The sequence below is a fragment of the Streptomyces sp. NPDC048637 genome (assembly GCF_040650675.1).
Taxonomy (GTDB): domain Bacteria; phylum Actinomycetota; class Actinomycetes; order Streptomycetales; family Streptomycetaceae; genus Streptomyces.
Genome location: NZ_JBEZHQ010000004.1, coordinates 1 through 56,793, shown reverse-complemented (window position 1 = coordinate 56,793; position 56,793 = coordinate 1). Strand labels below are relative to the sequence as shown.

Here is a 56,793-nt window from a genome sequence, read left to right as displayed (position 1 = left end):
TCGCCCACGGCTACTCGCTCGCCGGCCTCGCCGAGACCGGCCGCATACAGGGCGACTACGCCGCGGTCGCCGAGCTCCACGAGCAGCTGCTCGAACAGGGCCGGGCGCACGGCGAGGCCCGGCACATGGTCTGGGCGATGTCCGGCATAGCCCAGATGCACCGCAACACGGGCGGCTACGACAAGGCCCTGGAGCTGTTCGAGGAGTCCGCCCGGATCGCCGCCGAGGCCGACGACGCCCGCGGGCGCGCCTGGTCGCTGCGCGGCGTCGCCGATGTCCTGTCCGTACAGGGCGAGACGGACCGGGCGCTGGCGCTGCTGTCCGAGGCGGAGACCATCTGCCGCACCATGGACCTGGCGAGCGCGCTCGCGTACAACCACAAGATGCGCGCCAACGTCCTGTACCGGGCGGGCCGTTACGAGTCCGCGCGGGAGACCTACACGCTCTCGCTGCAGGAGTTCAGCGACATGCAGGAGCCCCGTGGCGTGGCCCTCTCCCGGCTCGGCCTCGTCAAGTCCCGCACCCGCCTCGGCCGCGACCGGGACGAGGCACTGGCCGAACTGGCCTCCCTGGAAAAGGACTTCGCGCGCATCGGACTCCGCCATGCGCGGGATATGGTCATCGCCTTCCGTGCAGAGCTGACCGAGTCACCGGCGGCAGAAACTCCCGCTCCTCGGTGCGATGCCACCACGCCCCGGTATCCCGCAGTTCCCGCCAGGTCGTGAAGCGGTAGCGGAAGACCCGGGCCCTGATCCGGGCCGGCGGCAGATCGGGGAACGGATTGACACGCAGCAGCCGCAGCGTGTCCCGGTCGTTCTCCAGCAGCCGCGCCACGAACGGCACGAACCACGCCCGTGCGTAGGCCGGCGACAGGGCGGCGAACCACATCAGCCAGTCCAGCCGCAGGTGATACGGCGCGAACTGACGCGGTAACCGGCGCACCTCGCCCGGCTTGCCGTGGAACTCGTACGCGCGCCAGGTCGTGTCCGGCCCGGTCACCGCGTCCGCCGTCCCCTCCACCACGATCTCCCGGCGCACCCGCGTGATACTGCCGAACGCGCCGTACGAGTTGACCAGATGCAGCGACTCGTAGGACGTGTTCATCAGCTGCTGCCGGGCCAGCAGATTGCGGGCCGGGCGGTAGCTGAGCGCGAGGACCCCGGCGGTGGCGAGGAGGACCAGGACCTCGAACCACACGGGCGGCGCCGGGAGCGGCGCGGAGGGCTGCGCCCACAGCGGTGCGGCGGCCGACATGGCGAGCGCGATGGTCACCCAGTTCAGCCAGGCGAAGTTGCCGGACACCACCAGCCACAGCTGGGTGACGACCATCGCGACCGCCGCCCATCCGGCGATCGGCTGCGGGGTGAACAGCAGGACCGGCACGACGAGTTGGGCGACATGGTTGGCGGCCACCTCGACCCGGTGGAGGGGCCCCGGCAGATGGTGGAAGAACCAGCTCAGCGGGCCCGGCATCGGCTGGGTCTCATGGTGGTAGTAGAGGCAGGTCAGATCCCGCCAGCAGCTGTCGCCGCGCATCTTGATCAGCCCGGCGCCGAACTCCACCCGGAACAGTACCCATCGCAGCAGCCACATGACCGTCACCGGGGGAGCGGTCTCGGCATTGCCGAGGAACACCGCCAGCGAGCCCGCCTCCAGCAGCAGCGACTCCCAGCCGAAGCCGTACCAGGTCTGCCCGACGTTCACGATGGACAGATACATCACCCACAGCACGGCCCACAGCACCATCGACGCCCACAGCGGCACGGCGTCCGCGGCCCCCGCCGCCACGGCCGCGGCGAGCAGGACCCCACCCCATGACCACAGCGCGAAGAAGCGGTCCGAGTAGTGCCAGTGAAAGACCGAGGGGGCCGCGCGGAACGGCACCATCGCCACGTATGCCGGCACCGGCAGCATGCCGCGCGCACCGATCAGCGCCCGGAACTGCCGCACCGCCGCGAGGAACGCGACCACATAGAGAACGGCCAGCATGCGCTGGAAAACCAGCCGCCCCAGCCAGTATCCGGAATCCGAGAACCATGCCACCCGCCCATGGGTAGCACCGTGGCCGCGCGCTCTGCGGCATGGCGCGCGGCCCCGGAGGCTGGATCCCCCGCTCACTCTCCAGCGTAGGGACCCGGGCGAATGCAGCAACCGCAGGGCCATTGGAGTGAGTGATGTGCATCACAAATTCCACCCCATTCCCCGTCAATCACGGGGGGCGGTATTCGCGCTTTTCGAGGACTTGACTTTCTCGCCGGAAAACGTCGAGCGCGCCGCGTGCGGCGTCGTTACTCTGAGGGGCGACGGACGACCTTTCTGGGAGACGCCAACACCATTGGCCCGTCGCGGGAACGCCACAAACCTTGGCTGACCTCCCGGTTTGTGAACAAGGCGCCACCGCGTCGGAACCAATACCTCGATGAAGGAGTGCGTGGTGGCATTGCACAAGGCTCAACACAAGCAGCCCCGTTTGAAGCAGGGCGAGCGGCCCGGCCGGATCAAGGAAGTCCGCAACCTGGAAGCCTGGGACCGCTGCGCCCCGGTGCGCCTGGCCGGCTGCGAGGACGATCCCGCCGAGCCGAACATCTTCCGCGGTATCGACTGATCGGCTGATCGCAGGTGTGGCGCCGGCCCTGACCCGTGGGCCTCCTCCTCCGGGTCAGGGCCGGCGCCCGAGCGGGCACCGCGGCCGCGCCGCCGGGTGAGCCGTAGAGCAGCCGACCCGAACGGCCCAACCGGGCGCGGGCGATTCCCGCCCGCGGTCAGTCGGCGTAGAGCTGACGCCGCGGCACGATCTGCCGGTCCTGGCTCGGGCTGGACCACAGCAGCTTCATATGGGCCTCGCCGGTCTGCTCCGTGTAGTCGATCCGGATGCGGTGCCGGTGACCGGCCTTCAGGGTGATCGTCCCCTTGTCGGCCTTCGGGCCGTGCGGGGTGGTGCTGTCGATCACCGGCTTGCCGTCGATCCACAGCCGCACGGTGTCGTCCGAGACGGTGGTGAAGGTGTACGTCTCGTCGTAGCGCGGCTGGATGCTGCCGGTCCACCGGGTGCTGAAGCGACCGGCGGGGATCTTCGGGTCCGGTGAGCCGTCGAAGCGGTAGGACTTGTTCACCGTCGGATCGACCGTGGTCACCGCGGGCGGGCCGGTGAAGGAGTCATTGGCCCAGCTCCGCGCCGTCAGCCCGGTGCCGGTGCCGGCGGGCGCCGCGGCTGGCGGGCGGACGGTGAGCCGGATGACGCTTGCGCGTGGATCGGTGGCCGCGCCGGACGGCGTGAGATCGAAGCCGTCCCCGGACCGGGCGACCTTCACCTGCTGGGAGCTGCCCAGCACCCGGGCCGCGGTGATGTCGAACGGTGCCCTGGCCGTGAGGTGGAGGGGAGCGCCGGCGGCCGGCCAGGAGGTGACGGCGGCATACAGCTCGTCGCCCCGGCGGGAGACCGCACCCCACGGCGGGTCCGCCACCAGCCCGGTGTGCCCGGCCCCGTACACCGCGTCGCCCTGGCCGTGCGCGGCCAGCCACCGGCCGGTCTCGCGCAGCCGGTCGACGGACGGCTGCGGGATGCGCCCGAGTCGGTCCGGGCCTACGTTGAGCAGATAGTTGCCGCCGCGGCTCGCCACGTCCAGCAGGTTGCGCACCACGGTCGCCGAGGACTTCCAGTGGGTGTCGTACTTGGCGAAGCCCCAGTGGTCGTTGAGCGTCATACAGCTCTCCCACAGCTGCCCGTCGACCGGCTCCGCGGGGATCTCCTGCTCCGGTGTGCCGAAGTCGCCGTCGACCACCTCGCGCTTTCCGACACGGTTGTTGACGATCAGACGGGGGTTCAGGGCGTGCAGATACGCCTGGAGATCGGCACCGTCCCGGCGTGACCAGGGGTTGGTGGGGTTGTCCGTGTCCCACTCGCCGTCGAACCACAGCAGCGCCGGGTCGTAGGTGTCGATCAGCTCCTTGAGCTGGCCGTACATCCGCTTCTTGTAGCGCGGGAAGGTGGCCGGGCCGGCGAAGTCCGGGTCGTGCCAGTCCCAGATCGAGTAGTAGAAACCCAGCTTGATCCCGGCGGCGTCGGCGGCCTTCTTCAGCTCGGCGAGGATGTCGCGGTGCGGGTCGAAGGAGGAGTGGTCACGCAGATTCCAGGTGTTCTGCCGCGTCGGCCACATCGCATAGCCGTCGTGGTGCTTGGAGGTGATGACGATATAGCGCTGACCGGCGTCCTTGGCCGCCCGGACGATCGCCCGGGCGTCGAAGGCGGACGGGTTGAAGGTGGCGGCCTGCCGCTCGTACTCCTCGTCCGGGATCCGGCACTCGCGTTTGATCCACTCCGCGTTGCGGCAGACCGTGCCGTCGGGCCGGGTGTACTCGCCCTCCAGGTTCGAGTACGCGCCGAAGTGGATGAACATCCCGAAGCGGCTCTGACGCCACCACGAGGTGCGCGGCGAGGTGAAGGGATCGTCGGTCGCGTGGTTGGTGCCGGGACCGGCGGCGGGCCGGGGCGGGGGCTTCGCGGCGGCCACGGGGCCGCCGACGGCCAGCAGCAGGGCGCTCAACACCCCCGCCAGTCCCAGCAGCCCGAACGGTCTTGTGCGGCTGTGCATCGCTCGCTCCTCGGGTCAGTTGGTCACGTACGTGCCTCCTGTGCCATCCCGCATGGTGCAGCCCCGGCACCCGGACCGGAAGACCCCGGACGCGACAAACATCGGAGCATCTTGGGGTGTGGAGCGGTGAGTTGGGGAAGTTGGCGGGTGGAGGGCCAGGAGACCTCGGACCTAAGAGGGGCGGGGGGAATGGCCGAGAAGGGGGCATCCGATGGCCCGGCACAAGGCTGACGCAAAGTCAGTGCCCTGGCGGGCACCGCCACTTGCCGGTTCAATTGGCCTTCCGGTCGCACTCACTGGAGGCACCATGGAAGCCGTCGCCCGATCCGCCGCCGGCGCCCCGGTCATCCGCTGCGCGGGCCATGAACGCGACTATCCGGCCTTCCTCGAACGTGCGGCACGGATCGCCACCGGCCTGGCGGAATGGGGAGTTGAGCCCGGCGACCGGATCGCCGTCGTGCTGCGCAACGAGCCCGCCCATCTGGAGATCACCGCCGGGGCCGCGCTGCTCGGGGCCTCGGCGGTCCCCGTCAACTGGCACTTCCGGCACCACGAGCTGCGCCATGTGCTCACCGACAGCCGCAGCAAGGTCGTCTTTGTGCACACCGACCTGCTGGCCGGGGTGTCCGCCGCGCTTCCCGACGGCGTACGGATCGTCGAGGTGGCCGTCCCGGCCGGTGTCGCGGCCGCCTGTGGGATCGCCCTGTCGCCGTCCACCGGTGCACACCCGCTGCTCGACGACTGGCTGGACGGCTGCGAACCGCTGCGGAAGGCCGCCGTGGAACGCCCGGCCACCGTGATCTACAGCTCCGGAACCACCGGACGTCCCAAGGGAGTTCTGCGCGAACCCGTCGCCGCGGACCGGCTGGAAGAAGCAGTGCTGCGGTTCCTGGAGTACTTCGCCGTCGCCCCCGGCGGCCGTACGCTCATCCCGGCCCCGCTCTACCACGCCTCGCCCAGCCAGCACGCCGTCCTCGCCCTCGCGGCGGGCCTGGACATCACCCTGATGCCGCGCTTCGACGCCGAGGAGTTCCTCCGGCTGATCGCACACCACCGCATCGAGCAGGTCCAGGTCGTGCCCACGATGTTCGTCCGGCTGCTGCGCCTGCCCAAGGACGTCCGCGAGCGCTACGACCTGTCCTCGCTCACCTCCGTCGTCCACGCCGCGGCGCCCTGCCCGCCGCACATCAAACACGCCATGATCGACTGGCTGGGACCGGTACTGCGGGAGTACTACGGCGGCAGCGAGACCGGTGCCGTGACATGGTGCGACAGCCCGGAGTGGCTGGCCCACCCCGGCACCGTTGGACGGGCCACCGGAACCTGCGGGGTCGCGGTCCTCGGCCCCGGCGGAGCGCCGCTGCCGACCGGCACCACCGGCGACATCTACCTCAAACCGGCCGACGACTGGCCCCGGTTCACCTACCTCGGTGACCCGGACAAGCGCGCCGCCATGGAAGCGCCGGGCCTGCCCGGGTACGTCACCATCGGGGACATCGGCCATCTCGACGCCGACGGCTATCTCTACCTCAGCGACCGCCGCAACGACATGGTCATCTCCGGCGGCGTCAACATCTACCCCGCGGAGATCGAGGGCTGTCTGCTCGCCCTCGACGGGGTCCGTGACGTGGCGGTCTTCGGCATCCCCGACGAGGAGTTCGGTGAGGTCCTCGCCGTGCATCTGGAGACCGAAGCCGGCGTGCTGCTCAGCGCCGAGACGGTACGGGCCCATGTCGGTGCGCGGCTCGCCGGATACAAGGTCCCCCGGGCCGTGGTCTTCGAGGAGCGGCTGCCGCGTGATGAGTCGGGAAAGCTCTTCAGGCGGCAGCTGCGGGATCCGTACTGGGCGGGTCACGACGGCGCGATCTGAATGTGCCCCGCCCGGCGGCCGTCCCGGTTCAGCAGCTCCCTCCGTCGAGGATCGGGATCAACTGCTCCTCCTCATAGGTGAGATGGTTTTCCACCTCCTCCGTGAGGCGCTCAACTTCGGAGAGCACCTGCTGCGGATCCGCATCCTCGGCGGAGATGACTTTCTGCAGGGCGGCGAGGAGGACCGCGAGTTTCTCGTGTTCCTGGTGCATTCGCTCCAGGGCCGGTGTGAGTTCGGGGTGATACCGGCCGAGCATCGGAAACATTCCGGCGTCCTCACCGGTGTGGTGATTGCGCAGCCCCTGGCAGAGGGTCAGACAGTTCACCCGTAGCTGGGCGCCGAGACCGGGTCCCGATGCGGCGATTTCCTCGCGGATCAGGGCGAGTTCCCGGCGGAATCCGTCGTGCACCGCCTTGAGTGCCGCGCCCACCGAGGAAGCCCTGATATTCGGCGGCCCGGCAGGGATTTCCTCCAGGACCACCACGGGAAGGATGCGCTCCGTCTTCTCCTGGTAATCGGACCATCCGGGATCGGTCTCGGCCGCGCGGGCGAAGGCGCGGTCGCGGTCGGCGCCTTCCAGGACAGTGGCCTGCGCCTCGTAGGTGAAGACGCCTGCCTCGACGGTGACGCGGGGATGGGCCAGCAGATTGTGGTACCAGGCCGGGTGCTTCGGTGCGCCGCCTGCCGAGGCGATGACCAGGACGCGTCCGTCGCCGTCGGGAAGGTAGCCGAGCGGGGTGGTGTGCGGGGCGCCGGACCGGGCGCCCGTGGTGGTCAGCAGAAGCAGTCGGCCGCCCTCGAAGGGGCCGCCGACGCGTCCGCCGTTGGCGCGGAACTCCTCGATGATCTGTCGGTTGAAATCGATCGGCATATTCGGTGTTTCTCCAGGATGGGGGAGTGCGGGTGCGCCCGCGGAGGCAGGGCGAGGAAGCCCTGCGGACGAGGCGGAGAACCGCTCGTCGGGCAGGGCGAATTGACCACGGGCGAAAGGAATTCGGCGTGGTGCGGAGCGCCGCTAAGGCGGCAACGGAAAGGCGGAAACGGAAAGGCGGAAACGGAAAGGCGGAAACGGAAAGGTCGCGGACGCGCGGAAGGTCGCGGTTACGCGGAAGGTGCGTGCGGAAGAGGTGCGCAGGCAGGGTGGAACCCGTGCGCGGATCACAATCCGCAGGCAGAAGATGGGCGCGAAACGCGCGAGAACTCAAAGAGCGGAGGGGCGGGCCTCTGGGCGCCCGCCTGGCGGTCACGTGGTGACCGGGAACCTCACTCGCTCATGGCACATGGCCGACCCGGTAGTCACGGTGACAAAGGTAATGCCGCAAAGGGGCGAAGGCAACGGCAGAGCGAAATTCGGCCAGGAGTCCGTGTTCCTGATCCGCCCGCTGTACGCCTGCCTGCCTGAACTGCCGTCCGGAGGGGTGTGTTCAGGGAACGCCGGCAATTCCTCGCCGTCCAGCGGCCCGACGGGTTCTGGAAGGTGAACCTCGCCGGTCCCGCACACCTGCCGGGACCGGAGACCAGCGGCACCCGGCACCGACTCCGGCACTGACTCCGGCTCCGGCACCAGCACCGACTCAGAGCCGTACGGCCTCCAGCAGCACCAGCCGCTCCGGGAACAGTGTCGGCGCCTGTACCCCCACCTCGGCCAGCACCCGGCCCGGCAGCGTCACACCCTGCTCCCACCAGGGCAGCGCCGAGGTGACCGGCCCTTCCGGGCGGTCGCCCGGCGCCAGCGGCGACAGCCGGTAGTCCGCGTCCGGGTCCAGCCCCGGCAGCCGCACCCGCCCGGCCGGGGACTGCACACTCGTCGCCAGCTGCACCAGCGCGAACACCGCCCGTCCGGCGTCCCCGGCCACCACACCGTGCACCCACAGGGCCGGGTCGGGATGGTCACCGCGCACCACCGTCCCGCTGTGCAGCAGCGGCCGCAGGGTCCGATAGAGCGCCACCCACTCGGCCAGCCGCGCCCGCTCCGCCGCACTCGCCGCCGTCAGGTCCCACTCGATCCCGAAGTGGCAGAACAGCGCGGTCCCCGCCCGGAAGTCGAGGGAGTGCCTCCGCCCCGTCGTCTGCGCGAGCGGCGCCCCCACATGCGCGCCGAGCAGCTCCGGCGGCAGCAGCAGTCCGGTCCAGCGCTGGATCCGCTGCCGCTCCAGCGCATCGATGCAGTCGCTGGTCCACACCCGGTCGGTTCGCTCCAGCACTCCCAGATCCACCCGGGCGCCACCGGACGCACAGGATTCGATCTCCAACTGCGGGTACCGTGTGCGCAGTTCGTCCATCAGTCGGTAGACGGCCGTCGTCTGGTGGTGCGCGGCGGCATCCACGAGATCGCGGTTGTGGTCCCATTTCAGACAGTCGATACGGTGCTCGCGCAGCAGGGTGTCCAGCCGTTCGAGGACATATGCATACGCCTCGGGGCGTGCCAGATCGAGGACCTGCTGATGGCGGGCGGCCGGCGGCAGCCGCGACGGGGAGGCGGCCAGCATCCAGTCCGGATGCGCGCGGGCCAGATCGGAGTCCGGGTTGACCATCTCCGGTTCGACCCACAGCCCGAACTGCATCCCCAGCCCCTGCACGGTGCCGATCAGTGGCCGCAGCCCCTCCGGCCAGACCTCGGCGTCCACATACCAGTCGCCGAGCCCGGCGCGATCGTCCCGCCGTCCCCGGAACCACCCGTCGTCCAGCACGAACCGTTCCGCGCCGACCTCGGCCGCCGCCCGCGCCAGCCGTTCCAGCGTGGCCAGGTCTTGGTCGAAGTACACCGCCTCCCAGGTGTTGAGGGTGACCGGCCGGGGGGAGCCGGGGTGTCCGTCGCGGGCCCGCAGCTCGCGGTGGAAGCGGCCGGCCAGCTCGTCCAGACCGTTGCGTCCGTAGGAGCCGTAGAGCCAGGGGGAGCGGTAGGTGGCGCCCGGGGCCAGCTGGATCTCGCCGGGCAGCAGCAGTTCGCCGCCGGCCAGCACCGCCTGCCCGGCCGGGGTGCGCTCGGCGAGCGAGCGATGGTTGCCGCTCCAGGCCACGTGCAGCCCCCACACCTCACCGGACCGGAAGCCGAAGCCCGCCTCCCCGGCGGTCAGCAGCAGCGTCGCATCACTGCCGGGGCGCCCGCGCCGGCTCTCCCGCAGATGCGTGCCCAGGGTGAACGCATGCCGCTGCGGGGCGCGTTCCCGCAGATGCCGGCCGGTGAGATCGAGAAGCTCGGTGGCCTGCGCGGGGACCGGCAGGGCGGGCGTCAGCTCGGTGAGGTGGTATGGCTCCTCGCCGGTGTTGGTGACTGCCGCGCGCAGCCGCACCAGTCCGGCATCCGTCAGTCCGAGCTCCAGCGTGAGCGCCAGACCGCCGTCCGGGTCCACCGCCTCGACGGTCAGCCGCCGGCTCTCGTCCTCTACGGACTTGCCGCACACGGTGAACGCGGGCGCTTCGCCACGGCCCGCACGATGGCCGCTCAGCCCCGGGGTGCCGAGCCAGCCCGCGGACTGCTGCGGCAGCACGCTCAGCGGAACCGGCTCGTCCAGTGCGTTGGAGACGGTCTGGGGAACATCGGCGGCGAGCAGCCCGGCGAGCCGGCCGGGCGTGGACGCACCGAGGTCGGCGCCCCAGTGCACGAGGCGCGGCAGACCGGTACCGGATGTGTCCAGCACCAGGCTGGTGCCGGCGGCCCGGAAGTGCAGGAGGTCGTCCATGGTGGGTTCCCTTCGTGACGGACGGGAGGGCGGGGGCGTGCCGGGGGCCGGACGAACGGCACGGGCGGTGGGACGGGCATGACGGCGAGGCCCCGCTGCGAGAGGTACCGGACGCACGGCCCGGCACACCAGACGGCTTCCGGCCGCCCACGGTCCCGGGGCCCGGAACGGTGGCCGGGCGACCTCCAAGTGCGTGGAGCGGTGGCCGGGCGGCGTCTGCAAGTGCGTGGAATGGTGGCCGGGCGGCGTCTGCAAGTGCGTGGAATGGTGGCCGGGCGACGCCCGCAAGCGCGCGGAATGGTGGCCTGGCCACGCGTGCAAGCGCCCCGAACGGTGGCTGGTCCGCGCCCGGAACCGCCCGGATCGGCGCCCGGCCCGCGCCCGGAACCGCCCGGATCGGCGGCCGGCCCGCGCCCGCAACCGCCCGGAACGCCGGCCGGCCCGCGCCCCGCGAAGGTCCCCCGTGAAGGCGCCCCGCGAAGTGGGCCGAATCTTCGTACCCGACCGTGACCGACCCCTCGCTCCCCCGCTAAGGTCTCACCAATAGCGCAGGTGAAACCGCTTCCACAGGGTTCCGGGGGCAGCCGCCCCGGGGGGAGGACACAGAGCGATATGAGCCGCCGTTCCCATGGGTTAATGGCCATCTGGGCCGAGGCGCAGCGGCAGCAGCAGCGCCAGCAGGAAGCCCAGCGCCGCGCGCGAGCACAGCAGCAGCGCGACCAGGAACGGCAGGCCCGGGACGCCGAACGCGCCATGGCGCGGATGCACCGCGAGCGGCAGGCGGCCTACCGGCAGCAACGTGAGGCCGACGCCCGCCGCCGGACCGAGGAGCTGGACAGCCGGGTCGCCGCACTGACCGGCCTCCTCGCCGAAGGCTGCCGCGCCCCCGCGTTCTCGCCCGCCGCGCTGCTGCGCCCCGAGCGCATCGCGGAGTTCGCGCCCGGCGCCCTCGCCACCCCGGTCCCGATGCCCGACCCGGCGCGCTATCAGGCGCCGCCGGGTGGATGGCAGGTCGGTGTCCGCCGTGACCGCGCCCAGGGTGAGGCCCGTGCCCGCTACGAGCAGGACTGGTACGCCGCGCAGGCCGCGGAGAGCCGGCGGCAGGCCCAACTCGCGGCCTACCGGCAGCAGTACGACCAGTGGGCCACGGGCGCACTCGCCGAGATCCGGCAGCACAACGCAGGGATGGCGGAGCTGCTGTCCGGCCTGCGCGGCGGCGACCCGGACGCGGCCGTCGAGTACTTCTCCGCCGCGCTGTACTCCTCCACCGCCTGGCCGGAGGGCTTTCCCCGGCAGGTCGCCGCCGCATACGACCCGATGGCCCGCCAGCTCGTCCTGGACTGGGAGCTCCCGGGCTACGCCGTCGTCCCGGAGACCAGAGCCGTCCGGTACATGCCCACCGCCGACCAGGAGAAGGAGACCGCCCGGCCGGCCGCGCAGCGCCGCGCGCTCTACCGCGATGTCCTCGCCCAGAGCGTGCTGCTGGTGCTGCGCGACCTCTTCGCCGCCGACACCTACGGCACGCTGGACTCGGTTGCCCTGAACGGGTTCGTGGACGATGTGGACCCGGTGACCGGCCGCCCGGCCCAGGTGTATCTGGCGACCGTCATGGCGCCCCGCAGCGCCTTTGACACCTTCCACCTCGCGCAGGTCAGTGCGGTGGAGTGCCTCACCGACGGGCTGCGCGGTCAGCTCGCCGCGCGTCCCGACCAGCGGACCGCGGTACGCCCCGGACGCCTGCCGGGCGACGTCGGGGGCGGGGTCGTCTCACACGGCACCGACAGCGAACCGGATCTGTACGAGATGGACCCGATCGCCTTCGAGAATCTGATTGCCGAGCTGTTCCGCGCCATGGGCATGCAGGCCGTGACCACCCAGCGCTCCGGCGACGGCGGGGTCGATGTGGACGCGCTGGATCCCGACCCGATCCGCGGCGGCAAGATCGTGGTGCAGGTCAAGCGCTATCGCCACACCGTCCCGCCGACCGCCGTCCGCGATCTCTACGGCACCGTCCAGTCCGAAGGTGCCAACAAGGGCGTGCTGGTGACGACCTCCCGCTTCGGCCCGGGCGCCCACACCTTCGCCAACGGCAAGCCGCTCAGCCTGATCGCCGGCTCCGAACTCGTCGATCTGCTCGGCCGGTACGGGCTGCGCGGACGGCTCGGCGCGGACGCTCCCGCCGGCTCCGCCACCGCCGATGAGGCGCCGGACCACAACATCCTCGGCATGAACTGGTCCGGCGAGGTCGCCCTCGATGTCTGCGCCCTGGTGTGCAAGGGGACCAGCGTCCTGAGCGACGATCACTTCGTCTTCTACAACAATCCGCGCAACCCGGACGGCTCGGTGCGGATGCTGCCCGGCTTCGCCCCCGACCGGGCCGCGATGCAGGTGCGGTTCGAAGCGCTGCCGCCGGACGCCGACCGGCTGGTCCTGGTCGCGGCGATCGACCCCCAGGTCAACCCCGACGCGGATCTCTCCGGCTTCACCGACGCCCGGATACGGCTGCTGGACGCGTCGGGGGAGGAGCTGGGGCAACTGGAGGTCTCGGAGGGGCGGCGCGGCGAGACCGCGCTGGTGCTCGGCTCGTTCCGTCAACGGGCGGGCGGCGACTGGGACTTCGTGGCCGGCGGCAAGGGCTTCCCCGGCGGTCTGGAGGCGCTGGTGCAGGAGTACGGCATCGACGTCGCCTGAGGCCCGGGGCGGGAGGATCTGAAGGGCAGGGCAGGCCCCGGCGGCCGCCCCATAGGAGTGGTCGGCCAAGTGCGCTCCCAAGTTCGCTCCACGGAGCAGCAGTTGGCGTTCTCCTGCTGTGAGCATCCGGCTAGACCACGCGTATTCCCGGCCATTGGCCGCTCGACGCCATGTGCCGGGTGACGGCGGCGATGCCTTGCTCCACGGCGGCCACCGCGTCCCGCGTCGGGAAGTGCTCCACGGCGTTGCACACCGCGACCCGGCGTTGGATCGTCGGGTTGCGGATGCGGTGGGCGGCGAGACCGGGTTCGTACAGGAATCAGCTGTGGGAGTCGGGACGTCCGGTCGTGCCGGGTGCCCCGCGGTCGAGGCCGGGGCTGCGCCGGGCGGCGGCGGGGGCCGCTGAACTACCCGCATGGCGGTCGCTGCGGGCTGCGGTGCTGGTCAGCCACCATCTCGCCGGCTCCCTGTGCACCCTCAGCGAGGTGCTGGCGGCGCTGGACCGCCCCGCCGAGGCGCAGGCGGCACAGGACGAGGCAGCGGCCCTGGGGGGACGGAACCGGAGGCCTCATGAGGCGTCCGGCTCGATGGCGGCATTCGTGAGTCCGTATGGGGGAGAGCCGCGGACACCGGCGTATCGGGGCATTTCCGGTCATGTCCCTGCTGATATCTGTCGGGTATGAGCGCGTACACACGGTATGCAGCAGCCGCCCTGCTCGCCGCGCTGGCCGTGGGCTGCACCAGCCCGCACTCCGTCCCACGGCCGGCCCCGCGGCCCACCCCGGAACCCACGTCACGGGCCCATGGGGGCGCCCCCGTCACCGGGGCCGCCGGCCGGTTGCCCTTCGCCGTGGTCGCCGCCGGGGACGTCCTCCCCGCCCACCCCGGGGTCCTCGCCACGGCCCGGCGCGACGCCCCGCACGGCGGGTACGACTACCGGCCGATGCTCAAGGGCGTGCGACCGGTCGTCTCCGCCGCGGATCTGGCGCTGTGTCATCTGGACGCGCCGCTCGGACCGCTGAGCGGCCCCTTCACCGGCTACCCCGTCCTGCAGGCGCCGCCGCAGCTCGCCACCGCGCTGAAGGCGACCGGCTACGACTCCTGTGCCACCGCCTCCCCGCACGCCCTCGACCGCGGTGTGCCGGGTGTGCAGCGCACCCTGGAGGCCCTGGACACCGTCGGGCTGCGCCATGCCGGCTCGGCTCGTGACGCCGCGGAGGGCGCCCGTCCGGCGCTGCTGCGGGCCCCGGGCGGCGCACGGGTCGCCCAGCTCGCGTACACCTACGGCACCGGGGGCGGGCGGCGCCCGGCGTACGCACCGTGGACGGTGAACCTGCTCGACGAGAAGCGGATCATCAAGGATGCCCGGGCGGCCCGCCGGGCCGGCGCCGATGTGGTGGTCGTCAGTCCGTACTGGGGCACGGAGTACCGAACCGCCCCCGACGCACAGCAGGTCGGGCTGGCCCGTGCGCTCACCGCCTCCGAGACCGACGGCCGGCCCGACATCGATCTGATCGTCGGCACCCGTGCGCACACCCCGCAGCCGTTCGAGAAGGTCAACGGCACCTGGGTCGTCTACGGCCTCGGGGGCCGGATCTCCGGCGTCAGGGAGAAGCCGCACGGCTACTGGGGCGGCCTCGCCCGGTTCCGGTTCGCCCCGCCGCACCGCGCCGGTGAGCGCTGGCGGGTCACCACGGCCGAGTACCTCCCGCAGTTCGTCGAGCAGGGGGCGCGGGTACGGGTGCGCGCGCTCGCCGGGGCCGGCGGGCACGACCGGATCCGCAAGCAGCTCGGCAAGGCGGTGCTGAGCCGGGGCGCCGTGGCCGACGGGCTGACGCTCGGCCGGTGACCCGTCGCCAACACGCCGTCCCCTGCGGCCCCGTGCCGTCCTCGCGTACGCCGTACCGGCCCCGGTGTGAAACCCTGGCGCAGCACCCCGTCGGCCAGGTCAGGGAAGGAACCGGAGGGCAGTGAGCGAGCGAGCGGCCGTCCGGGCCCGTAATCCGCGTGGACAGGGCGAGCGTCTGCGGGAGGAACTCCTGCGGGCCACCGAGCGGCTCCTGGAGGAGGTCGGCAGCGAGGACGCGCTGTCGCTGCGGGCGGTGGCCCGCGCGGCCGGTGTGGCCGCGCCGAGCATCTACCGGCACTTCTCCGACAAGACCGAGCTGGTCTGGGCGACCCTCGAAGTCAGCTACGAGCGGCTCGCGGAGGCGATGGCCGGGGCCGCCGCGAAGGCGGCGGACGACCCGGTGGCGCGGTTGCGCGCCCAGCTGCGCGCCTACTGCCGCTATGCCGTCGCACACCCCGCCACCTACCGCCTGCTCTACGAGACCCGGCAGACCCCGGTCGATCCCGAGCGGCTCGCCGGGCACCCGGCCGGGCTGCTGGTCCGCAGCTGGCAGCAGGCGCTGACGGCCTGTGAGGACGCCGGATGGCGGGTGCGCGGCTCGCGGTCCGAGGCGCCGTATGTGCTGTGGTCGGCAGTGCACGGCCGGGTCACGCTCTGGCAGGTCATGCCGAGCCGCAAGGACACCGGCCGGCTGGACCGGTTCGTGGACGAAATGCTGCAGCTGCTGCTGGAGCGCTGAGCTGCGCTTTCGGCGCTCCGATCCGCCTGTGCCGCACCGGCCGTCCCGCGGCGCTCCGAGCCGTCTCCCTGAGACACCGTCACGCACACCACCCCCCCCGGCACCTTCATGTGTGCACTGTACATGTAAGTTTACGGGTGTTAGGTGAACGTTCGGCTCATGGCGCACGCCCCTGCCGGTGTGCGCGCACCAAGCGAGATGAGCGAGATGACACTTTCCACCGCCCCGGCACCGCTGCCCGTAGAGCCCCCGAGCGGCTGCCCCTTCGACCCTCCCGCCGCATTCGGCACCCTGCGCACCGAGCAGCCGCTCTCCAAGGTCGCACTCCCGGACGGAAGTTGGGCCTGGCTGGCCACCCGCTACAGCGATATCCGGACGATCCTCGGCGACACCCGCTTCAGCTCCGACACCACCGTCCACGGCTACCCGCTCAGCGGCATGACCGGCGGCGGCAACACCGAGAACCGCGGTTTCATCCGCCGGGACCCGCCCGAGCACACCCGGCTGCGCCGGATGGTCACCCGGGAGTTCATGGTCAAGCGGGTCGAGGCGCTGCGCCCGGAGATCCAGCGGATCACGGAGGAACTCTGCGACCGGATGGAGCGCGCCGAGCGGGGTGCGCACGGCGGAGTGGACCTCGTCGAGGCGGTGGCGCTGCCGGTCCCGTCACTGGTGATCAGCCTGCTGCTGGGCGTCCCGTACGACGACCACGACGTCTTCCAGCGGCTCACCGGCACCCTGCTCTCCCGCACCGTCCCCGAGGGCGCGCGGGAGGCCGCCCGCCTCGAACTGCGCGACTACCTCGACCGGTTGGTCACCGCCAAGGAGGCGGACCCGGGGGACGACATCCTCGGGCGGCTGATCGTCGAGCAGCGGCGGACCGGTGAGCTCACCCACGACGAGGTGGCCGCGTTCGCCGGGCTGCTCCTGATCGCCGGGCACGAGACCACCGCCAACATGATCGGCCTGAGCGCACTGACCCTGATGCGCGAGGCGGAGACCGCCGAGCGGCTGCGCCGGGAGCCCGGCCTGATCCGTGGCGCCGTCGAGGAGCTGCTGCGTTTCCACAGCATCATCCGCAACGGACCGCGCCGCGTCGCCACCGCTGATATCGAGATCGACGGCCACCTCGTCCGCGCCGGCGAGGGCGTCGTCGTGGCCGTGCCGTCCGCCAACCGCGACGAGCGCGTCTTCCCCGACGCCGACCGCCTCGATGTGCGCCGCCCCAACGCCCAGCACCATGTGGCCTTCGGCTACGGCATCCACCAGTGCCTGGGCCAGGCGCTGGCCCGGGTCGAACTCCAGGTGGTGCTCGGCACCTTGCTGCGCCGCTTCCCCGCGATGCGGCCCGCGGTGCCCCTCGACGAGATCCCCTTCCGCACCGATATGGCGATCTACGGCTGCCACGCCCTGCCCGTCACCTGGTGACACCGGCACCGCCGCCGCGCGGCTCGACCACGGCCGGATTCCCTCTTCACCCCACCGCCACTCCCATGGAGCCTTCTGCCATGAAGATCACCCTTGATGCCGACAAGTGCTGCGCCGCCGGCCAGTGCGTGCTGATCGCCCCCGAGGTTTTCGACCAGCGCGACGAGGACGGCGTGGTGGTGCTGCTCGACGCCGAACCGCCCGCCGCGCAGCACGAGGCGGTCCGTGAGGCGGCCGCCATCTGCCCGGCCGCCGTGATCGAGGGGCACGCATGACCGCCCGGCCGATCGCCGTCGTCGGCGCCTCCGCGGCCGGCCTCGCCGCGGCCGAGGCGCTGCGCCGCGCCGGCTGGCGCGGCCCGCTCACCCTCATCGGTGACGAGCCCCATCTTCCCTACGACCGGCCGCCGTTGTCCAAGCAGCTGCTGCACGGCGCCTGGGAGCCGGACCGGCTGCTGCTGCGCACCGAGGACCAGCTCGCCCCGCTCGGCCTCGATCTGCGGCTCGGCACCCGGGCGACCGGCCTCGATGTGGCCACCCGCACGCTCACCCTCGACGGCGGTGCGGGGGGCCACCCGCTGGAGCAGGGCCGGGAGCAGGAGAAGCTGGGGTGCGCCGGCGTGATCATCGCGACCGGTGTCGCGGCCCGAACCCTGCCCGGCGCCGACCGGATCGCCGGGGTCCACACGCTGCGCACCCTCGACGAGGCACTGGCGCTGCGCGGCCGGCTGGCCAATGGGGGTCCCCCCGGCAGTGGGGGCGTAGCCGCCGGGGGAGGCGGCCGGCGTGTGGTGATCGTCGGAAACGGCGTACTGGGCTGCGAAGCCGCCGCGGTGGCACGGGAGTTGGGGCACGAGGTCACCCTCGTCGGCATCGAGGCGACCCCGATGGCCGCCGCCGTCGGCACCGAGGTCGGCGAGCTGCTCGCCGAGGAGCACCGCGCCCGGGGCGTACGGCTGCGCACCGGGGCGGTGGACGGCTTCGAGACGATGCCCGACCCGACCGGTACCGGTGACCCGCACGTCACCGCCGTACGGCTGGCCAACGGGGGTCCCCCCGGCAGTGGGGACGTAGTCGCCGGGGGAGGGGGAAGCAGCCGGCTGCCCGCCGACCTCGTGCTGCTGGCCATCGGCTCCCGGCCCGCCGTCGAGTGGCTGGCCGACCCGGCCCTGGACACCACCGACGGACTGCGCTGCGATGCGTACTGCGCCGCCGCCCCCGGCATCTACGCCGCGGGCGATGTGGCCCGCTGGGACCATCCGGTCCACGGCCGGCCACTGCGCTTCGAGCACCGGATGAACGCCACCGAACAGGGCATGGCCGCCGCCCGCAACCTCCTGGCCGAACTGGCCGCGACGGACCCCGCCACCACGGCCGGGGAGGCCGCCCCCGCCCCGGCACGCCGCCCGTTCGCCCCCGTGCCGTACTTCTGGTCCGACCAGTACGACCTCAAGCTCCAGGCGTACGGGCTGACCGCGGGCGCCGACCGGGTCGAGGCCACCGTCCTGGACCGGGCGGAGCGGCGCGTCCTCGCGCTCTATGGGCGGGACGGGCACGCCGTGGGAGTCCTGGCGGCCGGACTCCCGCCCCGCCTGCTCCGGGCGCTGCGCGCGGTCGTCGCCACCCCGCTGCCCTGGGCGGAGGCGCGCGAGCGGATCGGCGCCGCCACGGCCGCCGGCTGAGACACCACAAGGTCCCCGCCCCGGCGGTGCCCGACCACGGCGGGCGGTGCCTGATCATGGAGGGATGGCTGACTCGTACGTACGGGTGCGCGGCGCCCGTGAGCACAACCTCCGCAGCATCGATGTGGACATCCCGAGGGACGCGCTGGTCGCGTTCACCGGGGTGTCCGGATCGGGCAAGTCCTCCCTCGCCTTCGGCACCCTCTACGCCGAGGCGCAACGCCGCTACTTCGAGTCGGTGGCCCCCTACGCCCGACGGCTGATCCACCAGGTCGGCGCGCCCAAGGTCGAGGACATCACCGGACTGCCGCCCGCCGTCGCCCTGGAACAGCGGCGCTCCGCACCCACCTCCCGCTCCTCGGTCGGCACCGTCACCACCCTCTCCAACACCCTGCGGATGCTCTTCTCCCGCGCCGGCGACTACCCGGAGGACGCGGCGGAACGGCTCGATTCCGATGCCTTCTCGCCCAACACCGCGGCCGGCGCCTGCCCGGAGTGCCACGGCCTGGGCACCGTCCACCGCGTGACCGAGGAGTCCCTCGTCCCCGACCCGGCGCTCTCCGTCCGGGACGGGGCCGTCGCCGCCTGGCCCGGCGCCTGGCAGGGCAAGAACCTCCGCGACATCCTCGCGGCCCTCGGCCATGACATCGACCGGCCCTGGCGCGAGCTGCCGCGGGCCGAGCGCGAGTGGATCCTGTTCACCGACGAACAGCCCGTCGTCACCGTCCACCCCGTGCGCGACGTGGGCCGGATCCAACGCCCCTACAAGGGCCAGTACATGAGCGCCAAGCGCTATGTGCTGCACACCTTCGCCGACTCCAAGAGCGAGACCCTGCGCAAGCGCGTCCAGGGGTTCATGGTCGCCGAGCCCTGCCCGGTGTGCGCCGGGCGGCGGCTGCGCCCCGAGGCGCTGGCCGTGACCTTCGAGGGCCATGACATCGCCACCCTCGCCGGGATGCCGATCGGCGCCCTCGCCGCCCTGCTGCGCCCCACCGCCGCACGGGCGGAGGACGAGGTGGCCCCGACGCTGGCCCGCGACCTGGTGGCGCGGATCGAGGTGCTCACCGAACTCGGGCTGGGCTATCTGAGCATGGACCGCCCCTCGCCCACCCTGTCCGCCGGTGAACTCCAGCGGCTGCGGCTGGCCACCCAGCTGCGCTCCGGCCTCTTCGGCGTCGTCTACGTCCTGGACGAGCCATCCGCCGGCCTGCACCCCGCCGACACCGAGTCCCTGCTCACGGTGCTCGGCCGGCTCAAGGAAGCGGGCAATTCACTGTTCGTCGTCGAGCACGACATGGAGGTGGTGCGCCGCGCCGACTGGATCGTGGACATCGGCCCGCGCGCCGGGGAACACGGCGGGCAGGTGCTGCACAGCGGGCCCGTCGCCGCGCTCGCGGACGCCACCGCCTCCGCCACCCGCCGGTTCCTCTTCGACACCGCACCACCCGCCGCGCGCACGGTGCGGCGCCCCGCGGGCACGCTCACCCTGCGCGGTGTCACCCTGCACAATCTGCGCGGACTGGACGCCGCCTTCCCGCTCGGCGTCTTCACCGCCGTCACCGGTGTCTCGGGATCGGGCAAATCAACGCTGGTCACCCGGGTGCTCGCGGAGGCCGTGCGCGAGCACCTCGGCGACGGGACAACCGATACGGGCGAGGACGGGACCGAGGCCGGGCCGATGGCCCGCGCACAACTCGGCGGCGCCGAGGGCCTGGAGGCGATCGACCGGCTGGTGCGCGTCGACCAGAAGCCGATCGGCCGGACCCCGCGCTCCAACCTCGCCACCTACACGGGCCTCTTCGACGCCGTACGCAAGGTCTTCGCCGCCACCGACGCCGCCCGCGCCCGCGGCTACACCGCCGGGCGGTTCTCCTTCAACGTCGCCGGCGGCCGCTGCGAGACCTGCCAGGGCGAGGGCTTCGTCGCCGTCGAACTGCTCTTCCTTCCGGGCACCTACGCGCCCTGCACCGCCTGCCACGGCGCCCGCTACCACCCCGAAACCCTGGAGATCACCTACCGGGACCACACCGTCGCCGACGTCCTCGCGATGACCGTGGACACGGCCGCGGACTTCCTCGACGAGATCCCGGCCGCCGCCCGCAGTCTGCGCACCCTCCAGGACGTGGGCCTGGGCTATCTGCGGCTCGGCCAGCCCGCGACCGAGCTGTCCGGTGGCGAGGCCCAGCGCATCAAGCTCGCCACCGAACTCCAGCGGACCCGCCGCGGCCACACCCTCTACCTCCTCGACGAGCCCACCACCGGACTGCACCCCGCCGACACCGAGGTGCTGCTGCGCCAGCTCCACGGCCTGGTCGACGCCGGCCACACCGTGGTGGTCGTCGAGCACGACATGGGGGTGGTGGCCGGCGCCGACCATGTCATCGACCTCGGTCCCGGCGGCGGAGCGGAGGGTGGCCGGATCGTGGCGGCGGGCACCCCGGCCGAGGTCGCGGACGCGCCGGGGAGCCGTACGGCCGCCTATCTGGCCCGGCGGAGGGCGCGGCCGGACGCCTCTTGACGGTCCGCTAATGTACGCAGGTCAGATCACCAGGCATCACCACCGCGCAGCACTGCGCAGCACCACGAAGGGGGCACCTCTCATGGCAGACATAGAGAAGGCCAGGGCGGCGTTCGACCGGTTCGACGCGGACGGCGACGGCCAGGTCACGCCGGAGGAGTTCAAGCACGCGATGGCCGAGATGGGCGACCCGTACGTCACCGGCCCGGTCGCCGAGGCGGTCATCAAGGCCAAGGACACCGACAGCGACGGCCGGATGTCCTTCGACGAGTTCTGGCAGGCGCTGCAGGGCTGACGCGCCCGCCGCGTCCTCTCAGCACCCCTTCGCCTCCCGTTCGCCCGCGGCCGCGCGCAGCGCCGCCAGCCCGCGGGCAATCGGGGGCTGCCGCGCACTGCCGCGCCGGACGGCCGCCAGGAACCGCCGCACCGGGAGCGGCTCTCCACGGAGCGGCACCCGTACGACCGGACACCGCTCCGGCACCGGCGCCAGCCGCGGCACCAGACAGATCCCGAAGCCGTGCGCGACCAGCGCGGCGACCGCGTACCAGTCCACCGCGTGATGGCGCACCCGCGGGGTGAAGCCCGCGGTGGCACAGGCGGTCAGCAGCAGCTGATGCTGATCGGCCGGATCGCCGGCGCGGATCCAGCTCTCCGTGTCCGCCTCCGCCAGCGCCACCCCCTGCGCCACCCGTCCGGCGAACCGGTGCCCGGCCGGCACCAGCAGGTCCTGCGGCTCCTCCAGCACCGGCTGCTGGACGAAGCGCGCATCGTCAGGTGGGGGTACCTCCCTGCTTGAGCGAAGCCGAGAGCTTGGGGGAGGGCCGCCCGGCGCCGGAATCACCACGGCAATATCCGCCCGGCCGGCCAGCAGCAGTTCGAAGCGGTTCTCACCCGGGTCCTCGCCGATCTCCACCGCCAGCCGCGGCAGTTCCTCGCGCAGCCGCGCCGCCGCCGGCGCGATCACCCCGGCGATCGCCGTCGCCACCCCGGTGATCCGCAGCCGGCCGGCCACCCCGTCCGCATGGCCCGCGAGATCCGCACGGGCCTCCTCCCAGCGCGCGAACAGCGCATCGGCGTGCTCGACCAGCGCCAGCGCCGCCGGGGTCAGACGTATGGTGCGGCCCGCCGGCTCCAGGAGTTCCAGCCCGAGCCGGGCCGACAGCTGCCGCAGCTGCTGGGAGACCGTCGACGGGGTCAGATGCAGGGCCTCGGCGGTCGCGGTGACGGTGCCCCGCTCATGGAGGACGCGCAAGGTCTGCAGCCGGGGATCGATCATGCGGGGGAGCGTAGCGGAGTGAGAGCGGCACCAACTGTGCGGAGATGCCGCACAGTTCCCTGCGGAAACTTTCGATGGACCCACCACGTGAGCCCGCCCGAAGCTGGACGGCATGACCGAGATCCTGACCGATGCCTTTCTGCCGGGCCTGTGGGCGGGCTATGCCCTGGCCGTTCCGGTCGGTGCGCTGGCCGTGCTGCTGGTGAGTGTGACCGCCCGGACCTCGTTCCGGGTCGGTGCCTCGGCGGCGCTCGGAGTGGCGACCGCCGACGGCCTCTACGCACTGGCCGCGGTGGCCGGCGGCGCCGCGCTCTCCCGCGCCCTCGCCCCGGCCGCGGGCCCGCTGCGCTCGCTCGCCGCCGTCATCCTGCTCGGCATGGCGGTCCGGACCGCCGTACGGGCCCTGCGCCGGCGCGGCACGCAGGAGGGCCCGGCACGGGACGTCCTGGGACGCCCCGGCCGGGCCTATCTCGCCTTCCTGGGGCTGACGTTGATCAACCCCTGGGCGGTCCTCTATTTCTCCGCGCTGGTGCTGGCCGGTGGTGTGGGGACCCCGGGGGCCGGTGCCGCCGGCCCCGCCGCCTTCGTGGCGGCCGTGATCACCGCCTCCGTGAGCTGGCAGCTGTTCCTGGCCGCGGGGGGAGCCGTGCTGGGCAGGACACTGACCGGCCCACGGGGGCAGGTCGTCACCGCGCTGCTCTCCGCCGTGGTGATCTCAGCGCTTGCGGCCGGCCTGCTGCTGCGCGGCTGAGCCGGTGCCCACCGGCGGCGGTGCGGCATGGTCGCCGGTGCCCCAGCCGGACGGCTCCGTGCCCACGGTGAAGGCCAGTTCGCGCCCCGAGCGCAGGTCGTCGGTGGTGAGGTAGGTCCGGTCGTGACCGGCGCCGTCGAGCCGGACCGACTGCACATAGCGGTGACCGGTGGAGGTGCCGGGCGCCGTGACGCTGAAGTGCCCGGACGGGTAGTAGCGCCGGTCCAGCGTCAGATCCACCCGCTCGAAGACCGGTGTGCTCAGCCCCCATCTGTCGGTGCCTGGCTGTACCGGGAACACCCCGATCGAGGAGAGCACCATCCACGCCGACATCGTCCCCAGATCGTCGTTCCCGGTCATACCGGTGGGGGCGTCGGTGAACAGGGTCAGCGCCGCATGCACCACATCCGTCGTCTTCCAGGGGCGGCCGGTGGAGAGGTAGGTGTACGGCGCGATCAGATCCGGCTCGTTCTGCGGGTTGTACTTGTCCGCGTTGTAGTAGTCGTAGGGGCCGTTGACCCACACCTCGCGGGCCGTCTTCTCCGGGTCCTTCAGCAGCTTCTGGTAGGCGAAGAACGCGTCGAGGCGCTCATCGGCCTTGTCCTTGCCGCCGATCAGCCGCAGCATGCCCGGCAGATCCTGCGGCACCAGCCACTGGTACTGCCAGGACGTGCCCTCGTGGAAGCCCTCGCTCTTGGCCGGGTCGGCGGGCCCGGTGAAGGCGCCCTGTGCGTCGCGGGCCCGGAAGAAGCCGGTCGAACTGTCAAAGATCTTGCGGTAGTTCTGGGCGCGGGCCGCATACCGGTCGGCGTCCTTGCCGTGCCCCAGATCGCGCGCCATCTGGGCCAGCATCGCATCCGACAGGGCGTATTCGAGGGTCGCCGAGGCGCCGTGGTCGAAGTCGGAGTCGCCGGGCTTGGTGTGCGGGCGGCCCTTGATGTACGGGGCGAAGCCGTCCTTCAGGTAGGGCGCGTTGGCCTCCCGGCCGACGGCCGGCGAGCCGTCCGGCGGTACTCCGTCGGCGTTCTTCTTCAGCGCCGCGTACGCCTCCTCCTCATGGCCGCGCAACAGCCCCTGCTGATAGGCGTTGGTGAGGAACGGGGTGACCGGATCGCCGGTCATGATGTTCGTCTCGACCGTTCCGTAGCCCCACTTGGGCAGCCAGCCGCTCTCCTTGTCGATCCGCAGCACCGACAGCGCCATATCGCGGGACTCGCCCGGCGCCAGCAGCGCCAGCAGCTGTGCCTGGGTGCGATAGGTGTCCCACAACGACCAGTTCTGGTAGTACGTGAAGCCCTTGGCGCGGTGCGCCCTCTGGTCCCATCCGGTGTAGCGCCCGTCCACGTCACTGCCGATGTTCGGCGCGAGGAAGGACCGGTAGAGCGAGGAGTAGAACGTCCGGCGCAGCGTCCGGTCGCCGCCCCGGGCCTGCACCAGCCCCAGTTGCCGCTCCCAGGCGGCACCGGCCGCCGTCTTCGTACGGTCGAAGGAACTGCCGCCCTCGGCACGCAGATTGCGGGCCGCGCCCGCCGCGTCCACATAGCTGAGGGCGGTGGTCGCCTCGACGGTATGGTCCGTGCGGGTGTCGAAGCGCGCGTAGGCGCCGTGCCGGCCGGCGGCGGTGGACCCCTTGGACCCGGCCGTCACCTTGTCGCCGTCCCAGGTCCCGTACGACGTGAACGGCCGGTCGAAGCGGGTGATCGTGTAGACGGTGTACGGCCGGGTGTCCTGGCAGAAACCGCGGCCCGTGATGGCGGTGCGGATGGTGCGCGAATCCAGCACCTCGACCCGCGTCGAGACCGTCTTGTGCAGCGACTGACCCGTGTTGAGCAGGACATTGGCCTTGTCGGTGGCCGGGAAGGTGTAGCGCTGCTTCCCGGTGCGCGCGGTCGCGGTGAGCTCGGCGGTGATCCCGCCGTAGGACGTCAGGCCGACGCGGTAGTAGCCGGGCCGGGCCGACTCGTCGTCGTGGCGGTAGCCGGCCGCGTACTTCGCATAGTCGGTCTCGGTGATGTCGCCCGTGGTGGGCAGCACCGGCAGATCACCGCCGAGTCCGCAGCCCACGCCCGAGAGGTGCACCGCACTGAAGCCGCGGATGCGGTCGTCGTCGTAGCTGTAGCCGGCGAAGTGCCCGGTATCGGGGGAGAGCTGCACCATGCCGAACGGGACGGCGGCGCCCGGGTAGGTGTTGCCGTCGTTCTGACTGCCGATGAACGGGTTGACCAGGTCGGTGAGCGGGCCGCCGGGCGGCTCGGCCTGCGCGGTGGGGACCGCGAGCGCGCTCCCGATGAGCGCGGCCGCCAGCACCGCGCCCGCGGTGCGCAGCCGGGTACGACTGAGCCATGGCATGGATCCGGACCTCCGGAGGTTGGGTCGCCGGACAGCCGGCCGGGCCGGGGGACGAGCACGGCCCGCGCGTTCGACAACGTTGTCAGAGCGCGCTCATTCTTGGTGGCGGCCAAGAGTGCGTCAAGAGGTGTCGCGGCAGTAACTCCGGCGCGCCCGGCCCCCGTCGAGGGGCCGGGCGCACCCTCGCGGGAGCGAACGGGGCGAGACGGGCAGAAGGAGCGCAACCCGGCGAAAGGCTCAGCGGGCGGCGGGCGCAGCCGGTTTGTCCCCGGCCCGGCGGTGTCGGGCACCGCCCCGGCCGCGTCCCGTGGCGGTCATGGCCGGGCGTCGCGGCGGAACAGGGCCGTCCAGAGGAAGGGTTCGCCGAAGTACGGGGACTCCGGCGGTTCGTCGTGCATGCGGCGCAGTTCGACCTCCGTCAGGTCGGAGAAGATCCAGCGCAGCGACTCCGGGGTGTAGGCGAGGCCGCCGTGGAGGCCGGACTGGCGGTAGAAGTCGCCGTCGGGGAGTTCGGAGCCCATCTCGCCGGCCGCGAAGCAGGTGAGGGCGAGATGGCCCCCGGGGGCCAGCACCCGGTCGAGGAGGGCGCGGTAGCTGACGCGGCGATGCGGTGGCAGATGGTGGAAGCAGCCGGAGTCGTGGATCAGATCGTAGGGGCCGCCGAGTGCGGTGCCGGTGAGGGCGAAGGCGTCACCGCAGTGGAAGCCGATCTCGGCTCCTGCCTCCCTTGCGCGGTCCTCGGCCCAGGCGACGGCCGCCGGGGAGAGGTCGACGGCGTCCACCTCGAAGCCCAGCGAGGCCAGATGGAGCGCGTTGCGGCCCGGCCCGCAGCCCAGGTCGAGGGCCCGGCCCGGGGTGATCAGCCCGCGTTCGAGGTGCGAGACCAGGTTCTCGTCCGGCTTCGCCACGAAGAACGGCACCGGCCTGCCGCGGTCCGCGTAGAAGCCGTCCCACCACGCGGCCGCCCCGCTCGTCCAGCGGTCGGCCTCCGGTGCGAACAGGCCGTCCAGGAGCCTGAGTACGTCGTCCATGGTGCGGATGTTCCGGTCCATCCGGGTTCCCCCTTTTCCGTTGCGGCGATCGTAGGGTCGGCGGGGGCAAAAGCCCAGATCAGGTGGGATGTTGGGCTGCTGCCACCGGCTGCCGCCGGCTGCGTGCGGGGCTGCGGCGAGGGGGCGAAGGGTGCCACCTGCGACCCGGGTCGGGGTGCCGCTCACGCCCCTGCCGAAGGCCGTGAAGGGGGCAGTTCCCGCTGCGCCGGACCGGGTTTCCCGGCCAATTCCCGGCAGGTTGTGGTGCCGTCGCCGTCCTGCGCCGGCTGCCGTTCCGGTACCACCGGGCGCAGTCCGGGTGCCAGGGCAACCGTGACCACGACCGACAGGGCCGCCATCGCCGCCATCGCGGTCGTGGGCGAGGTGCGTTCGGCGACGGCGCCCGCCAGCGCGGCGCCCACGCCTTGCAGGGTCAGCATGCCGGAGGAGTGCAACCCCAGGGCGTGTCCGCTCAGTTCGTCCGGGGTCAGCGACATCAGACGCTCCTGCAGCGGGAGGTTCGCCGCATAGCCGACGGTGGCGAGCAGCACGGCGACCACCGCGAGGGGGAGATCCGGGCGTACGGCGAACAGCAGATACGGCACGGCGAGCAGCAGACACAGCGGGACGGAGAGCCGTGGCCGCCACCGCCGGGGGAGACATCTGCCGATCAGGATGTCCCCGGTGAGCATGCCGAGGGCGCCGCAGGCGAAGAGGAGACCCGCGTGCCGGGGCGCGTAGGGCACATAGAGGGACTCACAGCCGACGATCAGCCCGTTGGGCACCCAGAGGGCGAGGTAGACGGTGCGGCGGGGCGCGGCGGACCACAGGCGGGCATTGTTGCGCCAGGTGTCGGCGACCGACGGCCGGCCCGCGGCGCGCGGTGGCCGCCGGCCGAGACCCCACCGGGCGACGACCGCGGCGGCGGCGTACAGCGCGGCACCGGCGAGCAGAGTGCCACGCGCCGACAGGACGGTCACGAGGACACCGCCGGCCGCGAACCCGCAGATCTGCAGCAGACCGGCGGACATGTTGAGCACCGAGCGGCCCAGCAGATACCCCTCGCGCGCCAGGATCTCGTGCAGCAGCCCGTAGCGCACTCCACCGCCCAGTGACGAGACCGGCCCGAGTGCCAGGAGGACGGCGAAGACGGCCCACACGGGCAGCCCCGGGAGGGCCTGGACGGCGGTGCCCAGGCCGAGGAGCAGGGCCAGTCCGGTCAGTGCGGCGCGCGGCGGGATCCGGTCGGCCGCCGACAGCAGGGTCGCCGCGCCGATGACCTGGGCGAGGGCCGGGCCGAACATGGCGAGGGCGGAGAGCAGCGGGGAGCCGGTCGCGGCGAAGACCTGGGAGCCAAGGGCGAGTCCGCTCATCGTCTGCGCCCCCACCTGCAGGGCGGAGGTCAGGAAGAAGGGGGTGAACTCCGGTGTACGGAAGAGCTGTCGGTAGGTGTGCATGGGCCGGAGTCTCGGGGGCTGCCCGGGCGGGGCGTTACTGTTTCGCGGGCCGGCGAAACCACGGCGCACGGCGATGGGCGGGGAAGCGGGGAGGGCGGATGGGCTGGTGGGAAGTGAGCGCGGACACCCTCGCCGGAAGCCGCTTCGTGATCTCCCCGCTGGCCGAGACGATCGCCGCGCTGAAGACCCTGCACCGGGGCACGGCTGCGCACCCGGGGGAGCAGGCCTGGCTCGCACGTCATCTGCCCGCCCACCGCCGGCGGCTGGCCGGTGACCCGGTCACCGCCGCGCTGGTCCGGGCCGCTCTCGGACCCCGCTGGAACGCGACCTTCCTGACCCCCACACCGGCCCCTGGCCCGATAGCGGAACTGCCGTCCTTCGCCGAGGAGCTGGCGCCCGTCCGCGCGACCTCCCCCGCCACCGCCCGCGCCGATCTGGCCGTTTCCCTGGGAGGCCGGACGCTGCCCGGTCCGCTGCGCCGCGCCGACGACCTGCCCGAGCGCACCGCCGGTCTCCTGGAATGGGTGTGGCAGGAAGCGGTGCTGCCGTACTGGCCGCGACGCCGGCGGGTCCTGGAGGCCGATGTCCTCACCCGCAGCGCGCAGTTGAGCCGGGGCGGCTGGGCCGCGGCGCTGGCCGGGATGCGCCCCGGTATGCGGTGGCTCGGAGCGAACCGGCTGCAGATCACGGCGGACGACCACCCGCCGCGGGAACTCGCCGGGGCGCAGCTGCTGTTCGTCCCCGTCACACCACGCCAGAGCTGGGTCTCGTGGGACGTCCATCCGGCCCCGGGCGGACAGCGGTCCGCCGTGGTGTATCCGTGTTCGGGGCTGCTGACCGAGACCGGCCGGGCGGCGGTGCCCGAGGCGCTGGGCGCCTTGCTGGGCCCCGCGCGGGCGGGCGTCCTCGTCCTCCTCGGCACTCCCCGGAGCACCACCCAGCTGGTGGCGCTGACCGGCCAGGGCCTGGGGTCGGTGGGCCGTCACCTCAAGGTGCTGCTCGAAGCCCGGCTCGCCGGCCGCCGCCGGGCCGGACGGTCCGTGCTCTATTTCCGGACGGAGGCCGGCGAGGCCTTGGTGGCGGCGCAGTGTGACGGATGAGGAGGGTGCGCCGGCCGGGTCGTCATGCGGGCCGGGCGCCCCGAAAATCATGAGGGTTCTGCCTTGCTCTCTTCAGGAGCGCATGCCTCAATGGTCAGCGATTCAGGTCGCTGACCATCCGTCAGATCTGGACGGTGGGTCGGCACGGGGTCCGACCGCGGCCCCCGGGTGGCTGCCTGTCGTTCCCTCACGTACGCCTCGACGGCCGGTGTCATGGACCTGCACCCCCTCACGAAGGCGGTACCCCCATGAAGCACCTCAGACCGGGCAAGCTCGGCTTCGGTACGGCACTCGGCGTCGCCGTCGCCACCGCGGGCACCCTCGCGATGGCACCGGCCGCCCCCGCGGTGACCCCCGGCACCGCCACCCTCTCCTTCGACTGCGGCGCCTACGGCTCCGGCACGGCGACGCTCACCGCGACCCAGGACGGCACGGCCGCGACCATCAGCCTCTCCACCTCGGCCATCACCTCGCCCATAGACATCGGCGCGAACTCGGTGGCCTCCACGCTCACGCTCACCAAGAACGGCTCCGGAACCACGGAGTTCAGTGGCAGCGCCAACCCGGCGATCCCGGCCGGCAGCCAGGTCTCCACCGGACCGCTCAGCGGTACGGTCGCCGCGGGCGACAGCCTGGAGGCCACGTCCCTGAAGGTCGTGGTGCTGGGCATCACGGCCACCTGCAAGGCCACCTCCGCACAGTCCCCCGGACCGTTCGTCTTCTGAGGGCGGGCGGGGACCGGCAGACCTTCGCCCGCCGGTCCCCGCCGTACACCACCGCCCGGTCAGCGGGCGCGGCTCACAGCTGCTCCGGGCCGCCCCCCGCACTGGAAGCCTCCCGTTCCGCCCGCGCCAGGTTCGAGCGGCGGTAGGAGTAGGCGAAGTAGATGACCATGCCGAGCAGGAACCACACCGCGAACCGGACCCAGGTCTGCCACGCCAGGAACGTGATCAGCCAGATGGAGAAGCACACCCCGATCGCCGGCACCACCGGCATCCCCGGCGTACGGAACGTCCGCGGCAGGTCGGGACGTTTGTAGCGGAGCACGATCACCGCGATGCAGACCACCACGAACGCGAGCAGGATGCCGATGTTGGTGAGCTCGGCGGCCTCACCGATCGGCAGGAATCCCGCGATGGCCGCGGAGGCGAAGCCGACGATCCAGGTCACCCGGGTCGGCACATGGTGCTTGGGGCTGGTCTTGGCGAACCACTTCGGCAGCAGACCGTCACGGCTCATCGAGAACCACACCCGGGTCACACCGAGCATGAAGGTGAACATGACGGTCAGAATGCCGATGATCGCGCCGACCGCGATGACATCAGCGAGGCTGCTCAGGCCCACCGATTTGAACGCCGACGAGAAACCGCTCTCCGGGTCGATGTCCTTGTAGTTCTGCATACCCGTCAGCACCAGGCAGGCGAGGACATACAGCACCATCGAGATCGCCAGCGAATACATGATCGCCTTCGGCATATGGCGCTGGGCGTCCTTGGATTCCTCCGCCGCGGTACTCATGGCGTCATAGCCGAAGACCGCGAAGAAGACGGTGGCCGCGCCGGTGAAAGCGCCACTCACCCCGAACGGGAAGAACGGTGTGTAGTTCGCGGTGTTGAGGTGGAAGAAGCCGACCGCGATCACCACGATGACCACCAGGACTTTCAGGCCCACCACGATCGTCTCGAAACGCGCGGCGTTCTTGATGCCCAGGGTCAGCAGATAGGCGATCAGCAGACAGAGCACCGCGGCGAACAGATCCACCCGGTGTCCCGTTCCCGTTCCCGGCGCGCCCATCATCCAGGCGGGCAGATCGACGCCCATTTCGCCGAGCAGAAAGCCGAAATAGCCGGAGATCCCGATCGCGACCACCGCCACGATCGCGGTGTACTCCAGCAGCAGATCCCAGCCGATGAACCAGCCCGCCACCTCACCGAGGACCGCGTACCCATAGGTGTAGGCCGATCCCGCCTTCGGGATCAGCCCGGCGAATTCGGCGTAGGAAAACGCGGCCGCGGCGCTCGCGATACCCGCGACGAGAAACGAGATCAGCACCGCCGGCCCGGCCTTCTCGTTCGCGACGGTGCCGGCCAGTGTGAAGATGCCCGCGCCGATGATGCCGCCGACGCCGATGGCGGTCAGCTGCCACAGGCCGAGCACCCGGGTGAGCTGCTGGCTCGCGGTGCCTTCCGCCTCTTGAATGTGTTCGATCGGTTTACGGCGCAATACGCCCTGTCCCGCACGCAGCCCCATCGTCATCCCTCCGTACGCTCCGTCGTGGTCCGACGGCGGATCATCATGGACCCTCGGGGGCGACTAAGGAAGGCGACTCCCTAGTACAGCTGGGACTCGCCGGGATACGTACACGGGAGGGGTGTTCAATCGGCGTCCTCCAGCCGGAATCCGACCTTCAGTCCGACCTGGTAATGGTCGATCCGGCCGTCGACGATATGCCCGCGGACCTGGGTGATCTCGAACCAGTCGAGATTGCGCAGGGTCTCCGAGGCGCGCTTGATGCCATTCTTGACCGCGGCGTCCATGCTTTCCTGGGACGTACCGACGATCTCGGTCACGCGATACGTGCGGTCGGTCACGGTGGTCTCCCTCGCCGGGGCGGCGCTCCGCCCGTCCACTTTCCACCGTGCCTCAGGGCGGCGTGCCCCACCAGCGGAGCGGCGGGCGGTCCGGCGCCCAGGGCCCTGGCCGGCGGATCAGGGGCAGAGAGGCCCTACGGGACGACGGTGACCGGCCAGCGTCCGGCCTTGACCAGCCGCACCGCGACCGAGCCCATGATGCGGTGCCCGGCCGACTCCGAGGCGCCGACCACCACCGCGTCGGCCTTCAGGTCATCGGCCATCTGCACCATGCCGTTGTACGGATCGCCCCGCAGGGTGTGGAACTCCCAGCGCACCTGGTATATCCCCTGCAGCCGCTCGGTCGCCCGGCGGATCTCGGCCATCAGCTCCTCGGCCACCTCGTTCGTGGCGTCCACGACCGGAGCCCCCATCGCCGCACCGGCCGGCAGCACCGGCTGGACATAGACCAGGACGAGCTTCGAGGCCTGGCGCCGGGCCAGTCCCGCCGCATAGGCGGCGGCGCGCCACGACGAGTCGGAGCCGTCGATACCGACGACGATGACCTTCGGGCCGTCCGTTCCGCGCTCGAACTGCGCGGCTGCGTTCTCCTCCACACCAGGGAGGTTATCCGCACACGCGTGCTGCCGGGCTCCCGGGCCGCGCCGCCGTCCCGGGCCCGCCGGCCCGGCCCGGCCCGGTCAGGCGGGGGCCGGCGGCCAGCTGTCCGCCGACAGGACGCCCAGCACATACGCCCTGGCGACCAGCGCCGTACGGCCCTGCACCCGCCAGCGGCGGGCCAGCCGGGTGAGGTGGTAGTTCACCCCGTCGACCGTCAGCCCGAGCGCCGTACCGATCGACGCCGTGGTCGCGCCGCCCGCGGCCAGCGCCAGGATGCGCGCCTCCACCGGGCTCGCCGAGCCGCCCGGCGCCGGTGGTGGAGCGGGCTCGCTGACCCGCAGCAGCGCCAGCAGCGCGGGCGGATGCACCGAAGGATCGCCCACCGGATCGATCGTCAGCTCCCCTTCCCGGACGCTGCCGTCGGAGCCGGACCGCCAGCGCACCTCGACCGGATAGCGCGACCGGCGCCCCAGCCGCAGGGCCTCGCCGAGCCGGTCGAGCTGTGCCTTCGCGCGGGGCTCGAAGAGGTCCAGCAGATTGCGGCCGCGCAACTGTCCCGGTGCCGCGCCCCACTGGGCGGCCATCGCCGGATTGGCGATCAGCACCTCGCCATGGGCCCGGCACACCGCGATCGGCGTGGGGATACGGTCCAGCAGAATCAGGAAGTAGTTGCGCCAGGGGCCGCCCGCGTACGGCCCGGCCGGGTCCTCGGCATATCCGTTCACGCAGGGTGCATCGTCCGTGTGCGCCGAGTCCCCGTCCGACGCCCCGTCGGCTGTCCCGTTGTCCATTGCTCCTTCTCCGGTCCGCGCGCAAGAGCGAGCAGCGAAAAACCACTGCACAATCATGCAGTTGTCCGGGCGTGACCTGCACGTGGGGGCCCTCACGCTGGAGACATGACCGACACCATCGCGCTCCACAGCGACGAACGCGCCGCCGATGACGGCATTCCGGTGGCCGACCTCACGGAGGCCGGGCTCACCCACACGCCCATCCAGCAGTCCATGGATCTCGCCCGGATCCACGGCCCGGTCTTCAAGCGCAAGTTCGGCGACCGCGAGACGCTGTTTCTCTCCTCGCTCGATCTGGTCACCGAGGTCGCCGACGAATCCCGCTTCAGCAAGGGTGTGTCGGTCGTCCTGGAAAACGTCAGAGAGTTCGCCGGTGACGGTCTGTTCACCGCCTACAACGACGAGCCGAACTGGGCCAAGGCCCATGAGGTCCTGATGCCGGCCTTCGCGCTCGGCTCGATGCGCACCTACCACCCGGCGATGCTCAAGGTCGCCCGCCGGGTCATGGCCTCCTGGGACCGCCGGGTGGCCGACGGCACGCCCGTCCAGGTCGCCGAGGACATGACCCGGATGACGCTGGACACCATCGGACTGGCCGGCTTCGGCTTCGACTTCGAGTCGTTCTCCCGCGGCGACACCCCGCATCCGTTCGTCGAGGCCATGGTGCGCTGCCTCGAATGGAGCATGACGAAGTTCTCCCGTGACCCCGACGCCGACCACTCCACGGCGGACGCGGCCTTCCAGGCCGACGCCGACTATCTCGCGTCGGTCGTCGACGAGGTCATCGCGGCCCGCACGGCGAGCGGCGAGAGCGGCGACGACGATCTGCTGGGCCTGATGCTCGGCGCCCGGGGGCAGGACGGCGCGGCGGGCGAGGGGCCCACCCTCGACCTCGCCAACATCCGCAACCAGGTCATCACCTTCCTGATCGCCGGCCACGAGACCACCTCGGGCGCGCTCTCCTTCGCCCTCTACCACCTGCTCAAGGGCCCGCTCGCGCTGCGCATGGTCCAGCGCGAGGCCGACGAGCTGTGGGGCGACCAGGCCGACCCCGACCCCTCGTTCGAGGACATCGGGCGGCTGCCGTTCACCCGCCAGGTCCTCAACGAGGCGCTGCGGCTGTGGCCCACCGCCGCCGCGTTCACCCGGCAGGCCCATGAGGACACCCTGCTCGGCGGCCGCTACCCGGTGAAGGCGGGGGAGCTGGTCACGGTGCTCACCCCGATGCTGCACCGCGACCCCGCCTGGGGCGACAACCCCGAGCTGTTCGACCCCTCCCGCTTCAGCCCGGAGGCCGAGGCGGCCCGCTCACCGCATGCGTACAAGCCCTTCGGGACCGGTGAACGCGCCTGCATCGGGCGGCAGTTCGCGCTGCACGAAGCGACCATGCTGCTCGCCCTCCTCGTGCACCGCTACCGCCTGATCGACCACCGCGACTACCGGCTGCACATCAAGGAGACGCTGACCCTCAAGCCCGACGGCTTCACCTTCACCCTGGCCGCCCGGACGCCCGCCGACCGGGCCGCGGTCCGCGCCGCGCTGGCCGTGCTCCCCGGCAGCGCCGAGGGCACCGGGGACGACGCGGCCACCGACGAGGGACTGCCGACCCGCGTCCCCCAGGGCACCGGTCTGCTGCTGTTGCACGGCAGCAACTACGGCACCTGCCGCGAGTTCGCCGAGCGGCTCGCCGACGAGACCACCGGACTCGGCTTCACCACCGATGTGGCACCGCTGGACGCCTACGCCGGCACGCTGCCCGCCGACCGGCCGGTCGTCATCATCGCGGCTTCCTACAACGGCCAGCCCACCGACGACGCGGCCGCCTTCATCGAGTGGCTGAACACCGCGCAGGACGGCGCCGCCGCGGACCTGCCGTTCGCCGTCCTCGGCGTCGGCGACCGCAACTGGGCCGCCACCTACCAGCACATACCGACCCTCATCGACGACCGGCTCGACGCACTCGGCGCCCACCGGCTGCTGCCGCGCGCCGAGGCCGACGCCTCCGGCGACCTCAGCGGCACCGTCAAGGAGTTCACCGCGGCGCTGCGCACCGAACTGCTGACGCGGTACGGCGACCCGGCGACCGTCGGCGCCGGCGAACCGGCGGCGGAGGACACCGGCTACACCGTCACCGAGATCACCGGCGGCCCGCTGGACGCGCTCGCCGCCCGCCACGACCTCGTCCCGATGACCGTCACCGAGGCCTACAACCTCACCGCCGAGGGCTGGCCGCGGCCCAAGCGCTTCCTGCGCGTCGCCCTGCCGGACGGCGTCGGGTACCGCACGGCCGACCACCTCGCGGTGCTGCCGGCCAACGCCCCGGCCGCCGTCGAGCGGGCCGCCCGCGCCCTGGGCGCCGACCCGGACACCGTCCTCGCGCTGCACTCCGGCCGCCGCGCCGGGCGCGACACCCTGCCGGTCGACCGGCCCCTGACGGTGCGGCAACTGCTCACCCACCACCTTGAGCTGGGTATGCGGCCGACGCCCGAACAGGCCGGCGTGCTGGCCGCCCACAACCCCTGCCCGCCCGAACGTCACGCCCTGGAGAGCCTCGCCGCGGACGACCCGCGCACCCTGATCGAACTGATCGAGGAGCACCCGGCGCTGCGCGGTGCCCTGCCCTGGCCGGTGCTCCTGGAACTGCTGCCGCCGCTGCGCACCCGGCACTACTCGCTGTCGTCCTCGCCCGCCACCGACGCCCGGCACGCCGATCTGATGGTCTCGCTGCTGCCCGGCGGCACCGGCTCGGCCTATCTGCACGGCGTGCGGCCCGGCGACACCGTGCTGGCCCGCGTCCAGCCCTGCCGTGAGGCCTTCCGCCTCGACGCGGCCGATGACACTCCCGTCATCCTGGTCGCGGCGGGCACCGGCCTCGCGCCGTTCCGCGGCGCCGTCGCCGACCGTGTCGCCGCGGGCCGGCGGTCCCCCGCCCGGCTCTACTTCGGCTGTGACGACCCCACCGCCGACTTCCTGCACGCTGCGGAGTTCGCCGCGGCTGAGGCCGCCGGTGTCGTCTCCGTACGCCCCGTCTTCAGCGAGCGCCCCGAGAACGGCCACCGCTTCGTCCAGCACCGGATCGCCGCCGAGGCCGCCGAGGTGTGGGAGCTGCTGCAGGCCGGCGCACGGGTGTACGTCTGCGGGGACGGCAGCCGGATGGCGCCCGGTGTACGGGCCGCCTTCCGCGAGCTGCACGGTGCCCGCACCGGCGCCTCGCCACAGGAGTCCGAGGCCTGGCTGCGCGAACTGACCGCCTCCGGCCGCTACATCGAGGATGTGTACGCGGCGGGCTGAGCCCTGTTCCGGCGCCCACCGGGTGGCGCCTCCTCCGCCGAGCGGCGCTTCCCCCGCCCCCTCCCCCGAAGGGGCGGGGGCGGGTTCGGGGTTGGGGGGAAACGCGGGCTGGATCTTCCGGCCCGCCGGCGCCAAGGTGGGAGGGGTGCGGCCACCGGGGCCGCACCACTCGCCGGCCGTGACCGGGCCGGCGACCCGACTGGGGGGAACAACGGCCATGACCAAAGCCCTGATCATCGGAGGCGGCATCGCGGGAGCGGTGTCCGCGATGGCCCTGCAGAAGGCGGGCATCGACGCCGAGATCTTCGAGGCCTACCCGACCGGCGCGGACGATGTCGGCGCCTTTCTCGTCGTCTTCGCCAACGGCCTCGAAGCGCTCCGGGTGATCGACGCGCACGGCCCCGTCGTCGACAGCTCCTTCCCGGCGCAGCGGGTGGAGTTCATCGGCAACGACGGCACACGGCTGGGGGAGCGCCCCATCGCGGGCACCGAAGGGGGCGACGACCTCGGCCCGCGCACCCTGCGGCGGGCCACCCTCTACCAGGTGCTGCACCGCGAGGCGATCCGCCGCGGGATCGCGGTACGGCACGGGAAGCGGCTGGTCGGTGCCGAGACCGTGGACGGCGCCGGCGGCCGAAGGGTCGTCGCCACCTTCGCCGACGGCAGCCGCGCCGAGGGGGATGTGCTGATCGGCGCCGACGGTCTGCACTCCGTCACCCGCGCCCTGATCGACCCGGCCGCCCCGCAACCGCGCTACACCGGCCAGAACACCGTCTGCGGCTACCTCCGCGACGCCGCCGGGGTGCCGCTCGCCCCGGACACCTACACCATGATCTTCGGCAAGCGGGCCTTCTTCGGCTGCACCCGGGCCCCCGACGGCGAGGTCTGGTGGTTCGCCAACATCCCCGGTACGGAACTGGACCGGGCCGATCCGCCGGCCGTCACCCCCGCCGCCTGGCGGGAGCGGGTCGCCGGGCTCTTCGACGGCGACGACACCCCGGCCGCCGCCCTCGTCCGGGCCACCGGCGACCGCGTCATCGCCTCCAACGCCTATGACCTCGCCAGCACCCCGGTCTGGCACAACGGCACCATGGTCGTCCTCGGCGACGCCGCGCACGCGGCCGCGCCCAACGCCGCCCAGGGCGCGTCCATGGCCATCGAGGACGGCATCGTCCTCGCCAAGTGCCTGCGTGACCAGCCCGATCCGCACAGCGCCTTCGCCGCCTACGAGCAGTTGCGCCGGGAGCGGGTGGAGCAGGTCGTCGCGGCCAGCGCCGGGATGGCCAAGCTCACCGCCTCGGGCACCCCCGGCCGCCCGTCCCGCCCGGACGCCGCCGAGCGTGGCGGCGCGGGGGCGGACAACTGGCTGACGGGCTACCGGATCGAGTGGTGAGAGCGCATTGTCAGACCCCTGTGGTCTGCTGGGTGCAGGAGATCGGCACCGTGCCGATCGCTCTGCAGGGAAGGCGCCATGACCACAACTGCCGAGGACATCCCACTGGTACCGGACGCGGCGCCGGCGCGCGCCGCCGTGGCGGCGCTGCGCGAGCTGATGTGCAGTCATGATCCGGCGGTCGGGGAATCGCCCTTCTGGAGAACGGCGTTCTGGTTCCGGGCGAAGTGAGGGCGTCTCACTCCTCGGCCGCTTCGCGTCCGGCCGCCCCCGGGAGGTGGACGACCAGCAGGGCGATCCCGGCGAGGGTCACATTCCGGGTGGCCGCCTCCAGGCCGTTCCACGTCTCGGACTGCCACATGGCGAACCACTCACCGCCGACGGCGAGAAAGCCCGCGCCGAAGAGGAGGAGGAGCATCAGCAGACCGACGGTGCTGACCAGCCGGGCGCGGGCGAGGCCGTGCCGGCGGCGCATGCCCAAGGTCCACAGCGCGGTGGCCACGATCAGTGTCAGTGCGGTGAGCGTTTCCCAGGCGATGATGCCCAGATACGCGGCGTTCTGCCATGTCTGTGAGGTGATGGCCCGCCCCATCAGGTCCGGATCCTTGAAGGTGGTGTCCATGGCCAGGACATGCCGGACGAACTGCTGGTTGGTGTCGAAGTCAGTGATATTGCCGAAGACGACGAGGGCGATATAGAGGGCGACGATGCCCGTGAGGGTGGCCGCAGCGAGCGACAGTCCGGTGTGCGGTATCCGGTAGGTGGAGCTTTTGTCGGACATGGGTCCTCCCCGAGTCGGTTGTGTTGTCCGATCTTTGCTCATCGGTCATCCACCCTGTGATTCCAGTAGTGCTGAACTCCCGTACGCTGCTGCCCGATCGGCCGGGTGACCAACTGGTCGATCGGCCGTCGGGCGACCGGCCGGACGGCCGGACACCTAGGGGAAGCGGGGCACATGAACGGAAAGCGGTGTGTGGGGACGGTCGCCGTCGCGGCGGCGGCGGTGATCGCGGTGACCGGGCCGGCGGGCGCCGAGCCGGCCGGCACGACATACGGCACCAGCACGTCCGTGGGCGTCCACAACGCCTATGAGAAGGAGAAGTACCCCTACTTCGCGGATGCCCTGGACTCCGGCGCCGCACTGCTCGAACTCGACCTCTGGTCCAACGGACTGGGCCGGTCCTTCCGGGTCTCGCACAGCAACCCGCTGGGCAACAACAGCAACTGCGAGGGCGCCGCGAACGCCTCGGAGCTGCGCACCAAGGACCGCAACCAGGACTTCGCCGGGTGCCTCGCCGATGTGAAGGCCTGGCACGACGCCCACCCCGGACACCGTCCGATCCTGTTCAAGATCGAGATGAAGGACGGCTTCAACGCCAAGGGCGGCCGCGGCCCCGCCGAGTTCGACGCGCTGGTGCGCGAGAAGCTGGGCGACGCCGTCTACGGCCCCGGCGAGCTCACCGCCGGGCACGCCACCCCCGACGAGGCGGTGCGGGCCGGCGGCTGGCCCTCACGCGCCGACCTGGCCGGCAAGTTCCTGATCGAGCTGATACCCGGCACCGTCGAGGAGAAGAACCCGTTCGACAAGCTGTGGACGGACGTGGAGTACGCCGGCCACCTCAAGGACCTCGCGGCACGGGGGCAGCTGGACCGGTCGACGGCCTTTCCCGCGGTGCACGGCGCCGCTCCCGGCGACCCCCGGGAGCGCTACCAGGACCCCGCGCTGCGCCCCTGGTTCGTGGTCTTCGACGGTGACGCCTCGACCTATCTGAACGGCAGTATCGACACCGCCTGGTACGACACCCGGCACTACCTGCTCATCATGACCGACGCCCACAATGTGCCGCCGGCCATCGACGGCACCCGCCCGACCGAGGCGGAGGCACGGGCCCGGGTCGGTCAACTCGCCGCCGCACACGCGAGCTTCGCCACCGCCGACTGGTATCCGCTGCCGTCCGTCCTCAAGACCGTGGTACCGCGCGGGGCGTGACGCCGGACAGGTGGGCGCGGGAGCCGGGCTGCGGGGGCCGCGGGCCCGGCTCCGCTATCGCCCGCCGGTAGAGCGCGGCCACGTCCTTGCCGAACCGGCTGCTGTATGAGACGAGGTCGTCACCGCCCTCGTCGAGACCGCCGATCACACCGATCAGCGCACCGGTCCCGCTGGCCGGGTCGAGGTCGGTGAGCATCGGCCCGCCGCTGGTCCCGTTCGGGAACCCCGGGCAGCTGAAACGGAGTTGGGCCGGGCCCTGGGCGTCCGTCGTGTGCCGGCAGCTGACCGGGGTGTCCTGGCCCTCGGGATAGCCCGTCAGCTGCGCCGGGCGCCCGGCCGGCGCATCGAAGCGGATCCGTTCGGCGCCGGTGAGGTCCGCTATCCGGCCGCCGGCCCGCCCCGCCCTGCGCACCCGCAGGAACGCCACATCATGGTCGGGGTCCCGGTCGCTGATCCAGCGCGGATCGACAAGGATCCGGGTGGGCACCCACAGGCCGTACGGCGCGATCCCGTCGTGCAGACCGGGCGCGAACACCAGGCGGGTCCGGAAGCCGCCGTCGTGCACACAGTGCGCCGCGGTGGCGATGAGATCGCCCGCCGGGGAGTGCACCACGCTGGCCGTGCAGTGGTGGACCGGGTTGCCGTCGTCGTCGGGGGAGAAGAGTGCGCCGATCGCCGGTGAGGGGGCCGCCGGGGCTGCCAGCAGGGGCCGGGAGGCCGTCAGCGGGGCCGCCATGACGCCGCTGCGCCGTGCCGCCATCGGCGGGCCGGGCCGCTCCTTGTAGGGTCCGGCGAGCACCGCGGCGGCGGCCTGGTCGCCGTCGGCCCGGGTCGCCAGGTAGGAGCCGGTGGCGGTGTCCCCGGGGGCCAGGAACGGATCGCGGGACGGGGAGCCCAGCGCCAGCACCGTGCTGCCCACGACCACGGTCAGGATCCCGAGCGCGAGGGTCACCCGCAGCGGAACGCCGGCCCGGTCGCGGCCGGTGCACGCCGGCCCGCCGGGACCGGGGCAGACCTCGGGCGCCGGTGCCCCGGCGTCCTCGGCCGCCCGCCCGGCGCTGTCCGCCGGTACGGCCCCGCGTTCGCTCGTCTCCACCAGCCGCCGCCTCGCCGCATCAGCCGGCGACACCCCGTCGGAGGCAGGGGCGGCACCGGATCCAGACATTTCACCCAGTCTGATGCAGGGGTGGCCGCTGTGGTTCGGTCACCCGGGCGCCTCATTCCGCACCGGCAGCGCGGAGCACCGGAAAAACCCGCGCCGGAGCGCCCCGGGACACCCACGATCCGGGGCCCGGCGGGCCGGGCGCACCGGGCGGGGTGACACTGCCGCCCGGCCGCCTCCGGCTAGTCCGGTCGGGTGAGCCGCACGGTGCCGCGGAACCGGCTCGCCACCCTCATGCCGCCCGCCGCAGGCGCCGCCCCGCCAGGTTGTGCCCGATCAGCGTTCCGGCCAGGTCGAACTCGTTCGGGAAGTCCATCGGCACGATGCCCAGGCCCGTCCAGCCGCTCCCTTCCGAGCCCGTGAGCAGCTTCTTGACCTGCGGGTTGAGGCGGTCCGCGGTGGAGCGGGGCGGGAGCAGGGCGGCGGTGCTGACGTAGTTGACGAACAGCTTGCCGGGCTGGGTGACGGCCTTGCGGAACTGGGCCTCGATCTTCGGGTACTTCCCGAACGGCTCCGCCATGTAGTCGTCCTGGATGTCGAACAGCTGCGGATCGGCGTAGCGGACGCCGCCCAGGCCGTCGGAGTCCGCCAGCAGGACGACCTTGCCGCGGGCCTGGCCGAGGGTCGGCAGTCCGGCGTCCAGCCGGAACAGTGACCGGTAGCCCTTGTCGTCCAGGTAGATGCCGAAGATCCGGCGGAACTCCTCGGCGGAGACCTCCGAGTACTCCTGCTTGACCCGCATCAGCACCGTCTCCGTGGGGTGTGCCTGGAGGAACGCCCGGCAGGCGTTGAGCACATCGCCGAACATCAGCTCCTGGTAGAAGGCGCCGTGGTGGATGGCGAAGACGTTGTCGATGGCCCGGCAGCGGATGTCCAGGAAGCGTATTCCGGAGGCGAGTTGGGCGTCGACGGAGGTGTTCTGGCAGGCCACCCAGGGGCCGCCCAGCCGGGCACCGGAGTCATGGGTACCGGGGATCGTCAGCCGCTGCACCGGGGTGCCGTCGCCGAGCGCCGCCATCCAGTCCGCCATGGACACCGCGGACACCGCTGACGCCCGGCGTTCCGCGGCGCCGGCCGTGAACTGCCCGCTGCCGGCGCCCGCCAGCACTCCGGCGGCCGACAACCCGGCCGCGCCCCTGAGGAATCCCCGTCGATCCAGCCCCAGCCCCATGCCGCTTCCCCTGCCCGTCGAGTCTGCGTGCGTGCGCACCGGCCGTCCGGTGCGAACATGCGGTCGGGGCATCGAACCACATCGGGCGCGGGTGCGGCACCCGGCCGGCGGACCCGGAGGTCACACCGGCCGGGAAGCCGCGGAGATCAGACCCGGAAGGACAGCGACAGCGCGAAGCGGTCCGTGCTGTCGGTCCACCAATTCCTCAAATCCAGGCCAGCCGCGGCTAGTTCGGCACGCACCCCCTCCTGGCGGAACTTCGCCGAGATCTCGGTGCGCACCTCCTCGCCGGCGGTGAAGGGCACGGCCAGGTCCACCCCGGGGATCTTGACGGTCAGGTCCTTACGGGCCCGGAGCCGCATCTCGATCCACTCCTGTCCGGCGTTCCACAGGGCGACATGGTCGAAGTCCGCCGGATCGAAGTCGCCGCCCAGCTCGCGGTTGATGACCTCAAGGACGTTCTTGTTGAACGCGGCCGTCACGCCCTGCGGATCGTCGTAGGCGGCGACGAGCATGGCCTCGTCCTTGACCAGGTCGGTGCCGAGCAGCAGGGCATCGCCCGGGGACAGCATGTCGTGCACGGAGTGCAGGAACGCGGAGCGCTCCTCGGGGAGCAGATTGCCGATGGTGCCGCCGAGGAAGGCGAGCAGCCGCGGGCCGGGCGTCGCGGGGAGTTCGATGCCCTGCTGGAAGTCGGCGACCAGTGCGTGCACGGTCAGGCCGGGGTGCTCGGTGAGCAGCGCCTCGCCCGCCGCGGCCAGCGCGGATTCGCTGACGTCGATCGGCAGATAGGTGTGCAGTCCGGTCAGCGCACCGAGGAGATGGCGGGTCTTGTCGGAGGAGCCGGAACCCAGCTCGATCAGGGTGCGGGCACCGGTGGCCGCGGCGATGTGGTCGGCGCGGGTGAGCAGGATCTCCCGCTCGGCCCGGGTCGGGTAGTAGTCCGGCAGCTTGGTGATGTCCTCGAACAGCTCGCTGCCGCGGGCGTCGTAGAACCATTTGGGCGGCAGTTGTTTGGGGGTACGGGTCAGGCCCTGGGAGACATCGGCGCGCAGCGCGGCCGCCGTGGCGTCGGCAGGGAGGGTGCGGGTGATGCTGAGGGGGCTCACGTGGCGGGCTCCTTGAGCGGGGAGAGGTGGACCTCGGTCCGGGTGGCGCGCAGCAGGGTGCGGTCGGGCACCTCGGTCCAGTGGGGGGAATCGTCGTACGGTTCGGAGGCGACCACCGTGCCGCCTTCGGGAAGGGCCAGATGGCACAGCGTGTCGCCCCAGGCGGTGGCGGCGATGGTGGTGCCGTCGGTGAGCAGCAGGTTGAGCCGGGAGCCGGGTGCGGCCGCGGCGACCGCCGCGACGGTGCCGGCCAGCGCGTCGCCGAGCTCGTCGCCGCGCGCCAGCCGGTGCAGGACCAGTGCCCACAGGAACGCCGCGTCGCAGCGGGCCGGCAGCCGCAGCAGCTCCTCCGGCGGCAGCTCGGCAGCGAGCGGGGCGAGCGCGTCCGGCCAGCCGGCCACCGCGCCGTTGTGGCTGAACAGATAGCGGCCGGTGGCGAACGGCGCGGCCGCGGCCTCGGCGTCCGCACCGGCCACGGTGGCGTCCCGCACGGCGGCGAGCAGCGCGCCGGTGCGCACCACCCGGGCCAGGTCGGGCAGCAGATCGTCGCCCCAGATCGGCCCGGCCCGCCGGTAGCGCGCGGGCACCGGGTCGCCGGGCGCGTACCAGCCGACGCCGAACCCGTCCGCGTTGACCGTGCCGTGCCGCTGACGGCGGGGCGCCCACGACTGCCGGTGGAGGCTGTGGGGCGGGGCGAGCAGCACCTGGCCGAAGGGTATCTCCGGTCCCAGATAAGCAAGATGACGGCACATCAGGCACCGGCCTCCCGAAGCGGCGGGGTCGTGGACCTCATGCGTCCACCGCCATCGGGTCGGCGTCCCGGGCGGTACGGAACCCGGAGAATATCTGCCGCCGGACCGGCAGGTCCCAGTTGCGGAAGGTGCCCCGGCAGGCCACCGGGTCGACCGCGAACGAACCGCCGCGCAGCACCTTGTGCGCGTCGCCGAAGAACACCTCCGAGTACTCCCGGTAGGGGAAGGCGGCAAAGCCCGGGTACGGCAGGAAGTCGCTCGCCGTCCACTCCCACACATCGCCGATCAGCTGCCGGATGCCGAGCGGCGACTGTCCGTCCGGGTAGCTGCCGATCGGGGCGGGCCGCAGATGCCGCTGGCCGAGGTTGGCATGCGCCGCGGTGGGGTCCTCGTCGCCCCAGGGGTAGCGCCTGGCGCGCCCGGTCGCCGGGTCGTGGCGGGCGGCCTTCTCCCACTCGGCCTCGGTCGGCAGCCGCCGCCCGGCCCAGCGTGCGTAGGCGTCCGCCTCGTACCAGCTCACATGCAGCACCGGCTCGTCCGGCGGCACCGGCTCGGTCACCCCGAACCTCCGGCGCAGCCACTGGCCGCCGTCGCGCTTCCAGAAGAGCGGGGCGCGCAGCTTGTGCTCCTGCACCTGCGCCCAGCCGGCCGGGGCCCACCAGCGTGGCTCCCCGTAGCCGCCGGCCTCGATGAACCGCTGGTAGGCGCCGTTGCTGACCGGTGTGGTGTCGATCAGGAAGGCGGGCACCAGCCGGCGGTGGGCGGGCCGTTCGTTGTCCAGCGCCCAGGGCTCGGTGGACGTCCCCATGGTGAACGGGCCGCCGGGGACCAGCACTTCGGCCGGCAGGATGTCGTCGGAGGCGGGCGGCGGCTCGGGCGCGGTGAGCACGGCCGGGCCGGTGCGCAGCTGGTGCGTGATGAGCATGGTCTCGTCGTGCTGCTGCTCATGCTGCGCGATCATGCCGAAGGCGAAACCGGAGTCGAGCAGCGGACCGCCGTGCAGCGGGGCGTTCTCCAGGATGTCCAGCACCCGGCCGCGGACCTCGGCGACATAGCCGTGTGCCTCGTCGGGTGCCAGCAGCGGCAGCGAGGGGCGCTCGGACCGGGGGTGCTCGAAGGCGTCGTAGACGGAGTCGATGTCCGGACGCAGCGCGTCACGGCCGCCGACGGTGCGCAGCAGCCACTGCTCTTCCTGATTGCCTATGTGCGCCAGGTCCCAGACCAGCGGGGACATCAGCGGGGAGTGCTGGGCGACGAGGTCGGGATGCTCGACGCAGGTGGTCAGCAGGCGGGTACGGTCGCGGGCGGCGAGCAGCGCCGAGGCCGCGCGCTCACGAAGGAGCTCGGGATCGATGGTCACTGGCTGTCGTCCTTCCCAACGATGAGATCGCCCTCCGCGGCGTACAGGGCGTCGAGATGGTCGTCCGCGGGGCAGCGGCCGCGTGCCACATAGCGTTCGGTGAACTCCGCGACCGCCGCGCGCACCTCGGGGGAGGCCCCGAGGCGCGGCAGGGCTTCCTGCGCGGCGGCGAAACAGGCCACCGCGGCGGTGTGCAGCTCCGGGTCGGTCAGCGCTCCGCGGGCGGCGTGCCGCCACAGCGGATTGCGCGGCGCAGGGCGGGAACCGGCCGTCTCGGCCAGGGACTTGACGATGCGGTACGCCCGTTCCGTCGCCTCCGGGTCGTCGAACAGCGCGGCCGTGACGGCCAGCGGCACGATCCAGCCGGAGTCGCCCGACTGCGCGTCGATCATGCGCAGCTCCAGATGGCCGCGCGGCCGTACGGGCGGGAAGAGCGTGGTGACGTGGTAGTCCAGATCCTCCTGTGTGGGCGGTCTGGGGACGCCGGTACGGATCCACTCGCGGAAGGTGAGCCCCTCCGGAGCGTCCCAGTGCCCGTCGTCGGAGCGGATGCACATGACCGGTGCGTCCAGGACGTAGCGCACCCAGGCGGTGCGCGGATCCGGCCCCGGGGGAGGGGCGAGCGTACGGTCCGGATCGAGCTGCGACCAGATCACCTGGCGGGTGGTGCGGTAGCCGGTGGGGCAGCCCTCACTGGTCGGCGAGTTGGCGAACGCCGCGGCCAGCACGGCGCCCAGCAGATGGGCCAGCAGCCAGCGCCGGCCGTACCCGAGCGGCCCCGGCTCCTCGTGGCCGGCGTCCACACACACCTGCACGGACGCGGTGGCACACATCATGGACCGCCCGGCGGAGCCCCAGCGGTCGAAGTACGCCTCCATGGCGTTGTAGCGGGGATCGGTCAGCACCCGCCGCGGGGGGTGCCACGGATTGTGGCCGTGGCCGGCCAGGCCCAGCCCCATGGCCAGCATGGCGGGCCGGACCAGCGCGAGATCGGCGGTGACCGCCTCGATGCAGTCGGTGAGGGAGGTGGCGGGCAGCGAGCTGAGCTCCAGCTGGCCGCCGGGTTCGAAGGTCAGCAGGGAGGTCAGGGGGAGGGCGCGCAGGGCGGCGGCAGCGCCGCGCAGCCGGGCGGGGTCGACCGGACATCGGGGGTTGCGCGCGTCATGGACCAGCCATTCGATCTCGACGCCGATACGGCGCGGCGGGCCCGTCTTGAAACATATTCCGCGCAGGTGAGCTTCCAGCTCCGCTTCCGTTACTGCAGGCCGTACGGGCATGGAATCCCTCTCCCTCGTGGGGTGGCGGCAGGATTGCCGCCCTCCACCTAATCTGCTGCGGGCGATGCGCTCAAGAGCACATTTCGTCAGCGGACGGCGGGACGGGCTCCCACCGGGCGAGGGGGACGGCCGGACCCGGAGACCACCGCACGGTGCCGCGGTCCCTCCTCGGTGCCAGGACGGCCCTCCTGCCCGCAGCCCCGCCCCGGGACCGGACCGGCGAGCGCAGGCCGGGGGCGGAGCAGGGGTACGGCCGTTCGAGTGAGTGCGGGGCGGGGTGCGGTTTGCCGCCTCGGCGGCCCGGCGTCCGACGCCCGTCACTGGCGGTAGCCCGCCAGGAAGCGCCCGATCCGGCTGATGGCCGTGTCCAGGTCATCGGCGTGCGGGAGGGTGAGAATGCGGAAGTGATCCGGGCGCGGCCAGTTGAAGCCGGTGCCCTGGACAACCTGGATCTTCTCCCGCAGCAGCAGATCGAGGACGAACTTCTCATCGTCGTGGATCTTGTGTACGGCGGGGTCGAGGCGGGGGAAGGCGTAGAGCGCGCCCTTGGGCTTGACGCAGGAGACGCCCGGGATCTCGTTCAGCCGCTCCCAGGCCCGGTCGCGCTGCTCGTGCAGCCGGCCGCCCGGCAGCACCAGGTCCTGGATGCTCTGCCGGCCGCCGAGCGCGGCCTGGATGGCGTACTGCGCGGGTGCGTTCGGGCACAGCCGCATGGAGGCGAGGGTGCCCAGGCCCTCCAGATAGTCGGCGGCGTGCTGCTTGGGGCCGGAGACCACCAGCCAGCCGGAGCGGAATCCGGCCACGCGGGAGGACTTGGACAGTCCGCTGAACGTCAGACAGACCAGGTCGGGGGCGAGCACCGCGGCGTGGTGGTGGACCGCGTCGTCGTACAGGATCCGGTCGTAGATCTCGTCGGCGAAGACCATCAGTCCGTGGCGCCGGGCGAGATCGAGCATGCCGTCGAGCAGCTCGCGCGGATAGACGGCGCCGGTCGGGTTGTTGGGGTTGATGATGACCATCGCCCGGGTCCGGTCGGTGATCTTCGAGGCGAGGTCGGCCAGATCCGGCAGCCAGTCCGCGGACTCGTCGCAGAGATAGTGCACGGGCTTGCCGCCCGCGAGGGAGGTGACCGCCGTCCAGAGCGGGAAGTCGGGGGCCGGGATGAGGACCTCGTCGCCGTCGTCGAGGAGGGCCTGCACCGCCATCGAGACGAGTTCGGAGACGCCGTTGCCGAGGTAGATGTCATCGACACCGACGTCCGGCATTCCACTCTGCTGGTAGTGCTGGGCCACCGCGCGGCGGGCCGAGAGGATGCCCCGGGACTCCGTGTAGCCGTGTGCGCGGGACAGATTGCGCATCACGTCCTGCAGGATCTCCTCGGGGCACTCGAAGCCGAACAGCGCCGGATTGCCGGTGTTCAGCCGCAGCACGCTGTGGCCCGCCTCCTCCAGCGCGTCCGCGTGCTCGATCACCGGCCCGCGGATCTCGTAGCAGACGTCGGCCATCTTGCTGGACTGCTTGAACTGCATGCGGCGGCCTCCCGGTCCCTCGCTCACCGCGCGGCGCGGCAGCACTCGTCAACACCGTACTTGGTTTTACCAAGCCGGTACTTGGAAAGTCCAACCTCTGTCTATGCTGGTGTCATGCCGCGCCGAAGCTATGACCAGTACTGCGCCGTCGCCCGAGCCCTGGACGCCGTCGGCGACCGCTGGACGCTCCTGATCGTCCGGGAACTGTTGGGTGGCCCCCGGCGCTACACCGATCTGCACGCCGACCTGCCGGGCGTCAGCACCGACATGCTCGCCTCCCGGCTCAAGGACATGGAACGGGACGGCCTGGTCACCCGCCGCCGGCTCGCCCCGCCCGGAGCCGCGTTCGTCTATGAGCTCACCGCCCGCGGGCGCGCGCTGCTGCCCGCGCTCACCGCCCTCGCCGACTGGGGCGCCCCCGCCCTCGACGAGCGGCGCCCGACGGACGCGGTGCGGGCCCACTGGTTCGCGGTGCCGCTCATGGCAAGGCTGGCGCGGCACTTCACGGACGGCGTCGACGTGATCGACATCGCCCTCGACGAGGGCGAGTTCCATGTCGTCCTCGGGAGTGACGGGCCGGAGTCCGGCGGCCCGGACGGCGGGGCCGGGTACGCGGACGGCCCGGCCGGGCGCCCGGACATCCGTCTGCGGATGGACACCGCGACCTGTGCCGCTGTCGCGTACGATCGCCTCTCCCTCGCACGGGGAATCGAATCCGGCCGGATCGCGGTCACGTTGCCCGAGGGGTCCGGCGAACGGCAGCGACGGAAGAGGACGACAACGGCATGACGACGCGCCCCCTGGCGGTCTTCGACCTGGACGGCACGCTCGCCGACTCCACCCACCGGCAGCATCTGGTGCAGCGCACCCCACGTGACTGGAAGGCCTTCTTCGCGGCGGCCACCGAGGATCCTCCCCTGGCCGAGGGGGTGGCCCTGGCACTGCGCAGCACCGAGGACTGCGAGGTCGTCTACCTGACGGGCCGTCCGGAACGCTGCCGCCGGGACACCCTGACCTGGCTCGACCGGCACGGCCTGCCCAAGGGCAGGTTGTGGATGCGCCCCAACAGTGACCGGCGCCCGGCGCGGCACACCAAGCTGGAGATCCTGCGCCGGATCGCCCGCGACCGCGAGATCCGTCATGTCGTCGACGACGACGAACTCGTCTGCGTCGCATGCGAGGAGGCCGGCTTCCGGGTGATACGGGCCCGGTGGGCCACCCCGTCCGACACCCTGCGGGACGCCCAGCAGCGGGCCGGGCGAACGTAGCAGCCCGTGCCCGTCGCCCCGCCGGGGCCCGGCCTTGCGCCGGTCCGGGGCGCGGATCACGCGGCCCCTCGCCCCGCCCCGGCCGCGCCCGTTCAGCCGAACTGACGCTACGTCAGGAACGAAACCGGGTAGCGCTCGGGAAATGGATCATGCATCAGGAACCCGGGCGCGCACCGGGCTTGCGCTCCTGCTGACCGTGGCGTTGCTCACCGGGCTCTGGGCACCGGCGGCCGCGGCGGCCAAGGACCCGAGGAGTGCCGGGCGTACCGGCTCGGCCTGGCTGCCCTACTGGGGCGATATCGACGCCGCCTACCGCGACGCGCTGCGGCACGCCTCCCAGCTGCACACCGTCAGCCCCTTCTGGTACGAGGCCTCCTCCGACACCACCGTCACGGGGCACACCGGCGCGGGACGGCGCGACATCATCGACGGACTGCACGACGCCGGGATCGATGTCGTGCCTACCGTGACCGAGACCCTCGGCGCCGAGAAGATGGCCGACCTGATGCACGATCCCGAGCGGCGGCGGGACCACATCGACACGCTGCTGGATCTGGTCGACAGCCGTCCGTACGACGGGATCGACCTGGACTACGAGGCGATGGCCCTCACCGGTGACCGGGAGGCCCGCGACCGGGTGCGGACCGGATACAACGCGCTGGTCAAGGAGTTGTGCGCGCGGCTGCACGAACGTGACAAGCAGTGTGTGGTGACGGTGCTGGCCCGGGTCCGCGGCAGCGGTCAGGCCTTCGACTACGAGCGGCTCGGCAGGTACGCCGACCGGTTCCGCATCATGGGCTACGACCTGCACTGGTCGGGCGGTGAGGCGGGCCCGCTGTCCGCCAAGGACTGGTACGACGAATTTCTGCGCTACGCCACCGACACCGTCCCCCGGCACAAGATCGAGGTGGCCTTCCCGGGCTACGGCTGGGACTGGATCAGCGGGGTCGCCGGCCATGCGGCCCATCTGACCTGGAAGGAGGCCGAGGCGCTGCGCGAACGGGAGGACGCGGACTACCTCTTCGACGAGCGGTCCGGCACCCCGCACTTCACCTATCGCAAGGACGGCGTGGAACACGAGGTCTGGTACCAGGACGGGCGCGGGGTCAGTGAGCAGCTGCCGCTGCTGAGGAAGTACGGCGTACGGGGCACCGGCCTATGGGCGCTCGGGTTCGAGGACCCGGACTTCTGGTCCGCGCTCCGCGGCGAGTAGCCGCAGCGCCGCCTCGGGCGGTGAGTCCTGCGCCGCGGTGTACATCAGCACGCCCTGCCCGGAGCCCCTGTTCGAGGCGTGTGGAGTACGCGACGCTGACGCCGGCCGGCTGGGCCGGCTCCTCGCGGCGCAGGCCGGGCACGCGCCGGTGCCGGGGCCCGTGCGGTGGGTGTGGCGCAGACTGTTCCCTCAGGGATACCGACCGCTTAGTATGTCGCTGGCGAGGGGGCCGGCGTGCCCTCCGCCCCACCCGCGTATCCAAGTCTGTGGAGGCACCAGGTGAAGGCATGGCGCGTACACGCGAACGGTGAGCCGCGTGCGGTGATGCGGCTGGAGGAGGTGCCGGACCTGCAGCCGGGACCGGGGCAGCTGCTGCTGCGGGTGCGGGCCGCCAACGTCAACTTCCCGGACGCGCTGCTGTGCCGCGGTCAGTACCAGGTGCGTCCGCCGCTGCCGTTCACCCCGGGCGTGGAGATCTGCGGCGAGGTGCTCGCCGTGGGGGAGGGCGCGGCCGGTGAGACCGGGGCACGGGTGCTGGCGCAGCCCCCGCTGCCGGACGGCGGCTTCGCCGAACTCGTGGTCGTCGACGCGGCGACGGTCCGCCCGGCCCCCGAGGCCCTGGACGACGCCGAGGCCGCCGCGCTGCACATCGGCTACCAGACCGGCTGGTTCGGACTGCACCGCCGGGCCCGTCTCCAGGCGGGCGAGACGCTGCTCGTGCACGCCGCGGCGGGCGGCGTCGGCAGCGCCGCCGTCCAGCTCGGCAAGGCCGCGGGCGCGACGGTCATCGGCGTGGTGGGCGGCGAGGACAAGGCCCGCGTCGCCCGCGAACTGGGCTGCGATGTCGTCCTCGACCGGCGCTCCGACGATCTCATCGCCGCCGTGAAGGAAGCCACCGGCGGCCATGGTGCGGACGTGGTCTACGACCCGGTGGGCGGCGAGGCATACGCCAAGTCCGTCAAGTGCATCGCCTTCGAGGGCCGGATCGTCGTCGTCGGCTTCGCCGGCGGCGCCGTCCCCACTCCGGCCCTCAACCACGCGCTGGTGAAGAACTACGCGATCCTGGGCCTCCACTGGGGCCTGTACAACACCAAGGACCCGGCCGCCGTCGACGCCTGCCACGAGGAGCTCACCAAGCTCGCCGCCCAGGGCGTCATCAAGCCGCTGATCGGTGGACGGGTCCCGCTGGCAGCGGCCGCCGATGCCGTCCAGCGGGTCGCCGACGGCACCTCCGTCGGCCGGCTCGTGGTCGTCCCCGGAGCGGAGGAGAGCCGATGACGGACGCCGACGACCTGCGCCGGCGCACCGCCGAGCTGCTCGCCGCACACCCTCCCGCCACCACCGGGCGGCTGGAGTTCCTGCGCGCCCGCTTCGACGCCGGGCTCGCCTGGGTCCACTTCCCCCAGGGCCTCGGCGGGCTGGACGCGCCACGCTCCCTGCAAGCGGTCGTGGACGCGGAACTGGCGGCCGCCGGCGCCCCCGACAACGACCCCGGCCGTATCGGCATCGGCCTCGGCATGGCCGCGCCCACCCTCCTGCACTTCGGCACCGACGAGCAGAAGCAGCGCTTCCTGCGCCCCCTGTGGACCGGCGAGGAGGTGTGGTGCCAGCTGTTCAGCGAGCCCGGTGCCGGCTCCGACCTGGCGGCGCTGGCGACCCGCGCGGTACGGGAGGACGGGGGAGCAGCCGGAAGCGGGGGAGACTGGATCGTCGACGGCCAGAAGGTCTGGACGTCCAGCGCACATCTCGCCCGCTGGGCGATCCTGATCGCCCGCACCGACCCCGACCAGCCCAAACACCGCGGCATCAGCTATTTCGTATGCGATATGACCGACCCCGGTGTCGAGGTGCGTCCGCTGCGGCAGATCACCGGCGAGGCCGAGTTCAACGAGGTCTTCCTCACCGGCGTCCGGATCCCCGACGCCCATCGCCTCGGTGCGGTCGGTGAGGGCTGGAAGGTCGCCCAGACCACGCTGATGAACGAGCGGGTCGCCATCGGCGGCTCCCGCACCCCCCGCGAGGGCGGCATGATCGGCGTCGCCGCCGCCGACTGGCGCGCCCGCCCCGAACTGCGCACCCACGATCTGCACCAGCGGCTGCTGAAGCTGTGGGTGGAGGCCGAGGTCGCCCGGCTGACCGGCGAGCGGCTGCGCCAGCAGCTGACCAAGGGCCAGCCGGGCCCCGAGGGCAGCGGCATGAAGCTGGCCTTCGCCCGGCTCGCCCAGGAAATCAGCGGCTGGGAGGTGGAGTTCCTCGCCGAGGACGGTCTGACCTACGACGACTGGACGATGCGCCGCCCCGACGGCGTCGACTTCACCGGCCGCGAGGCCGGCTACCGCTATCTGCGCGCCAAGGGGAACTCCATCGAAGGGGGCACCTCGGAAGTGCTGCTCAACATCGTCGCCGAACGTGTGCTGGGGCTGCCGCCCGAGCCGCGCACCGACAAGGACGTCGCGTGGAAGGACCTCCCCCGATGAACGACGGGACCACCCTGCCCGGCGGCCCGGCACCCGACCCCGACCTCCTGTACTCCGAGGACGAGGACGCACTGCGCGCCGCCGTACGGTCGCTGCTCGCCGACCGCAGCGATCCGGCCACTGTGCTCGCCGGCCTGGAGTCGGACGTCGCCTACGACACCGGCCTCTGGCACGCCCTCGCCACGGAGATCGGCACCGCGGGCCTGCTGGTGCCCGAAAAGTTCGGCGGAGCGGGCGCCAGTGCCCGCGAAGCCGCCGTCGTGCTGGAGGAGACCGGCCGCTCCGTCGCGCCCGTCCCCTATCTGACCAGCGCGGTCATCGCGGTGACCGCCCTGCTCGGCTGCGACCACGGGCAGGCGGACGTCGCCGCGGCCCTCGCCGCACTCGCCGGGGGTCGCACCGTCGGCGTGCTCGCGGTCCCGCTGCCCACCGCCCCCGGCGGGCTGCCGGAACCGGCGTCCGTACGGGCCGATGCCGGCGGTGCCCTGACCGGCCGGGTGACCTCGGTCGCCGACGCCGCGGCCGCCGAGCTCCTGCTCGTCCCGGCCCAGGGCCCCGACGGCCCGGCCCTCTACGCGGTGGCGGCCTCGGCGGATGGGGTACGCACCGACACCGTCACCCCGCTCGACCTCACCCGCCGTCTGGGCCACCTCACCTTCGACGGTGCCCAGGGCCGCCTCCTGGCCACCGGGGACCGCGCCCGCGCCACCGTCGACCGCGCCCTGCTCACCGGTGCCGGACTGCTCGCCTCGGAGCAGCTGGGCATCGCCGAATGGTGTCTGACCGAGACCGTGCGCCACACCGCCGAACGCACCCAGTTCGGTCGCCCCGTCGGCTCGTTCCAGGCGCTCAAGCACCGGATGGCCGCCCTCTGGCTGGAGGTCGCCTCGGCCCGCGCCGCCGCCCGTAACGCCGCCGACGCACTCGCCACCGACAGCCCCGACGCCCCGGTGGCGGTGGCCGTCGCCCAGGCGTACTGCGCGCCGGTGGCGGTACGTGCCGCCCAGGAATGCGTCCAGCTGCACGGCGGCATCGGCATGACCTGGGAACACCCGGCCCACCTCTTCCTCAAGCGGGCCAAGAGCGATGAGCTCGCCCTGGGGTCGCCGGGACGGCACCGGGACGCCCTGGCGGGACTGGTCGGGATCGCCGCACCGTAGGGCCGGTCCCTGTGGGCCGGTGTGGCCGGTGTGGCCGGTCCCCGTGGGCCGGTGCGGCCGGTGTGGCCGGTGGCTTCCGGTCAGCCGGTGATGGCGAAGGTCCGGCTGAAGTCGCGGACCGCGCCATCGCCGGCGGTGGCCACCTCCAGGAAGTAGCGCGGCCCCGGCGGCACTCTGGGCAGCGTCACGAACGCCTCGCCGGTCGGCCCGGCACCGGCCCGGGTCGCGACCAGCGCCACCCGCTCCGACCGGCCGTGGCCCGTCGCCGTCCGCAGCCAGACGTCCACCTCCTCGCCCGTGCTGTTGTTCCAGGCCACCGCGAAACTGCCGTTCGCCTTGTAGTCGACGCCGGGCTCCGGCGCAGTCACCTCGATCCGCCCCGTCGGCGGCGAGGCGAATTCCTCGGGGTCGGCACTGGCGGCGGCCGCGCCGAGGGCGGAGGTGGCGGCCCGTGCGGCCGACCCCGCATGGCCGGACGTGGCCGCCCTCGCACTGCCGGTCGCGGGACCGCTCTTCCCGGTGTCCGGGCGCGACGGTGCCAGCGAGATCACCAGCATGCAGCCGACGGCGGTGGTGGCGACGGCGACGGCCAGATTGGTGGCCATCGAGGTGGCCCTGCACATCGTCTCCTCGTTTCCTCGGGGGAGTGGCGAGCCGAACATCCCCGGCACTTTGATCATCAAAAACGACGCGCTGAGCGATCACCTGGATGGACATCTCCGGCGCGACAGCCCCCTGGAGGAGAGGGAGAATCCACCGCTCCGGACCACATTGGTCGCGGCTCCGGTGATGTCCTGAAAGTGAGGTTCGGGTAGCGTCGAACACATGAAGACCGCAACTCGTCGTGCGCTGATCGGACCAGTCCTCCTACTGGTGGCCGCGCTGCTGGCGGTGGCCGCCGCCATGGCACCGGGTGCCCATGCCGTCGGCGGGCTCGACGAGGCCGCGGCGGCCCTCAAGAAGGGCCCGGTCTACGTCGATCCCCGGGCCGTGAACCAGTTCTCCGATGCCCAGGCCGACGCACTGGCCAAGAAAATCAAGGATGCGGACAAGCCGATTTTCGTCGCCGTGCTGCCGCGGGCCGCCGAGTACCAGCCCAGCACCCTGCTGCGGGATCTGCGCACCAAGGTCGGCATCAGCGGCGTCTACGCCGTCGAGCTCGGCAACGGCTTCAATGCCGGCGCCGACCCGCGGGTGATGTCACGCAACTCGGTGCAGAACCTCGTCGGCTCGGTCAAGGGCTCCGACTACCCGACGGTCAACGAGCGCCTGAACAGCTTCGTCGACACGGCGGCACGGTCGGCGCACGGCCAGGCCCCCGCCGCCTGGGGCGGCTCCGGCGACAGCGGCTTCGACACCGGCACGGCGATCGGGCTCGGAGCGCTGGTGGCCGTCGGAGGCGGCGGTGCCTATGCGATCGCCCGCCGCAACCGCAGAAAGCGGATCGAGGAGGAGCGGGCCGCGCTGGAGGATCTGCGGATCGTCGTCGACGAGGACATCACCGCCTTCGGCGAGGAGCTGGACCGGCTCGACTTCCACCCCGGTGAGCCCGGCGCCGACGACGCGATGCGCGCGGACTACAGCCATGCGCTGGACTCCTACGAGAAGGCCAAATCGACGATGGCGGCGGCCCAGCACCCCGGCGAGGTGCAGGCGGTGACCCAGGCCCTGGAGGACGGCCGGTTCTCGCTGGCCGCTCTCGCCGCGCGACGGGAGGGCAGGCCACTGCCCGAGCGCCGGCTGCCCTGCTTCTTCGATCCCCGGCACGGCCCGTCCGTCGTGGATGTCCGGTGGGCACCGGACGGCGGCGCCGAGCGCACCGTCCCGGTCTGCGCCGCGGACAAGACCCGCATGGACGACGGGCGCGAGCCGCTGGCCCGTACGGTCAGGACCGCGAGCGGTGACCGCCCCTACTGGGACGCGGGCCCGGCCTACGGCCCCTGGGCCGGCGGCTACTTCGGCGGTGGCTTGCTGCCCGGCCTCCTGGTGGGCACGCTGCTCGGTAACATGATGATGTCCTCCGCCGCCTATGGCGCCGACTACGGCGGTGCGGGCGCCGACGGCGGCGACTACTCCGGATCCGACTTCAACTCCGGCGACTTCGGCGGCGGTGGCGGTGGCGGTTTCGGTGACGGCGGTGGCTTCGGCGGTGGCGGCGACTTCGGCGGCGGCTTCTGAGCGCTCAGCGCCCCCGGTCCCGCCCCACCCGCTTGACGCCGAGGAAGCGCCCGTAGCGCGGCCGCGCCGCGAAGTCCGCATAGCGCCATACGGCGGGCCGCCCGGCCTCCCGGCACAGATGCAGGACCTGGTCGGGGCCCAGGTGGACGCCCACGTGCGCGCCGTAGCCCGGTGCCCGGCCGTCGGCCGGCCCGCCGTCGAACAGCACCAGATCCAGCGGTTGCGGACGGTCCACCCGGCGGGTCGCCTCGTCGTCCGCCCAGAGCTCCGCCGAGCGCAACGGTGGTATCAGCAGGCCGAAGTGGCGCAGCACGGCGTAGGCGTAGCGCTGGCAGTTCGCGCCACCGGCCAGGTCGGCGAAGGGGTCCGGGGCGGGGCGCTGCCCGCCACTCCGCGCAACCGGGCGAGTGCCGCGCCGTGTTCGAGGGAGAGCAGCCGGTCCCGCAGCAGCGGGGCGTCCCCGCCG

General features: G+C 72.4%; 46 protein-coding genes and 2 pseudogenes (1 of these 48 only partly in view). 25 read left to right on the top strand and 23 right to left on the bottom strand.

Features of this window, described 5'->3' with window-relative positions; genetic code table 11:
- A protein-coding gene (locus AB0C46_RS07680; RefSeq protein WP_362826531.1) for a tetratricopeptide repeat protein crosses the window boundary here: on the top strand, positions 1–725 show its 3' portion. The gene continues 364 nt to the left of window position 1, outside the view; the window shows 725 of its 1,089 coding nt (coding positions 365–1,089); its start codon lies beyond the left edge, outside the window; the stop codon is at positions 723–725.
- Here the strand turns inward: AB0C46_RS07680 and AB0C46_RS07675 are convergent.
- Entirely contained in the window at positions 619–2,043 is a 1,425-nt protein-coding gene (locus AB0C46_RS07675; protein WP_362826529.1) for a lipase maturation factor family protein, read from the bottom strand. The genes AB0C46_RS07680 and AB0C46_RS07675 overlap by 107 nt on opposite strands.
- 391 nt (positions 2,044–2,434) lie before the next feature.
- On the opposite strand from AB0C46_RS07675, the gene AB0C46_RS07670 reads away from it, so the two are divergent.
- Positions 2,435–2,605, top strand: coding sequence for a hypothetical protein (locus tag AB0C46_RS07670; RefSeq protein ID WP_167551408.1), 171 nt, complete (start codon positions 2,435–2,437; stop codon positions 2,603–2,605).
- Positions 2,606–2,762: 157 nt separating this feature from the next.
- Here the strand turns inward: AB0C46_RS07670 and AB0C46_RS07665 are convergent, their stop codons facing one another.
- The gene (locus AB0C46_RS07665; RefSeq protein WP_362826527.1) at positions 2,763–4,592 is read right to left on the bottom strand and encodes an alpha-L-fucosidase; all 1,830 of its coding nucleotides are present in this window, start codon (positions 4,590–4,592) and stop codon (positions 2,763–2,765) included.
- A 307-nt stretch (positions 4,593–4,899) separates the two neighbouring features.
- On the opposite strand from AB0C46_RS07665, the gene AB0C46_RS07660 reads away from it, so the two are divergent.
- A complete protein-coding gene (locus AB0C46_RS07660; RefSeq protein ID WP_362826525.1) occupies positions 4,900–6,462 on the top strand; it encodes an AMP-binding protein in 1,563 nt (520 codons plus the stop codon).
- 28 nt (positions 6,463–6,490) lie between these two features.
- Here the strand turns inward: AB0C46_RS07660 and AB0C46_RS07655 are convergent, their stop codons facing one another.
- Both AB0C46_RS07655 and AB0C46_RS07650 read right to left on the bottom strand, forming a co-directional pair.
- Positions 6,491–7,333 carry a nitroreductase/quinone reductase family protein gene (locus AB0C46_RS07655; RefSeq protein WP_362826524.1) on the bottom strand — a complete coding sequence of 281 codons (843 nt, stop codon included), beginning with the start codon at positions 7,331–7,333 and terminating at the stop codon, positions 6,491–6,493.
- A 703-nt stretch (positions 7,334–8,036) separates the two neighbouring features.
- Positions 8,037–10,145 (bottom strand): alpha-galactosidase, encoded by a 2,109-nt coding sequence (locus AB0C46_RS07650; protein ID WP_362826522.1) that lies wholly within the window; start codon positions 10,143–10,145, stop codon positions 8,037–8,039.
- 636 nt (positions 10,146–10,781) lie between these two features.
- On the opposite strand from AB0C46_RS07650, the gene AB0C46_RS07645 reads away from it, so the two are divergent.
- The 8 genes from AB0C46_RS07645 (at position 10,782) to AB0C46_RS07610 (ending at position 21,346) form a co-directional block, all read left to right on the top strand.
- Positions 10,782–12,836, top strand: coding sequence for a restriction endonuclease (locus tag AB0C46_RS07645; protein ID WP_362826520.1), 2,055 nt, complete (start codon positions 10,782–10,784; stop codon positions 12,834–12,836).
- A gap of 679 nt (positions 12,837–13,515) precedes the next feature.
- Complete coding sequence (locus AB0C46_RS07640) at positions 13,516–14,685, top strand: CapA family protein (protein ID WP_362826519.1); 1,170 nt, start codon at positions 13,516–13,518, stop codon at positions 14,683–14,685.
- Between the two features lie 121 nt (positions 14,686–14,806).
- On the top strand, positions 14,807–15,424 hold the full coding sequence (locus AB0C46_RS07635) for a TetR-like C-terminal domain-containing protein (RefSeq protein WP_362826517.1): 618 nt from the start codon (positions 14,807–14,809) through the stop codon (positions 15,422–15,424).
- 207 nt (positions 15,425–15,631) lie between these two features.
- Entirely contained in the window at positions 15,632–16,852 is a 1,221-nt protein-coding gene (locus AB0C46_RS07630) for a cytochrome P450 (RefSeq protein WP_362826516.1), read from the top strand.
- Positions 16,853–16,932: 80 nt separating this feature from the next.
- A complete protein-coding gene (locus AB0C46_RS07625; protein WP_362826515.1) occupies positions 16,933–17,127 on the top strand; it encodes a ferredoxin in 195 nt (64 codons plus the stop codon).
- The gene (locus AB0C46_RS07620; RefSeq protein WP_362826513.1) at positions 17,124–18,533 is read left to right on the top strand and encodes an FAD-dependent oxidoreductase; all 1,410 of its coding nucleotides are present in this window, start codon (positions 17,124–17,126) and stop codon (positions 18,531–18,533) included. The genes AB0C46_RS07625 and AB0C46_RS07620 overlap by 4 nt, the downstream gene beginning before the upstream one ends.
- A 64-nt stretch (positions 18,534–18,597) precedes the next feature.
- A complete protein-coding gene (gene uvrA / locus AB0C46_RS07615) occupies positions 18,598–21,051 on the top strand; it encodes an excinuclease ABC subunit UvrA (protein WP_362826511.1) in 2,454 nt (817 codons plus the stop codon).
- An 82-nt stretch (positions 21,052–21,133) separates the two neighbouring features.
- Positions 21,134–21,346 (top strand): EF-hand domain-containing protein, encoded by a 213-nt coding sequence (locus AB0C46_RS07610; protein ID WP_362826510.1) that lies wholly within the window; start codon positions 21,134–21,136, stop codon positions 21,344–21,346.
- Positions 21,347–21,364: 18 nt separating this feature from the next.
- On the opposite strand, the gene AB0C46_RS07605 is transcribed toward AB0C46_RS07610, so the two are convergent.
- Positions 21,365–22,327, bottom strand: coding sequence for a LysR family transcriptional regulator (locus tag AB0C46_RS07605; protein WP_362826508.1), 963 nt, complete (start codon positions 22,325–22,327; stop codon positions 21,365–21,367).
- Positions 22,328–22,439: 112 nt separating this feature from the next.
- Here AB0C46_RS07605 and AB0C46_RS07600 point away from each other — a divergent pair, with 112 nt between their 5' ends.
- Entirely contained in the window at positions 22,440–23,078 is a 639-nt protein-coding gene (locus tag AB0C46_RS07600) for a LysE family transporter (protein WP_362826506.1), read from the top strand.
- On the opposite strand, the gene AB0C46_RS07595 is transcribed toward AB0C46_RS07600, so the two are convergent.
- The 3 genes from AB0C46_RS07595 to AB0C46_RS07585 form a co-directional block, all read right to left on the bottom strand.
- On the bottom strand, positions 23,043–25,427 hold the full coding sequence (locus tag AB0C46_RS07595; RefSeq protein WP_362826504.1) for a GH92 family glycosyl hydrolase: 2,385 nt from the start codon (positions 25,425–25,427) through the stop codon (positions 23,043–23,045). The two genes, AB0C46_RS07600 and AB0C46_RS07595, sit on opposite strands and share 36 nt — an antisense overlap.
- Before the next feature lie 314 nt (positions 25,428–25,741).
- The gene (locus AB0C46_RS07590; protein WP_362826502.1) at positions 25,742–26,479 is read right to left on the bottom strand and encodes a class I SAM-dependent methyltransferase; all 738 of its coding nucleotides are present in this window, start codon (positions 26,477–26,479) and stop codon (positions 25,742–25,744) included.
- A gap of 161 nt (positions 26,480–26,640) precedes the next feature.
- Positions 26,641–27,915 (bottom strand): MFS transporter, encoded by a 1,275-nt coding sequence (locus tag AB0C46_RS07585; RefSeq protein ID WP_362826500.1) that lies wholly within the window; start codon positions 27,913–27,915, stop codon positions 26,641–26,643.
- A 98-nt stretch (positions 27,916–28,013) separates the two neighbouring features.
- Here AB0C46_RS07585 and AB0C46_RS07580 point away from each other — a divergent pair, with 98 nt between their 5' ends.
- Positions 28,014–29,015 (top strand): transcriptional regulator, encoded by a 1,002-nt coding sequence (locus AB0C46_RS07580; protein WP_362826498.1) that lies wholly within the window; start codon positions 28,014–28,016, stop codon positions 29,013–29,015.
- Positions 29,016–29,263: 248 nt separating this feature from the next.
- A complete protein-coding gene (locus AB0C46_RS07575; RefSeq protein ID WP_362826497.1) occupies positions 29,264–29,740 on the top strand; it encodes a hypothetical protein in 477 nt (158 codons plus the stop codon).
- A gap of 73 nt (positions 29,741–29,813) precedes the next feature.
- On the opposite strand, the gene AB0C46_RS07570 is transcribed toward AB0C46_RS07575, so the two are convergent.
- The 4 genes from AB0C46_RS07570 to AB0C46_RS07555 all read right to left on the bottom strand — a co-directional run bounded on the left by AB0C46_RS07570 (position 29,814) and on the right by AB0C46_RS07555 (position 32,997).
- Entirely contained in the window at positions 29,814–31,271 is a 1,458-nt protein-coding gene (locus AB0C46_RS07570; protein WP_362826495.1) for an amino acid permease, read from the bottom strand.
- Positions 31,272–31,390: 119 nt separating this feature from the next.
- Positions 31,391–31,606, bottom strand: a complete 216-nt coding sequence (locus AB0C46_RS07565; RefSeq protein WP_362826493.1) for a dodecin — start codon at positions 31,604–31,606, stop codon at positions 31,391–31,393.
- Positions 31,607–31,740: 134 nt separating this feature from the next.
- Positions 31,741–32,202: a universal stress protein gene (locus AB0C46_RS07560; RefSeq protein ID WP_362826491.1), complete on the bottom strand. Its 462-nt coding sequence runs from the start codon at positions 32,200–32,202 to the stop codon at positions 31,741–31,743.
- Positions 32,203–32,286: 84 nt separating this feature from the next.
- On the bottom strand, positions 32,287–32,997 hold the full coding sequence (locus AB0C46_RS07555) for a PAS domain-containing protein (protein WP_362826489.1): 711 nt from the start codon (positions 32,995–32,997) through the stop codon (positions 32,287–32,289).
- 105 nt (positions 32,998–33,102) lie between these two features.
- Here AB0C46_RS07555 and AB0C46_RS07550 point away from each other — a divergent pair, with 105 nt between their 5' ends.
- From AB0C46_RS07550 to AB0C46_RS07540, 3 genes are all read left to right on the top strand, one after another.
- Positions 33,103–36,288 carry a cytochrome P450 gene (locus AB0C46_RS07550; RefSeq protein WP_362826487.1) on the top strand — a complete coding sequence of 1,062 codons (3,186 nt, stop codon included), beginning with the start codon at positions 33,103–33,105 and terminating at the stop codon, positions 36,286–36,288.
- Between the two features lie 217 nt (positions 36,289–36,505).
- Positions 36,506–37,681 carry an FAD-dependent monooxygenase gene (locus AB0C46_RS07545; protein ID WP_362826486.1) on the top strand — a complete coding sequence of 392 codons (1,176 nt, stop codon included), beginning with the start codon at positions 36,506–36,508 and terminating at the stop codon, positions 37,679–37,681.
- 78 nt (positions 37,682–37,759) lie between these two features.
- Positions 37,760–37,912 carry a hypothetical protein gene (locus AB0C46_RS07540; protein WP_362826484.1) on the top strand — a complete coding sequence of 51 codons (153 nt, stop codon included), beginning with the start codon at positions 37,760–37,762 and terminating at the stop codon, positions 37,910–37,912.
- A 7-nt stretch (positions 37,913–37,919) separates the two neighbouring features.
- Here AB0C46_RS07540 and AB0C46_RS07535 read toward each other — a convergent pair whose 3' ends face one another.
- Positions 37,920–38,462: a DUF2165 domain-containing protein gene (locus AB0C46_RS07535; RefSeq protein WP_362826483.1), complete on the bottom strand. Its 543-nt coding sequence runs from the start codon at positions 38,460–38,462 to the stop codon at positions 37,920–37,922.
- Between the two features lie 174 nt (positions 38,463–38,636).
- Here AB0C46_RS07535 and AB0C46_RS07530 point away from each other — a divergent pair, with 174 nt between their 5' ends.
- The gene (locus tag AB0C46_RS07530) at positions 38,637–39,671 is read left to right on the top strand and encodes a phosphatidylinositol-specific phospholipase C domain-containing protein (protein WP_362826482.1); all 1,035 of its coding nucleotides are present in this window, start codon (positions 38,637–38,639) and stop codon (positions 39,669–39,671) included.
- Here AB0C46_RS07530 and AB0C46_RS07525 read toward each other — a convergent pair.
- The 7 genes from AB0C46_RS07525 to AB0C46_RS07495 all read right to left on the bottom strand — a co-directional run bounded on the left by AB0C46_RS07525 (position 39,643) and on the right by AB0C46_RS07495 (position 48,031).
- Positions 39,643–40,836: a serine protease gene (locus AB0C46_RS07525; RefSeq protein WP_362826480.1), complete on the bottom strand. Its 1,194-nt coding sequence runs from the start codon at positions 40,834–40,836 to the stop codon at positions 39,643–39,645. The genes AB0C46_RS07530 and AB0C46_RS07525 overlap by 29 nt on opposite strands.
- Before the next feature lie 229 nt (positions 40,837–41,065).
- Positions 41,066–42,004, bottom strand: coding sequence for a phosphatidylinositol-specific phospholipase C (locus tag AB0C46_RS07520; RefSeq protein ID WP_362826479.1), 939 nt, complete (start codon positions 42,002–42,004; stop codon positions 41,066–41,068).
- 146 nt (positions 42,005–42,150) lie between these two features.
- On the bottom strand, positions 42,151–43,113 hold the full coding sequence (gene egtD / locus AB0C46_RS07515) for an L-histidine N(alpha)-methyltransferase (RefSeq protein WP_362826477.1): 963 nt from the start codon (positions 43,111–43,113) through the stop codon (positions 42,151–42,153).
- Positions 43,110–43,865, bottom strand: a complete 756-nt coding sequence (egtC, locus tag AB0C46_RS07510; protein ID WP_362826476.1) for an ergothioneine biosynthesis protein EgtC — start codon at positions 43,863–43,865, stop codon at positions 43,110–43,112. The genes egtD and egtC overlap by 4 nt, the downstream gene beginning before the upstream one ends.
- Before the next feature lie 37 nt (positions 43,866–43,902).
- The gene (gene egtB / locus AB0C46_RS07505) at positions 43,903–45,225 is read right to left on the bottom strand and encodes an ergothioneine biosynthesis protein EgtB (RefSeq protein ID WP_362826475.1); all 1,323 of its coding nucleotides are present in this window, start codon (positions 45,223–45,225) and stop codon (positions 43,903–43,905) included.
- Positions 45,222–46,502, bottom strand: a complete 1,281-nt coding sequence (gene egtA / locus AB0C46_RS07500; protein WP_362826473.1) for an ergothioneine biosynthesis glutamate--cysteine ligase EgtA — start codon at positions 46,500–46,502, stop codon at positions 45,222–45,224. Before egtA ends, egtB begins: the two co-directional genes overlap by 4 nt.
- Positions 46,503–46,819: 317 nt before the next feature.
- Positions 46,820–48,031 carry a pyridoxal phosphate-dependent aminotransferase gene (locus tag AB0C46_RS07495; protein ID WP_362826471.1) on the bottom strand — a complete coding sequence of 404 codons (1,212 nt, stop codon included), beginning with the start codon at positions 48,029–48,031 and terminating at the stop codon, positions 46,820–46,822.
- A 114-nt stretch (positions 48,032–48,145) separates the two neighbouring features.
- On the opposite strand from AB0C46_RS07495, the gene AB0C46_RS07490 reads away from it, so the two are divergent.
- From AB0C46_RS07490 to AB0C46_RS07480, 3 genes are all read left to right on the top strand, one after another.
- On the top strand, positions 48,146–48,820 hold the full coding sequence (locus AB0C46_RS07490; RefSeq protein ID WP_362826469.1) for a helix-turn-helix domain-containing protein: 675 nt from the start codon (positions 48,146–48,148) through the stop codon (positions 48,818–48,820).
- Positions 48,817–49,299, top strand: a complete 483-nt coding sequence (locus AB0C46_RS07485; RefSeq protein WP_362826468.1) for a hypothetical protein — start codon at positions 48,817–48,819, stop codon at positions 49,297–49,299. The genes AB0C46_RS07490 and AB0C46_RS07485 overlap by 4 nt, the downstream gene beginning before the upstream one ends.
- Before the next feature lie 142 nt (positions 49,300–49,441).
- The gene (locus tag AB0C46_RS07480) at positions 49,442–50,512 is read left to right on the top strand and encodes a glycosyl hydrolase family 18 protein (protein WP_362826466.1); all 1,071 of its coding nucleotides are present in this window, start codon (positions 49,442–49,444) and stop codon (positions 50,510–50,512) included.
- Between the two features lie 64 nt (positions 50,513–50,576).
- Here AB0C46_RS07480 and AB0C46_RS07475 read toward each other — a convergent pair.
- A pseudogene (locus AB0C46_RS07475) lies at positions 50,577–50,672 on the bottom strand (transcriptional regulator); the annotation flags it as partial.
- 119 nt (positions 50,673–50,791) lie between these two features.
- Between AB0C46_RS07475 and AB0C46_RS07470 the strand changes: the two are divergent.
- From AB0C46_RS07470 to AB0C46_RS07460, 3 genes are read left to right on the top strand one after another with little or no spacing between them, the layout of a single operon-like run.
- On the top strand, positions 50,792–51,790 hold the full coding sequence (locus AB0C46_RS07470) for an NADPH:quinone oxidoreductase family protein (protein WP_362826464.1): 999 nt from the start codon (positions 50,792–50,794) through the stop codon (positions 51,788–51,790).
- Positions 51,787–52,989 (top strand): acyl-CoA dehydrogenase family protein, encoded by a 1,203-nt coding sequence (locus tag AB0C46_RS07465; RefSeq protein ID WP_362826463.1) that lies wholly within the window; start codon positions 51,787–51,789, stop codon positions 52,987–52,989. The genes AB0C46_RS07470 and AB0C46_RS07465 overlap by 4 nt, the downstream gene beginning before the upstream one ends.
- Positions 52,986–54,149 (top strand): acyl-CoA dehydrogenase family protein, encoded by a 1,164-nt coding sequence (locus tag AB0C46_RS07460; protein ID WP_362826462.1) that lies wholly within the window; start codon positions 52,986–52,988, stop codon positions 54,147–54,149. Before AB0C46_RS07465 ends, AB0C46_RS07460 begins: the two co-directional genes overlap by 4 nt.
- An 80-nt stretch (positions 54,150–54,229) precedes the next feature.
- Here the strand turns inward: AB0C46_RS07460 and AB0C46_RS07455 are convergent, their stop codons facing one another.
- Complete coding sequence (locus AB0C46_RS07455; RefSeq protein ID WP_362826460.1) at positions 54,230–54,772, bottom strand: hypothetical protein; 543 nt, start codon at positions 54,770–54,772, stop codon at positions 54,230–54,232.
- A gap of 202 nt (positions 54,773–54,974) precedes the next feature.
- On the opposite strand from AB0C46_RS07455, the gene AB0C46_RS07450 reads away from it, so the two are divergent.
- Positions 54,975–56,327 (top strand): hypothetical protein, encoded by a 1,353-nt coding sequence (locus tag AB0C46_RS07450; protein ID WP_362826458.1) that lies wholly within the window; start codon positions 54,975–54,977, stop codon positions 56,325–56,327.
- Between the two features lie 4 nt (positions 56,328–56,331).
- Here AB0C46_RS07450 and AB0C46_RS07445 read toward each other — a convergent pair.
- Positions 56,332–56,682: pseudogene (locus AB0C46_RS07445) on the bottom strand (cell wall hydrolase); the annotation flags it as partial.
- Positions 56,683–56,793 lie beyond the last annotated feature (111 nt).

What these genes read in the sequence shown, in the direction of transcription:
- AB0C46_RS07665 (WP_362826527.1), bottom strand. Translation starts at nt 4,592, where the DNA reads ATGCACAGCCGCACAAGACCGTTCGGGCTGCTGGGACTGGCGGGGGTG.
- AB0C46_RS07660 (WP_362826525.1), top strand. Translation starts at nt 4,900, where the DNA reads ATGGAAGCCGTCGCCCGATCCGCCGCCGGCGCCCCGGTCATCCGCTGC.
- AB0C46_RS07655 (WP_362826524.1), bottom strand. Translation starts at nt 7,333, where the DNA reads ATGCCGATCGATTTCAACCGACAGATCATCGAGGAGTTCCGCGCCAAC.
- AB0C46_RS07650 (WP_362826522.1), bottom strand. Translation starts at nt 10,145, where the DNA reads ATGGACGACCTCCTGCACTTCCGGGCCGCCGGCACCAGCCTGGTGCTG.
- AB0C46_RS07645 (WP_362826520.1), top strand. Translation starts at nt 10,782, where the DNA reads ATGGCCATCTGGGCCGAGGCGCAGCGGCAGCAGCAGCGCCAGCAGGAA.
- AB0C46_RS07640 (WP_362826519.1), top strand. Translation starts at nt 13,516, where the DNA reads ATGAGCGCGTACACACGGTATGCAGCAGCCGCCCTGCTCGCCGCGCTG.
- AB0C46_RS07630 (WP_362826516.1), top strand. Translation starts at nt 15,632, where the DNA reads ATGACACTTTCCACCGCCCCGGCACCGCTGCCCGTAGAGCCCCCGAGC.
- AB0C46_RS07625 (WP_362826515.1), top strand. Translation starts at nt 16,933, where the DNA reads ATGAAGATCACCCTTGATGCCGACAAGTGCTGCGCCGCCGGCCAGTGC.
- AB0C46_RS07620 (WP_362826513.1), top strand. Translation starts at nt 17,124, where the DNA reads ATGACCGCCCGGCCGATCGCCGTCGTCGGCGCCTCCGCGGCCGGCCTC.
- uvrA (WP_362826511.1), top strand. Translation starts at nt 18,598, where the DNA reads ATGGCTGACTCGTACGTACGGGTGCGCGGCGCCCGTGAGCACAACCTC.
- AB0C46_RS07610 (WP_362826510.1), top strand. Translation starts at nt 21,134, where the DNA reads ATGGCAGACATAGAGAAGGCCAGGGCGGCGTTCGACCGGTTCGACGCG.
- AB0C46_RS07605 (WP_362826508.1), bottom strand. Translation starts at nt 22,327, where the DNA reads ATGATCGATCCCCGGCTGCAGACCTTGCGCGTCCTCCATGAGCGGGGC.
- AB0C46_RS07600 (WP_362826506.1), top strand. Translation starts at nt 22,440, where the DNA reads ATGACCGAGATCCTGACCGATGCCTTTCTGCCGGGCCTGTGGGCGGGC.
- AB0C46_RS07595 (WP_362826504.1), bottom strand. Translation starts at nt 25,427, where the DNA reads ATGCCATGGCTCAGTCGTACCCGGCTGCGCACCGCGGGCGCGGTGCTG.
- AB0C46_RS07590 (WP_362826502.1), bottom strand. Translation starts at nt 26,479, where the DNA reads ATGGACCGGAACATCCGCACCATGGACGACGTACTCAGGCTCCTGGAC.
- AB0C46_RS07585 (WP_362826500.1), bottom strand. Translation starts at nt 27,915, where the DNA reads ATGCACACCTACCGACAGCTCTTCCGTACACCGGAGTTCACCCCCTTC.
- AB0C46_RS07580 (WP_362826498.1), top strand. Translation starts at nt 28,014, where the DNA reads ATGGGCTGGTGGGAAGTGAGCGCGGACACCCTCGCCGGAAGCCGCTTC.
- AB0C46_RS07575 (WP_362826497.1), top strand. Translation starts at nt 29,264, where the DNA reads ATGAAGCACCTCAGACCGGGCAAGCTCGGCTTCGGTACGGCACTCGGC.
- AB0C46_RS07570 (WP_362826495.1), bottom strand. Translation starts at nt 31,271, where the DNA reads ATGACGATGGGGCTGCGTGCGGGACAGGGCGTATTGCGCCGTAAACCG.
- AB0C46_RS07555 (WP_362826489.1), bottom strand. Translation starts at nt 32,997, where the DNA reads ATGGACAACGGGACAGCCGACGGGGCGTCGGACGGGGACTCGGCGCAC.
- AB0C46_RS07550 (WP_362826487.1), top strand. Translation starts at nt 33,103, where the DNA reads ATGACCGACACCATCGCGCTCCACAGCGACGAACGCGCCGCCGATGAC.
- AB0C46_RS07545 (WP_362826486.1), top strand. Translation starts at nt 36,506, where the DNA reads ATGACCAAAGCCCTGATCATCGGAGGCGGCATCGCGGGAGCGGTGTCC.
- AB0C46_RS07540 (WP_362826484.1), top strand. Translation starts at nt 37,760, where the DNA reads ATGACCACAACTGCCGAGGACATCCCACTGGTACCGGACGCGGCGCCG.
- AB0C46_RS07535 (WP_362826483.1), bottom strand. Translation starts at nt 38,462, where the DNA reads ATGTCCGACAAAAGCTCCACCTACCGGATACCGCACACCGGACTGTCG.
- AB0C46_RS07530 (WP_362826482.1), top strand. Translation starts at nt 38,637, where the DNA reads ATGAACGGAAAGCGGTGTGTGGGGACGGTCGCCGTCGCGGCGGCGGCG.
- AB0C46_RS07525 (WP_362826480.1), bottom strand. Translation starts at nt 40,836, where the DNA reads ATGTCTGGATCCGGTGCCGCCCCTGCCTCCGACGGGGTGTCGCCGGCT.
- AB0C46_RS07520 (WP_362826479.1), bottom strand. Translation starts at nt 42,004, where the DNA reads ATGGGGCTGGGGCTGGATCGACGGGGATTCCTCAGGGGCGCGGCCGGG.
- egtC (WP_362826476.1), bottom strand. Translation starts at nt 43,865, where the DNA reads ATGTGCCGTCATCTTGCTTATCTGGGACCGGAGATACCCTTCGGCCAG.
- egtA (WP_362826473.1), bottom strand. Translation starts at nt 46,502, where the DNA reads ATGCCCGTACGGCCTGCAGTAACGGAAGCGGAGCTGGAAGCTCACCTG.
- AB0C46_RS07495 (WP_362826471.1), bottom strand. Translation starts at nt 48,031, where the DNA reads ATGCAGTTCAAGCAGTCCAGCAAGATGGCCGACGTCTGCTACGAGATC.
- AB0C46_RS07490 (WP_362826469.1), top strand. Translation starts at nt 48,146, where the DNA reads ATGCCGCGCCGAAGCTATGACCAGTACTGCGCCGTCGCCCGAGCCCTG.
- AB0C46_RS07485 (WP_362826468.1), top strand. Translation starts at nt 48,817, where the DNA reads ATGACGACGCGCCCCCTGGCGGTCTTCGACCTGGACGGCACGCTCGCC.
- AB0C46_RS07480 (WP_362826466.1), top strand. Translation starts at nt 49,442, where the DNA reads ATGGATCATGCATCAGGAACCCGGGCGCGCACCGGGCTTGCGCTCCTG.
- AB0C46_RS07465 (WP_362826463.1), top strand. Translation starts at nt 51,787, where the DNA reads ATGACGGACGCCGACGACCTGCGCCGGCGCACCGCCGAGCTGCTCGCC.
- AB0C46_RS07460 (WP_362826462.1), top strand. Translation starts at nt 52,986, where the DNA reads ATGAACGACGGGACCACCCTGCCCGGCGGCCCGGCACCCGACCCCGAC.
- AB0C46_RS07455 (WP_362826460.1), bottom strand. Translation starts at nt 54,772, where the DNA reads ATGTGCAGGGCCACCTCGATGGCCACCAATCTGGCCGTCGCCGTCGCC.
- AB0C46_RS07450 (WP_362826458.1), top strand. Translation starts at nt 54,975, where the DNA reads ATGAAGACCGCAACTCGTCGTGCGCTGATCGGACCAGTCCTCCTACTG.